The sequence below is a fragment of the Vibrio sp. V39_P1S14PM300 genome (assembly GCF_009904765.1).
Taxonomy (GTDB): Bacteria; Pseudomonadota; Gammaproteobacteria; order Enterobacterales; family Vibrionaceae; genus Vibrio; species Vibrio proteolyticus.
The window spans coordinates 1-52,173 of the sequence record NZ_WXWP01000192.1 but is presented as its reverse complement, the minus strand read 5'-3'; the positions used below and the strand labels follow the sequence as shown (position 1 = coordinate 52,173).

Here is a 52,173-nt window from a genome sequence, read left to right as displayed (position 1 = left end):
CCATTACACTAAATTGCCGTATCACGGCAAATGTCTCCGAACTGAGGCTGGCACAACTGCACCAGATCGTGACAACCCAGAGCTACTCCGGCCATGTGACAGCCGCTACTGATGGTAACTTCCGGCTCTGTCAGCAGATGTTGATCAAAGATGATCTGCATCGATACGGGCAGCAAAAGGGGAGCAACACAACCTGGCTGATAGCCGGTTAATTCGGGGACCTGAGCCAGATCGACACAGGTCATTCGGCGCCAGCCAAGCAGAGCACGGACTTTCTTTGGATCCACAGATCTGTCGCCAGGAGCGCACGCCAGAGCGTATTGACCGCCCATGTCCCGTAGCAGAATTGACTTCACCATCTGGGCGGGACGGATGCCTCGTTGCCGGGCGGCGTCTTCGATGGTGGTGGCTGGCGTCTGATGAGGCAGCAGGCGATACGCCACCTGCTGCTCACGGAGATACCGCGTGATTTTGGTCTCTATCGGCTTATTCATTCTCTTCTAACGTATACGGCAAAGGCTGAATGGTCCAGGTGTGTTCCGGCTGATTCTGAAGGCGCAGGGGAGTATCGGCGTCGAGGTTGTTGGGCAGAACAACCAAGCCGATGGCGCTGTTGTCGGCAAACACATAATGCGCAAGCAACTGACCAGCGCCACGCCAATTGTCTCCGACCGCCCGCTCAAGTGCCGTGCCTTCAATTGCCGTTGAGACACTGCCCTTGACTATGTACATCGCACGCTTGTTCATGCCGCGGTACTTAGCTCGCGCAACGGTTTCCTGACCGGTGTAACAGCCTTTAGTAAAGCTGATGCCTCCCAGTGCCTGCAGGTTGAGCGCTTGGGGAATATGCTCATTTTGCTCGCTGGCGCCGAGTACCGGTAACGCATGTTCGATGTCAAAGCGGGTCCACAGGGATTCGTCGACTTTGTTCGCGGTCCACTGTGCTGCCAGCGTTTCGGCTGCGTGTGCGTCCAGCAACAGAATCCAGCGCTCAGCATCTATTCTCACCGCACTGCCACCGTTGATGGCCCGGACATCACCGCGCTGCTCCGACAGGCTGTCAATAAAATGTTCGGCTTGTTGGCCGAGCACTCCCAGAATGATCTCCTGACTGGCATTGATCTCAACTTTGGAGAATACCGCGTACTTGCGGATCTCTCGCAATTCGACGTCGATCGCCGATCGTGGCTGCACCATGGCAAAGCCACCATTGTGGTGGAACACACGAAATACGCTCCAGACCTTGCCTTTGGCATCGCAGTGCGCACCCAGTGTAGTTTGGTCCAAAGGCAGAGATACCACGTCGCAGGTGACCTGACCTTGCAGGTAAGACTTCTTGTCATCACCTTGCAGAGTGATGGCTCCCCATGAGGGCAGGTAAGCCAGCATCAGGGGCGGCAACGCATCGTTTGCGTTTACGGCAAGAGGAGTGAATGAGTTTTGCCAATCCATGTGAAATTCCTAGCTATGTTGGTATGGGGTTATGTTAATCCGGTTGAGTTTTTTTGTCAGCTTCTGCGGACTGTGACTGAGTTAGTGGTCGCCGTCTCTGACCCCTGTTACACTCAGCTAAAATTATGATTAGGTGAGGATAACCGATGTACACTGCAGAAGAAAAAGCACGGATCAAGTGGGCATGCCGACGTGGGATGCTGGAACTTGATGTGGTCATTATGCCTTTTTTTGAGGAGTGCTTTGATTCACTGAGCGAGACGGAGCAACAGGATTTTGTGTCGCTGCTGGAGTGTGATGACCCGGATCTGTTTACCTGGATTATGGGGCATGGACGCAGTGAGAACCTGAGTCACGCCTCCATGGTAGACAAGATTGTTGCCCATAACCTCAGCAAAGTGCGTTAACGTCCACTTACTCCCTTCTACTGATGCCCGTGTCCTGCATATGGTGGCTTGGCTACTGACGACCTGGGCATCCCTTGCTGCTTTCCTGCCACTGGTCATTCTTCCCATGCTGTTGGTACCGATATGGCAATTGTGTCATCGGGGAGCACTGTTGCCCCCCGCCGCGCAAGGTCAACTGCGTTGTGGTCCCGGACGACAGGTTCGCTTTAACGATGACACTCTGACACTGCGCGGTTGTCAGAGCGCATGTGCTCACTGGTTTGTGATTGTGTATTTTGAACAGCGCGCGGCGTTAACGGTGTGGCGCGACAGTTTGAGTGACGCGGATTATCGCCATCTGCTGGTGGTGGTTCAAAGGGAGCGCCAGGCTCCCTGAACGTGATTATTTTTGAGGCACCAAAATGGTTGGCCCGCTGTGTTCCGCCGGATTAGGGTAATCCAGAGTGTAATGCAGGCCACGACTCTCTTTGCGTTGCATCGCACAGCGGACCATGAGTTCGGCGACTTGCAGCAAGTTACGCAACTCCAGCAGGTTATTTGAGACGCGGAAATGGCTGTAATACTCGTGCGTTTCCTGTTGCAGTAACTGAATTCGGCGCAGCGCACGCTCCAGGCGTTTGTCGGTCCGCACAATGCCCATGTAATCCCACATGAACAGGCGCAGTTCATGCCAGTTGTGTTGGATAACCACTTCTTCATCTGAGTTGCTCACCTGACTTTCGTCCCACGCCGGCAAGGTTGTCGGTAGGGTGGCGCTGTCGAGTTTGGTCAGGATGTCTTTAGCGGCAGACCAGGCGTAGACCACACACTCTAGCAGCGAGTTAGAGGCCATGCGATTGGCACCGTGCAAACCGGTGTAACTGACTTCGCCAATCGCATACAGTTGTGACAGATCGGTCTGCCCCTGCTGAGAAACCATCACACCGCCGCAGGTGTAGTGCGCAGCGGGAACAATCGGGATCGGCTCTTTCGTCATGTCGATGCCGAGATCCATTAACCGGGTGTAAATGGTCGGGAAGTGCTTTTCGATAAAATCGGCGGGTTTGTGGCTGATATCAAGGTACATGCAGTCCGCGCCCAAGCGTTTCATTTCGTAGTCGATCGCCCGGGCCACCACGTCACGCGGTGCCAGTTCGGCGCGCTCGTCAAATTCCGGCATGAAACGGGAGCCGTCGGGCCGGCGCAGGAAGGCACCTTCACCGCGCAGAGCCTCGGTCAGTAGAAAGTTGCGAGCTTCCGGGTGGTACAAACAGGTCGGGTGGAATTGGTTAAACTCCATATTGGCGACCCGGCAGCCGGCACGCCAGGCCATGGCAATCCCATCGCCGGACGAGACGTCAGGGTTGGAGGTGTACTGATACACTTTCGATGCTCCGCCGGTTGCCAGTACGACAAATTTGGCGCGTACGGTCTCAACGTGCTCTTCATTGCGATTCCAGATGTAAGCACCGACGACTTTGTTTTCATCCCCGCCGATTTTATCTTCGGTGATCAGGTCAAGCGCATTGTGGCGCTCAAGAACCGTGATGTTGGGGTGATTGTGAACGTTGTCCTGCAGTGAGGTTTGCATCGCCATGCCGGTTGCATCGGCGGCATGCAGGATACGGCGGTGGCTGTGGCCGCCTTCACGGGTCAGGTGATAGCGTGGCTCATCGTCGTTATCGTTGTCCTCGCGGTCAAACGGAACACCGCCGTCGATCAGCCACTGGACGCACTCTTTGGCATTTTCGGCGATAAAGGTCACGGTTTCTTCTTCACAGATGCCGCCGCCGGCAATCAGTGTATCCTGTACATGCGATTCAATGCTGTCGGATTCATCAAATACCGCTGCAATTCCTCCTTGAGCGTAGTACGTCGCGCCTTCGCTCCTTGGTCCTTTACTTAAGACAATCACGTTGGCACGTTTGGCTACGCGCAGTGCAAGCGACAAGCCTGCTGCGCCGCTACCAATGACTAATACATCACACTGATGTTCACGGTTTGCGTTCATAAAACTGTTAAAATCCCGAACTATATTCAGAGTAGCAACACTCTATCCCCATGCGCGGAGCGCCGATGAATCCCTCTATATTATCATCAGTGGCCACGCATTACTTTGTAAATCCCATTGCTTTTCGTGTACTTCGCCCCCAGAATTTGGAGCAGTGACAACGAACACATCGCCCTGCGAACGTATCAGAATATTTTTTAGAGAATATGTGGAACTTTCTATATACGTCAGAGTCACAATAGTGCTCATGTAAGCAGTGGTGTCAATACTACATTTTGCATAATTAATGCCCATATCTGTGAGGATAGGGGAGAGAAACAAATAGGAGTACACGCTCGAATGAACGAGCAGCTGACCGATCAAGTATTGATTGAGCGAGTTCAGAGTGGAGATAAGCAGGCATTCAATCTGTTAGTACTGAGATACCAGAACAAAGTTTGCAATCTTATTTCCCGGTATGTGAGCAATCCTGGAGATGTCGCCGATGTGGCCCAAGAAACGTTCATTAAAGCGTATCGGGCGGTGCCAAGCTTTCGTGGTGAAAGCGCCTTTTATACCTGGCTATATCGAATTGCTGTCAACACTGCCAAAAACCACATCGTTGCCCAGAGCCGCAGACCGCCAGCCAACGATGTGGATGCTGAAGAAGCTGAATATTACGAGTCGGCGAGTGCGTTAAAAGAAATTTCGAACCCTGAGAACTTAACGTTGTCCAAAGAATTGAAACGCGTGGTTTTCAGTGCGATTGAAGCACTACCCGACGATTTAAAAACTGCAATGACTTTACGCGAGTTAGATGGTTTAAGTTACGAAGAGATCGCGGCTGTGATGGATTGCCCGGTAGGGACAGTGCGTTCTCGAATCTTCCGAGCTCGTGAAGCGGTTGAGAAAAAAATCAAACCGCTGTTGCAACGCTAATTACCAGTAATGACTATGGTGAAAACAATGGCTGACAAAGAAAGACTTTCAGCACTCATGGATGGGGAAATGATCGACAAAGCTCTGATTGCAGAGCTGGGTGACGATCAGGAAAGCCTGCAAACTTGGAAAAATTACCATTTGATTGGTGATGTGATGCGAGGTGAGGCTCCGGAAGCACCGGAGTGGAACATTGCAGAAAGTGTTGCATTGGCGCTGGAAAATGAGCCTGCACACCATCTCAATCATGCCACCAATGTAACGCATCTTGACGCGGTGCGGGTGGAAGAGCAACCGGCACCGCAACAAGCGCGCCGCCAGTTGCCGGGTTGGTTGAGCCAGTTTGGTCAGGTGGCGGTGGCCGCGTGTGTGTCTTTGGCTGTGATTCTGGGTGTTCAACAGTATGGTGGCACTGATCCTTCTCAGCCACAGAATAATCAAGTGCCTGTTCTGCAAACGGTGCCGTTTGCCGGCAGTGCAGAGCCTGTCAGTCTGACCCGTGATTCGATAGAGAAGCAGCACACTGGTGACATTAATGTCCAGGAGCAGCGTCGTCGTATCAATGCCATGCTGCAAGATTACGAGCTTCAGCTTAGACTAAACAGTGAGAACGCTGACCAACACAGCGATCGAGTTGAACCGGTAGTTGAATGAAAAAATTTCTGATCAGTGCGCTGACGCTGTTCAGTTTGAGCTCAGGTATGGCCTTTGCAGAGGATAACGACTCTGCGGAGGCTTTATTGCATCAAATGAACGAAGCCAGTCAGCATCTAAATTACGAGCTGTCTTATATCCTGATTAAGAAAAACAGTATCGAGCCTTTGCTGTACCGCCATGCGCTGGAGGAAACCCAGCAGCTTGCCCATCTGGTGTATCTGAGTGGTCCGGTGCGCGAAGTGATTCGCCGCGGTGATGAGATCAGTTACATCGAGCCTGGGGTTGAACCGTTTACCATTGAATCCGGTAATATGGTGGCGCCGACCATTCCTTTACTCAACAGTGATATTGATGACATCAGTAAGTTTTACGATTTCGTCAAAGTTGGGCGTGCCCGCGAAGCTGGCGCGGCTTGCCAGGTGTTGCGTGTTGTACCCAAAGATGGCTTACGTTACTCCTATGTTCTGTGGGTTGATGAGCAGAGCAAATTGCCGCTTCGCGCTGATCTGATTGATCGTGATGGTGAAGTGCTGGAGCAATACCGCACCATCGCTTACAGCGTCAACGATAAAATTGCGCAACTGTTGAGTGGCCTCAATCAGGTCAAACTGCCACAAGTATTATCGTTACCTAAAGGCCCGGTGAAACAGACGTACTGGAAAGTGGGCTGGATTCCTGAAGGGTTTGAACCCAAGGAACTGAACCGTTACCGCATGGCGATCACCGATCGTATGGTCGAGAGCCAGATGTACTCTGATGGCCTGTTCAGTTTCTCGGTGTACGTCTCCGACAGCGACAACCATTCGTTGCGGGGCCAACTGGTGCGTCAGGGGCGACGCACACTTCATAGCCTGGTGAGTGGTAAGAATGAAGTGTCTGTGGTCGGTGACATTCCACCGTCGACCGCTCAACGCATTGCTCAGTCGGTGACGTTCAGCGCTCAATCAGGAGCAACCACACCATGATGACGGCGCTGGCGACGGTCTCTTCTGTAACCTCGAAGGCGAAAGGCTTCGAGGTTGAACTCAGTTGCGATCAGCAAACCAGTTGCAGCAGTTGCGCATCACAAAAGAGCTGTGGGACCGGTATTGTTTCCAAAGCCGTGGGTAAGAAATCCCTGCATTGGCGTTTGTTGACCTCCCGCTCAGTCAAAGCCGGACAGGTGGTTGAAATCGGTTTCCCGGAAAAGAGTTTACTGCAGTCGGCGGCGATCGTGTATTTGGTGCCGCTGCTGGCGATGATCGCCGGGGCACTGCTCGCACAATGGTTGCTGGTACCGGCATTCGGCCTCGGCGAAGGGGCGGTGATCCTCTGCTCCACGTTGTCGACAGCGGGCGGGATATGGGCAGCGAAAAAGCTGTCGAAAAATCTGGAACGTCAATCCCATGATGAGGTGGTGTTACTGCGGGTTCTGGGAGAGCCAATTAGCTAGTGCGAAGCCGCCCGAAATTGGGTAGAATCTGCCAACTTGATTGAAATGCCGTCAAACGACGGCTTTCTTATGTCCCTATTTGCAAAGAGTTAGTCACACCATATCTATGAAGCACATTCGTAATTTTTCGATTATCGCCCATATCGACCACGGTAAGTCGACCCTTTCTGACCGCCTGATTCAGGTTTGTGGTGGTCTGTCTGATCGTGAAATGGCTGCGCAGGTTCTTGACTCCATGGATCTTGAACGTGAGCGTGGTATCACCATTAAATCTCAGAGTGTGACACTAAACTACACCGCGAAAGATGGCGAAACATACCAGCTGAACTTCATCGATACGCCGGGACACGTTGACTTCGCGTACGAAGTTTCCCGTTCGCTAGCGGCCTGTGAAGGGGCTCTGCTGGTAGTGGATGCCGGTCAGGGCGTAGAAGCACAGACTTTGGCGAACTGTTACACCGCGATCGAAATGGATCTGGAAGTCGTGCCGATCCTGAATAAGATTGACCTGCCTGCGGCTGATCCTGAGCGCGTGGCGGAAGAGATTGAAGAGATCGTGGGTATCGATGCGATGGAAGCCACTCGTTGTTCGGCGAAAACCGGTCTGGGTGTGGATGATGTGCTGGAAAACATTGTGTCTGCGATTCCGGCGCCGGAAGGCGATCCGGATGGTCCGTTGCAAGCACTGATCATCGACTCGTGGTTCGACAACTACCTTGGCGTGGTGTCGTTGGTGCGGATCAAAAATGGCTCGCTGAAGAAAAACGACAAAATTAAAGTGATGAGCACTGGTCAGGCTTGGGGCGTGGACCGTTTGGGTATCTTTACGCCAAAACAGGTGGATACCGATGTACTGCGCACCGGTGAAGTTGGCTGGGTAGTGTGTGGTATCAAAGATATCCTCGGCGCACCCGTGGGCGATACGCTGACGCTGGCGAAAAACGGCTGTGACAAACCGCTGCCAGGCTTTAAGAAAGTGAAACCTCAGGTTTACGCTGGCCTGTTCCCGGTTTCTTCCGATGACTACGAAAACTTCCGTGATGCACTGGGCAAACTGAGCCTGAATGACGCGTCGCTGTTCTATGAGCCAGAGAACTCTGCGGCACTGGGCTTTGGTTTCCGCTGTGGTTTCCTTGGCATGCTGCACATGGAAATCATCCAGGAGCGTCTGGAGCGTGAATACGATCTCGACTTGATCACCACCGCACCGACGGTAGTGTATGAAGTGGAGCAGACAGACGGCACAGTGATGTACGTTGATAGCCCGGCGAAATTGCCAGCGGTCAATGACATCGAAGAGATCCGCGAACCCATCGCGCGCTGTAACATTCTGGTACCGTCGGACTATCTGGGCAACGTGATCACCCTATGTGTTGAGAAACGTGGTGTGCAGGTGGATATGGTTTACCACGGCAACCAGGTGGCGGTAACCTACGATATCCCGATGGCTGAAGTCGTGTTGGATTTCTTTGACCGTCTAAAATCCACCTCTCGTGGTTACGCGTCTCTGGACTACAACTTCCAGCGTTTTGAAGCGTCGAACATGGTGCGTGTTGACGTGCTGCTCAATGGCGACAAAGTGGACGCGCTGGCATTGATTACGCATAAAGATCAGTCTCAGACTCGCGGCCGTCAACTGGTCGAGAAGATGAAAGAGTTCATTCCGCGTCAGATGTTTGATATCGCGATTCAGGCGGCGATCGGTAACCACATCATCGCGCGTTCGACGGTCAAACAGTTGCGTAAAAACGTTATCGCTAAGTGTTACGGTGGTGACGTCAGCCGTAAGAAAAAACTGCTGAAGAAGCAGAAAGAAGGTAAGAAACGCATGAAGCAGATCGGTAACGTCGAGCTGCCTCAGGAAGCCTTCCTGGCGATTCTTCATGTCGGTAAAGATTAACGCTCGGTGCGTTGACACTGAAATATAAGAAGAAGATAAGTGAAAGGGTTTCGGCTCTTTCACTTTCGTGTTTTTAAGATAAGGGAAGTCAATGGCGAAAATATTCTCACTGATACTGGTCTTTGCCACGTTGATCACCGGGATTGTCTGGGTGATGGAAAAACTGGTTTGGGCCAAGCAACGCAAACAGAAACTGGCGGCGGTCGAAGCACAGACTAACGGCCTTGACGACAGTGTTAGCCAAAAACTGATCGCTCAGCCTTGGTGGGTGGAAAACAGCGTGTCGATTTTCCCGGTTATCGCTTTTGTGCTGGTTTTGCGCTCTTTCTTGTATGAACCGTTTCAGATTCCGTCAGGCTCAATGATGCCGACTTTGCTGGTGGGCGATTTCATTCTGGTGGAAAAGTACGCTTATGGCCTGAAAGATCCGGTGTGGCGTACTCAGTTGGTCGAAACCGGTAAGCCTGAGCGTGGTGACATCATCGTATTTAAGTACCCGGTACAACCAAGCATTGACTACATTAAGCGTGTGGTGGGTTTGCCTGGCGATACGGTGCGTTATAGTGCCGACAAACAGGTGTGCATTCAGGCGAAAGGCACCTCGGAATGTCAGCCGGTGGCTATCTCGGATGTGCATGAAAGTCAGTTTATCCAAAACGGTCTACCTCTGATCGAAGCCAAAGAAAAACTGGGCCCGGTAGAACACCAGATCCTGATTAACCGACTGCGCCGCGATCGCGTTGACGAATACCAGCCACGCCCTGGCGTGAGTGAATGGGTGGTTCCACAAGGTGAATACTTTGTAATGGGCGACAACCGCGATAACAGTGCCGACAGCCGTTACTGGGGCTTCGTGCCGGAAGCCAACCTGGTGGGTAAGGCGATCGGTATCTGGATCAGTTTTGAGTTTGAACGTGGCGCGGACAGCATTCTGCCTTCATGGATTCCAACTGGTGTGCGTTTTAACCGCATTGGTGGCATTAACTAGTCCTGCGGGACATTAACAAATCGAGAGAGTATGACTTCTCCAATCCGTAAATTAGAAACTAAGCTCGGCTATCAGTTCAATGATGCCGAGCTTATCAACCTGGCGCTGACTCACCGCAGCGCCAACGGTAAACACAATGAACGTCTTGAGTTTCTGGGCGATTCAATTTTAAGTTTTGTTATCGCTGATGATTTGTACCATCGTTTTCCTAAAGTGAATGAAGGGGACATGAGTCGCATGCGTGCCACCTTGGTTCGCGGCAACACACTGGCGGAGCTGGGTCGAGAATTCGAGCTGGGAGATTACTTAAAATTAGGTCCAGGTGAGTTAAAAAGTGGCGGCTTCCGTCGTGATTCGATTCTGGCCGATGCGGTTGAAGCGATCATCGGGGCGATTTATCTCGACAGTGACATCGAACAGGTGCGTCGTATTATCCTCCGTTGGTATCAACAACGTCTGGATGCGATCCAACCAGGTGTGTCACAGAAAGATCCCAAAACTCGCCTGCAGGAATTTCTGCAAGGCAGAAGAAAGCCGCTTCCTGTCTACACAGTGACTAATATTAAAGGTGAAGCACACAATCAGGAGTTTACTGTGTCGTGTGAAGTCGCAGGCATCGGACAGCCTGTAATTGGAAAAGGTACGAGTCGTCGCAAGGCTGAGCAAGCGGCTGCCGAAACTGCTTTAGAGCAACTGACTAATGGCTGATAACGAATTTAATATTGATGCGTTCTTCGCATCACACGGTGAAACCAGTTCACCAGAAAACCAGCACTGTGGCTTCATTGCCATTGTGGGGCGCCCGAATGTGGGGAAATCGACGTTGCTGAACCGTATTCTGGGACAGAAGATTTCCATTACATCACGTAAGCCGCAAACCACGCGTCACCGCATCATGGGTGTGGATACCGACGGCGATTACCAAGCGATATACGTTGATACTCCAGGGCTGCATATTGAAGAAAAGCGGGCGATCAACCGTCTGATGAACCGGGCGGCGAACTCGTCGTTGAGCGATGTGAATCTGGTTCTGTTTCTGGTCGACGGTACCCACTGGACCAAAGACGACGAGATGGTGCTGAATAAGCTGCAAAATGCCAACTTTCCGGTGGTTTTGTGTGTCAACAAAGTCGATAACGTGAAAGATCGCAACGACGTCATGTTGCACATGCTGGAGATGTCGAAGAAGATGAACTTCGTCGATGTGGTGCCTATTTCGGCCAAACAAGGCAAAAACATGGATGTGATCCGCAAACACGTGCGCGAACATCTGCCTCAAGCCACGCACCACTTCCCGGAAGAGTACGTGACGGATCGCTCTCAGCGTTTCATGGCGTCAGAAATTGTGCGTGAAAAACTGATGCGCTTTACCGGTGATGAGTTGCCGTATTCTGTCACGGTGGAGATCGAACGGTTTGACTATAACCCGGAAACGGACGGCTTCCACATCAATGCGCTGATTTTGGTAGAGCGCAGTGGGCAGAAGAAAATGGTCATCGGTAAAGGTGGTGAGAAAATCAAAACCATCGGCCGTGAAGCCCGCCTGGACATGGAAGATCTGTTCGGACGTAAAGTGTTCCTGGAAACCTGGGTTAAAGTGAAATCCGGCTGGGCTGACGACGAGCGTGCGCTGCGTTCTCTGGGTTACATTGACGATTTGTAACCTGGGTGCGACGGTGATTCGCTCCGCAACATGAATGACATAAGGAGCCGGATGGCTCCTTATTTTTTATCGGATGGTGGCCGCTTGCGGTTTTGCTTGGTTGAGAGATATGTCTGACGGTTTACAGCGCTGCTTTGTTTTGCACCGCCGCCCTTACAGTGAATCCAGCCTGATTCTGGATGTGTTCAGTGAAGAGTTTGGCCGCGTGACGTTGATGTCGAAAGGCGCGCGCAGCAAACGTTCGAACCTCAAAGGGGCGTTGCAGCCCTTCACGCCATTACTGCTGAAGTGGTCGGGAAACGGCTCGATGAAGACCTTGCGTCAGGCAGAGCCGATCAGTCTGGGTCTGCCACTGAGCGGTATTCATCTTTATTCCGCAATGTACGTCAACGAACTGCTGGGGCGGGTGCTGATGGCGGAAGTTCCCATGCCCGGACTTTTTCACGATTATTTGGCAGCACTGACTGAGCTGGCTCAGACCGACAATCCGGAGCCAGCCCTGCGCCGTTTTGAGTTGGCGTTGCTGGCGGCCATGGGATACGGCGTCGATTTTCTCCACTGCGCAGGCAGCGGGGAGCCGATTGAACCCGACATGACCTACCGTTATCGCGAGCAGAAAGGGTTTATTGCTTCCGTCAGAAACGACAACCTCACCTTTGTCGGGAATGAATTGATCGCCATCAGTGAACGCCGTTTTGTGACCAAAGAGCAGCTTAGGGCGGCAAAACGCTTTACACGTATAGCACTAAAGCCGTATCTTGGCGGCAAACCTTTAAAAAGTCGGGAATTGTTCATGGCGAAAACGGGCATTCCCAGAGCACGGAGTATTGGAAAATGAGCTCAATCTATCTAGGCGTTAACATCGATCATATTGCCACTTTGCGTAATGCGCGTGGGACACAGTATCCAGACCCTGTCCACGCTGCGGAAATCGCGGAGCGCGCCGGCGCCGATGGGATCACTATCCATCTTCGTGAAGACCGTCGCCACATTCTGGATCGTGACGTGCGCATTTTGCGTGAAACCATTCAGACCCGCATGAATCTGGAAATGGCTGTGACGGATGAAATGGTGGCCATCGCCCTGGAAACCAAACCCGAATTTGTGTGTCTGGTACCGGAAAAACGTGAAGAGCTGACCACTGAAGGCGGGTTGGATGTGGCGGGTCAGAAAGACAAAATCAAAGCCGCGACAAAACAACTGAGCGACGCAGGAATTAAGGTATCACTGTTCATTGATGCCGATCGTCAGCAGATCGATGCGGCCAAAGCGTGCGGGGCGCCTTTCATTGAGCTGCATACCGGCCACTATGCTGATGCGAAAAATGATGACGATCGTCAGGCAGAGCTGAAAAAAATCGCCGCGGCAGCCAGTTATGCGAACGACCTGGGGATCACTGTCAACGCCGGTCACGGTCTGACCTACCACAACGTGGCACCGATCGCTGCGATGCCGGAGATCTACGAACTCAATATCGGCCATTCCATTGTCGGCCGTGCGGTGTTCGATGGCCTGCATAAAGCGGTCGCGGACATGAAAGCCGTCATGGAAGCGGCGCGTCGGTAATGGCTTTGGTTGGCCTTGGCACGGACATCGCTGAGATTGAACGGATTGAAAACGCCCTGTCCCGCTCGGGCGAGGCGTTTGCTCGTCGGGTTCTGGCCGATGTGGAGATGGAAAAGTTCGCTCAGTTGAAGCAGAAAGGGCGCTATCTGGCGAAACGTTTTGCGGCGAAAGAAGCGGCCTCGAAAGCGCTGGGTACGGGCATTGCGCAAGGGGTGACTTTTCACGACTTTGTCATTAGCAATGATGAGCTGGGCAAGCCGGTGCTGACGCTGCACAACAAAGCCGCACAGCTGGCTCAGCAGATGGCGATCACCGCCATTCACCTGTCGATTTCCGACGAACGCCACTATGCCGTGGCGACGGTCATTTACGAATCCAAATAAGGTTGCGCAGACGCGGTAACCTTTTCCATTTCATCTTGCAATTCAAACAGCTCCGGCTCCAGCTCTTCAATGCTGCGGCCGGCACGCAGTGCCTGTTCGATCGTGGCACACACTTTTTTCAGGCGCGGTACTCCGCAGTAAGAGCAGCTGCCGTGCAGCTTATGCACGTGATGCAGCAGAGTGTCACGATCGAAGATATCGTCATCCAGAGCGGCTTCGACAATGGCATTCACTTCCGGGATATAGCCGATCAACATCCCCAGCATATCGCGCGCCAAATCGACTTTATTGGCCGATTGTTTTAACGCCGCCTGCCAGTCAATGATCATAGTGTCGTGCGCAGCCTCACTTTCCGGAGACGGAGTGACGGGCGCAAGTGGTGACTGGACTGGGAGGTTCTCACCATTGCTTCGGTGCTCAGGGCTCCAGTTCTGCAACACCTGCTGCAGCACGTGTTCCTCGATCGGTTTGGTCAGGTAGTCATCCATGCCGGCATTGAGCAGCCTATCCCGCTCGCCACTCATGGCGTGTGCGGTCACGGCGATCACCGGGGTAGATGCATTCAGCGCCAGTTGCTTGATTTTTCTGCAGGCGGTCACACCGTCCATGTGCGGCATCTGAATATCCATCAGGATGATATCGAATTTATGCTGCTCGGCTTGTTTGACGGCATCCAGCCCGTTGGTGCAGGCGATCACCTTGCTGACTCGCTCTTGCAGCAGTGCCGTGATCAGTTTGAGGTTGGCCGGGTTGTCATCCACTGCCATGACCTGCAGTGGCAATTTCTCGCTCTGTACCAGTTCCAGGCGTGGCTGTGTGCTTGCCGGGCCACTGGCCGCCAGCAGTTGCAGTAACTTCTTGCGCGATAATGGCTTGGTGATGCACTGCACCTGATAACGTTGCAGCAGATGATCGGATAGAGCCAGCTCAGTACTCGGAATACCGACCACCACCTGCGGTGCGAGCGACATTGCCTTTTCGACCCATTTTTCGATTGTTGACCGTTCATGCTGCATGTTCGGTGCCAAGTTCAGCAGGACATAGTCAAACTGGCTGGTATCCTCCGGCAGGGAAGAACGGTAGGTGACGTTGAGCCCCTCCTGCACCAGTACCTGCTGGATCACGGAAGCGGCCTGCATGTTCGGCTCCACCAGCAGGATATGACGCTGCTGCAGCACCTGTACATCGATCAACTCGCTGACCGGCATTTCGGTGGCGTGTAACCGGAGCGTGAACCAGAATGTTGAACCCTGGTGGAGGCGACTGGTGAGACTGATTTCGCCCCCCATCTGGCTAACCAGTTTCTGGGTAATCACCAGGCCAAGTCCGGTCCCGCCATAGCGGCGTGAAATGCTGGCATCGGCCTGACTGAAGGCCTGGAACAACTGAGCCTGCTGGCGCTCGGAAATGCCGATGCCGGTATCGCGCACCATAAACTGCAGCTCAACCACATCGTCTTTCTGCGAGCGCAGTTCCACGCTGATATCGATATTGCCCCGTTCGGTGAATTTGATCGAGTTACCCACCAGATTCGTCAGAACTTGCTGGATCCGCAGTGGATCGCCGACCAACCCAGTCGGGATTTTCGGATCCACTTTCAGGGTCAGTTCAAGGCCTTTCTCATGCGCGCTGGTGGCCTGTAAGCTGACCACTTCCTCTAGTGACTCCTGGAAGTCGAACGGAATGTTTTCCAGTGCCAGTTTACCGGCTTCCAGTTTGGAGAAATCGAGGATGTCATTGATGATGTTCAGCAGGTTATTGGCCGACTTTTCAATGGTCTGCAGGTAATCGGTTTGACTGTTGGTGAGCTGGGTTTTGAGCATCTGGCGGGTAAAGCCGATCACACCGTTTAGTGGGGTACGCAGTTCGTGCGACATATTAGCGAGGAACTCCGATTTCACCCGAGCGGCTTCCTGGGCACGCTTCTTCGCGATGTCCAGCTCGACGTTCTGGATTTCAAGCTGTTCCAGAGTCTCACGCAGGTCCGAGGTGGCCTGATCGATGCTGTGCTGCATGTCCATGTGGTATTCGGACAACGACACCGCCATGGCGTTGATGCCGTTTTTGAGTGAATCCAGCTCGCCGTAAAACTTCTCTTCAATTCGCACGTCCAGGTGACCCCGGCGGATGCGATCGACCATGTTTTTCATATTGGTGATGGGGCGGGTGACATCATACATCAGCCGATAGGCAAAGACTGCCGACAGCCCGAGGCCGGTCAGCAGCACAATGAACGCCGAAAATATCTCCTGATACTGTTGCAGACGCAATGACGAGAGATCCAGTTCCACGGCAATGTAGCCGATGGCACGATTTGGCCCGCTGTCGCCATTGGCGCTGTCGATAAAACGGTTCTCGGCCAGAATCGGCGCGCGCAGCACCAGGGTATTTTCAAACTGTTCTGACGAGCCGACTAATGGGATCGGTTTGTCTTTGGGAAACGTTAAGGATTCGAAGTTCGGGTGGAAGTTAGAGGTCACGAACAGTTCATGGTTGGCGTCAAACACTGCAATGCTGCGCACGTTTTTGGAATTCTTACGGTGTGCGTAGCTGATCAGACGGCGCACCGATTCCCGGCTCTGGTTTTTCAGTCCGTCTTCACTGGCGATGGCGAGCGGCTCAATAATGCTCAGGCCGGAATTGATCACCTGTTTTTCCAAATCGTGGTAACGGTTGTAAGAAAAAAAGGCACTCAGCAACAGGCCGATGATCAAAGTGGGCGCCAGGGTCAGGGTAATCACGCGGGCGCGTAAGCCATATCGGGTCATTATTGTCTAAACATCGTGGTGTGGATATGGGAAAATAACTTCGTGCTTCCCGTAATGCCTTTAAAACGGGCCGGGAAGACAGAGCCGTCGAAACAATAAGCATAATCAACTCGGTCGGCCGGTACAATCTCCCCGCTGCAGAATAGTGATGCCGGGGCGAATTATTTGTTTCAGATTTTTATAATGGGCACAGAGCATGGCGCGTTTTTTCCAGGCAAAGAAGAACACTCAGATAGACAAGAAACACCAGGCGGTGACGATAGAAAAACTGGATCACCACGGCGCCGGTATTGCTTACCATCAGCGTAAACCTGTTTTTATCGACGGCGCTCTGCCAGGGGAGCAGGTGCTGATGCAACTGACGGAAAGCAAAAGTAAGTTTGCGCGTGGGCAACTGATCAAAGTGTTACAACCGAGTGATGAGCGCGTCGCGGCTTTCTGCCCGCATTATCAGGAATGTGGTGGCTGCAACATGCAACACCTGACTCTCGATGCGCAGCGAGCCTACAAGCAGCAGGCACTCAACCAACTGATGAACAAGTTTGCCGGTCAGAGCCTGACATTGGAAGCCCCGGTGACGGCCGACGATAAAGGGTACCGCCGCCGCGCCCGTATCAGCCTCAGGCTCGACAAAGGTGCGCGCCAGTTGCAATTTGGCTTTCGCAAAAAAAGCAGCAAACAGATCGTCAATGTCACCGATTGCCCGGTGCTGGTTCCGGAACTGAACCGTTTACTGCCGCAACTCAAATCGTTGCTGGCGGGGTTTGAGCACCCGGAGGCCTTGGGCCATGTTGAACTGGTCAAAGGAGACAACCACCGCGTGCTGGCGTTACGTCACCTTCAACCGCTGCCAACGGCTGACCAACAGGCGCTGAGTGACTTTGCCAGACAGCACGATCTGACGCTGTATCTGATGCCGGAAAGTGACCAATTGGTTCGCCTCAGCGGTGAAGAGGCGGTGTATCTTGAAGCCGGCGTGACGATACCGTTCACCCCCAATAACTTCATTCAGGTGAACCAGCAGGTCAATCGCCAAATGGTGCAGCAGGCATTGAACTGGCTGGCACTGGAGAAAGACGACCGGGTGCTGGACTTATTTTGTGGTCTGGGGAATTTCAGCCTGCCAATGGCGAAACTCACCGGACAAGTGGTCGGAGTAGAAGGCGTCGATGAGATGGTTGCTAAGGCAAAAGCGAACGCTAAACTGAACCAGCTACCGAATCTGTCTTTCTACCAGGCGAATTTGGAACAAGATATGTCGTCTCAGTCGTGGGCGGGAGAAAAGTTCGATAAAGTACTGCTGGATCCGGCTCGGGCCGGCGCCGCGGGGATCGTTGAACAATTATCGTCGCTGGGCGCAAAGCGGATAGTTTATGTTTCATGTAATCCTGCTACGCTTGCCAGAGACAGTCACAGCTTGCTGGCACAAGGATATAAGCTGAAGAAGCTGGGTATGCTGGACATGTTTCCGCATACCAGCCATCTGGAATCGATGGCGCTTTTTGTGAAGGATTGAACGAACTTACCTGATGGATTCTGGTCGAACACCGGGGTAGGTCGCTGATAAAAAATATAACAGGACGAAAAGATGGTTGCGGTACGAAGCGCACATTTGAATCAAGACGAACAGTTTGAGCTGGAGAAGTGGATCTCTAGTCTGAAGCAGGATAAAGAGACGGCCAACCGGCTGAGTAACGTTTATCGCCAGTGCGAAGAACTGCTGAACGGCACAGAGCAGGGGCCGTTGCTGTTGTGGCGTGGCCGGGAGATGATCGAAATTTTGATCACCCTGTCAATGGACCGGGCCACGCTGGTGGCCGCTCAGCTGTTTCCGATCGTAACCAGTGGCTTGTTTGAGCGCGAATTGCTCGAAGAACATTACGGTAAAGAGATCATCAAACTGATCGACGGCGTTGAAGAGATGGCGGCAATCGGTCAGTTGAACGTCACCATGTCTGGCGGTGCGGCGTCGGCACAGGTCGACAACGTGCGCCGTATGTTGCTGGCGATGGTCGATGATTTCCGCTGCGTGGTGATTAAGCTGGCTGAGCGGATTTGCAACCTGATTGAAGTGAAAAAGGCGCCGGATGAAGTGCGCCGTGCGGCGGCGAAAGAGTGTGCCAATATCTACGCGCCGCTGGCTAACCGTTTGGGCATTGGTCAGCTCAAGTGGGAGATTGAAGATTACGCGTTTCGTTATCAGCACCCTGATACTTACAAGCAGATCGCCAAACAACTGGCTGAGCGTCGGATTGTCCGTGAGCAGTACATCAAAGACTTTGTCGATGATCTGGCGGAGGAGATGGCAGTGTGTGGCATCAATGCTGAAGTCAGTGGCCGTCCTAAGCATATCTACAGCATCTGGCGAAAGATGCAGAAGAAAAATCTGGCGTTTGATGAGCTGTTTGACGTCCGGGCGGTGCGCATTATCGCTGACAAGCTGCAGGACTGTTACGCCGCTCTGGGGGTGGTGCACACTAAATACAAGCATCTGCCGAGTGAGTTTGACGATTATGTCGCCAACCCGAAACCGAACGGTTATCAGTCGATCCACACCGTGATCCTGGGGCCGGAAGGCAAGACCATCGAGATACAGATCCGCACCAAGCAGATGCACGAAGAGTCTGAACTTGGCGTGGCTGCCCACTGGAAATACAAAGAAGGCAGCAGTGCGCGCAGTGGCTACGATGAGAAAATCACCTGGCTGCGCAAGCTACTTGACTGGCAGGAAGAGATGTCCGACTCCGGTGAGATGCTGGATGAGTTACGCAGCCAGGTGTTTGATGACCGGGTATACGCCTTTACGCCACGTGGTGACGTAGTGGATTTGCCGATGGGGGCCACGCCACTTGATTTCGCCTACCACATTCACTCTGAAGTGGGCCACCGTTGTATCGGGGCCAAAGTGGCAGGTCGGATCGTGCCGTTCACCCATAAGCTGCACATGGGCGATCAGGTCGAGATCATCACTTCGAAAGAGCCGAACCCGTCACGTGACTGGTTGAATCCGTCGCTGGGCTTTGTGCATTCCGGGCGGGCACGGGCGAAAATCAATGCCTGGTTCCGCAAGCAGAGCCGGGAGAAGAACCTCGAGGCCGGTCGTGAGATCTTAGAGCGTGAACTGGTTAAGATTGGTGCCACGCTGAAAGATGCAGAGCAATACGCGCTCAAGCGCTTCAACGTCAACACGCCGGATGAGCTCTACGTGGGGGTCGGCAGCGGTGACTTGCGTATCAACCAGATCATCAATCACATCAATGCGTTGGTGAACAAACCGACCGCGGAAGAAGAAGATCTTCAGGCGCTGGAGAAATTGCAGGAAGCCGAAAACCGGGCACCGGCGCAGAGTCGGCCAAAGAAAGACGCGGTGGTGGTCGAAGGGGTCGATAACCTGCTGACGCATCTGGCGCGCTGCTGTCATCCGATTCCGGGTGATGACATCTGCGGTTACATCACGCAAGGACGGGGTATCTCCGTTCACCGCAGTGATTGTGAGCAGTTGGATGAGCTGCGTCATCATGCACCGGAACGCATCATTGATACCGTCTGGGGCAGTGGTTTTGTCGGCTCGTATATTCTGACGGTGCGTGTCGAAGCGATGGAACGCGGTGGGTTAGTGAAAGACATCACCACCTTGTTTGCCAACGAAAAAATCAAAGTGACCAGCATGAAGAGTCGCATTGATTATCGCAGTCAGTTATCGATCATGGATTTTGATCTGGAAGTGAACAACCTTGAGGTGCTCAACCGCATCGTCAAACGGGTCGAACAGATCCGGGACGTCATGTCGGTGAAACGTCTTGGCTAAGCGCCGCTGATAACGAGGCTACCCAGCCGGTGGCTACGCAAAGCAACAAAATGACCAGGGCGAGCGGTGCAGACGGCTCGCCTTTTGGTTACAGGAAGAGAAGAACATGAGTCATCCTATTGAACAACTTGAAGCGATCATGACCAAACTGCGCGATCCGGACGGCGGCTGTCCGTGGGATCTGAAACAGTCATTTGACACCATTGTGCCGCACACCATTGAAGAGACGTATGAAGTGGTGGACGCGATTCATCAGCGTGACTGGCCGAATCTGCAGGAAGAACTGGGCGATCTGCTGTTTCAGGTGATTTTTTACAGTCAACTGGCCAAAGAGCAGGGGCTGTTTGATTTTTCCGATGTGGTTGAGGGCGTGAATGAAAAGCTGACTCGTCGTCACCCGCACGTGTTCACCGCCATGGCGTTGGCGGACGAAGACGACATTCACGCCAACTGGGAAGCAGAAAAAGCCAGAGAAAAAGCCCGTGCGGGCAAAACGGAGCAAAGTATCCTAGACTCAATACCAAACTCTTTGCCCGCGCTGTCCCGGGCAACCAAAATTCAGAAGAAGTGCGCCCGCTATGGCTTTGACTGGGACTCGCTGGGGCCCGTGGTCGACAAAGTACATGAAGAGATTGAAGAAGTGATGGAAGAAGCGCTTCAGGTGACACCGGACCCGGCCAGTGTGGAACTGGAACTGGGGGATTTGCTGTTTGCCACGGTGAACCTGTCCCGCCATTTGGGGGTAAATCCGGAAGTGGCGCTGGGCAAAGCCAACACCAAGTTTGTACGTCGTTTCAAAGGCGTGGAAGCCAAAGTGCGCGAGCAGGAGAAAACCTTGCAGGAATGCTCATTGGCGCAACTCGATGCGCTGTGGGATCAGGTCAAACGCTCGGAGGAATAGGCGACCGGTTGTTTGCACCCAGTCAAGTCGGGCCGCCACAGGTTTGATTTGAAGCAAAAAATAAAAAATTCTAGTGTGATAGATTTCACGTTGTGGCGGTAAGGAGCTTCTGGTATATTTACGTCCCGTCCAGAAGAAATCCATTTCCCTCATTCAACCAATTTCAGGTTAAACATGACGACAAATTACATTTTTGTTACTGGCGGGGTTGTATCCTCTCTAGGTAAAGGTATTGCAGCGGCCTCTCTTGCAGCGATTCTAGAAGCTCGTGGTCTTAAAGTGACTATCATGAAGCTAGACCCTTACATCAACGTTGACCCGGGCACCATGAGCCCGACTCAGCACGGTGAAGTATTCGTGACAGAAGACGGCGCTGAAACAGACCTAGACCTTGGTCACTACGAGCGTTTCATCCGTACTAAGATGACCAAGCGCAACAACTTCACGGCCGGTCGTGTTTACGCTGACGTTCTGCGTAAAGAACGTCGCGGTGATTATCTGGGCGCCACCATTCAGGTGATTCCTCACATCACTAATTCCATCAAAGACCGTGTGGTTGCTGGTGCGGAAGGCCACGATGTCGCGATCGTTGAGATCGGCGGCACGGTGGGCGATATCGAATCCTTGCCATTTATGGAAGCGATCCGTCAGTTGGCGGTTGAGCTGGGCCGCGAGCGTGCTATGTTCATGCACCTGACGCTGGTTCCTTATCTGGCGGCTGCGGGTGAAGTCAAAACCAAGCCAACACAGCACTCAGTGAAAGAGCTGCTGTCGATCGGTATTCAGCCTGATATCCTGGTATGCCGCAGCGATCGCATGATCCCGGCGAACGAGCGTAAGAAGATTGCGCTGTTCTGTAACGTGCCAGAGAAAGCGGTTATCTCCATGAAAGACGTAGACTCGATCTACAAGATTCCGCAACTGATCAGAGCTCAGGGCCTGGATGATCTGGTATGTGCCCGTTTTGGCATTGATGCCCCAGAAGCGGATCTGGCCGAATGGGAACAGGTGATTTACGAAGAAGCGAATCCGACCGGTGAAGTGACCATCGGTATGGTAGGTAAGTACATCGAACTGCCAGACGCTTACAAGTCCGTTAACGAAGCACTGAAACACGCAGGCTTGAAAAATCGCCTGAGCGTTAATATTAAGTATGTAGATTCACAGGATGTTGAGACTCGCGGCGTAGAAGTGCTGGAAGGTCTTGACGCGATCCTGGTACCAGGTGGCTTCGGCGATCGCGGTATTGAAGGTAAGATTCGCTCAGCGCAGTATGCGCGTGAAAACAAAATTCCGTATCTGGGCATTTGTCTGGGGATGCAAGTGGCACTGATCGAGTACGCACGTAATGTCGCGGGCATGGAAGGTGCGCATTCAACAGAATTTAACAAAGGCACCAAATACCCTGTGGTAGGCTTGATCACAGAGTGGGTCGACAACGAAGGTAACGTCGAAGAGCGTACTGAGAAGTCGGATCTGGGTGGCACGATGCGTCTGGGCGCACAGCTATGTCACCTGGAGAAGGGCACGAAAGCCCGTGAACTGTACGGTAGCGACACCATTCATGAGCGTCACCGTCACCGTTACGAAGTGAACAATAACTTGCGTCCTCAGATTGAAAAAGCGGGCCTGAAAGTGTCTGGTCTGTCTGCGGATAAGAAACTGGTTGAAATGATTGAGAACCCGGCTCACCCATGGTTTGTAGCGGCTCAGTTCCACCCAGAGTTCACGTCGACGCCTCGTGACGGTCACCCTCTGTTTGCTGGTTTCGTTAAAGCTGCTGGTGAATACTCGCGCAGCGAAGAGAAGTAAAGGGATACGGGCAGTAGCGTCAGCTGTGCTGCTGCCCTTTAAATTTGACATTTATATTTGAAACGAGAGGAAACATTAATGTCTAAGATCGTTAAAGTTCTAGGTCGTGAAATCATCGACTCACGCGGTAACCCAACTGTTGAAGCTGAAGTACACCTAGAAGGCGGTTTCGTAGGTATGGCAGCTGCTCCATCTGGCGCATCTACCGGTTCTCGCGAAGCTCTTGAGCTACGTGACGGCGACAAATCACGTTTCCTAGGTAAAGGTGTTCTGAAAGCAATTGAAGCCGTTAATGGCCCAATCGCTGAAGCCCTGGTTGGCAAAGACGCAAAAGCGCAAGCTGACATCGACCAAATCATGATCGACCTAGACGGCACTGAAAACAAATCTAAATTCGGTGCGAACGCTATCCTGGCTGTTTCTCTGGCAAACGCGAAAGCTGCAGCAGCTGCGAAAGGCATGCCTCTGTACGAGCACATCGCTGAACTCAACGGTACTCCAGGTCAATTCTCTATGCCTCTGCCTATGATGAACATCATCAACGGTGGTGAGCACGCAGACAACAACGTTGACATCCAAGAGTTCATGATCCAACCAGTTGGCGCAAAAACTCTGAAAGAAGGTCTACGTATCGGTGCTGAAGTATTCCACAACCTGGCTAAAGTTCTGAAAGCAAAAGGCATGAGCACAGCAGTTGGTGACGAAGGTGGTTTCGCTCCTAACCTAGAATCTAACGCTGCTGCACTGGCTGCAATCAAAGAAGCGGTAGAGCTTGCTGGTTACGAGCTGGGCAAAGACGTGACTCTGGCTATGGACTGTGCTGCCTCTGAGTTCTACGACAAAGAAGCTGGCAACTACAACATGAAAGGCGAAGGTAAAATCTTCACTTCTGAAGAGTTCAACCACTACCTGGCGGGTCTGGTTGAGCAATACCCAATCGTTTCTATCGAAGACGGTCTGGACGAGTCAGACTGGGATGGCTTTAAGCACCAGACTGAACTGCTGGGCGACAAGATCCAACTGGTTGGTGACGATCTGTTCGTAACCAACACTAAGATCCTGAAAGAAGGTATCGAGAAAGGCATCGCTAACTCTATCCTGATCAAGTTCAACCAGATCGGTTCTCTGACTGAGACTCTGGCTGCAATCAAGATGGCGAAAGACGCAGGTTACACCGCAGTAATCTCTCACCGCAGCGGCGAAACTGAAGACGCAACTATCGCTGACCTGGCGGTAGGTACTGCAGCAGGCCAAATCAAAACGGGTTCTATGAGCCGTTCTGACCGTGTTGCTAAGTACAACCAGCTGATCCGTATCGAAGAAGCACTGGGTGAGCGCGCACCATTCAACGGTCTGAAAGAAGTGAAAGGCCAAGCTTAATTTAAGCTCAGCATAGACACTTTAAAAAGCCCCGCATTGCGGGGCTTTTTTGTCTCTGCGAGGCGCGTGTCTGCGTGCGTCCATCAGTGGCGATCAGTCCGCTGTTTTGATTGCCTCAATACGGCGTTTTTCCAGCTCGTCACGAATGGCTTTCCCTTTTAATCCATCCGCAATCACCTGTTGAATATCCACGTTGAGCGCAGCGTGGTAGGCGCGCAGGAAAATCGCTCGCTGCGGGTACGGATTCTGTTCCAGACCAAGCCGGCCACGGTGGTCGGCTTCACAGCACAGCAGCACCGCGTTTAACCGCTCGGGTTTGCGCCATACATCCAGCTTGTTGAGCACTTTCAGCTTGGTGGCCGGCTTAAGTTCGGCCGCGCGGTGAACATTGGAATGTTGTGCGCACACCGCCAGCGCCAGATCGCGATATTCGTTCGGAATCCGGATCCGCTCACACAATTGTTCAATCAAGCTCAGGCCAGTGTGGCAATGCAGCTTATGGCTCGGCCACTCTTTTTCTGGTGTCACGCCTTTACCCAGATCGTGCACCTGTGCGGCGAAGCGCACTGGCAGAGCCTCAGACAGTTGCGCTGCTTGCTCGGCCACCATCAGGGTATGAACACCGGTATCGATCTCCGGGTGCCACTTTTCGGGTTGTGGGACGCCAAACAGCCGGTCGAGCTCCGGCAAAATGTGTTTGAGGGCGCCACAATCGCGCAGTATCTGAAGAAACACCTGTGGCGCAGAAGTTGAGAGGGATTTGTGCCACTCCTGCCACACCCGCTCAGCGGTCAGGTGATCCAACTCTCCACTGGCGGCGATGTTAGCCATCAACGCCATGGTTTCGTCGGCAACGCGAAAACCGAGGTGAGCGAGTTTCGCTGCAAAACGGGCGACTCTCAATACCCGTAAGGGATCTTCGACAAACGCGGCCGAGACATGGCGCAGAATCCGGTCATGGAGATCCTGCTGGCCGCCATAAGGGTCAATGATGTTACCCTGGGTATCTTGTGCCATTGCGTTGATGGTCAGATCGCGGCGCAGCAGATCGTCTTCGAGCGTGACGTCCGGTGCGAAGTAACAGTCAAAACCTTTATAGCCAGCGCCGGTTTTGCGTTCGGTTCGGGCCAGAGCATGCTCTTCCTTGGTGTCTGGATGCAGAAACACCGGGAAATCTTTACCGACGGGCGTAAAGCCCGCGTCGAGCATCTGCTGTGGAGCGCTGCCGACGACAACCCAATCTTTGTCATAGACAGCAATATTGAGCAACTGGTCGCGCACAGCGCCACCAACTAGGTATACTTGCACTTATCAAACCTCAAAATCAGAAACAGCCATTGGCTTGGATTACACGGCAATGGTACTTTTCTTATTAGTGAAATTATAGAGACGAGAGAATGTATAAGGAATTTTTTGGATTTGTGGAATTGCCGTTCTCGATCGTTCCCAATTCTCGTTACCTGTTTCTCAGCCAGCGACACAAAGAAGCCATCCAGCATCTGCGTGCCGGGCTAGGCGACGGGGGCGGCTTCGCCATGCTCAGCGGCGAAGTCGGTACGGGAAAGACAACGGTTGCCCGTGCAATGCTCAAATCTCTCGACCCGACCACACAGGCCGGGTTTATTTTGAATCCGACCTTCTCCGATATTGAGCTGTTGCAGGCGATTTGTGATGAATTCAGCATCCAGTATCCGGCGGATGCGACGCTCAAACAGCTCAGCCAGGCCATTTACCAGTTTCTGCTCCACAGCCATGCGCACGGCAAACAGACACTGCTGGTGATCGATGAAGCGCAACATCTGGCGGCGGACGTACTCGAACAACTGCGTTTGCTCACTAACCTGGAAACAGAGAGCCGTAAGTTATTGAAGGTGCTGTTGATTGGTCAGCCAGAACTGCAGCAGAAACTGCAGATGCCACAGTTGCGACAGCTGGCTCAGCGGATCACCGGACGCTACCACTTACTACCGCTCAATATTGAAGAGACCGCCAAGTACATTCAGTTTCGTCTCGATTTGGCCGGCGGCGAACGGGATCTGTTTGCAGTCAAAAGCCTTAAACTGATCGGGGTACAGACGCAGGGCATTCCTCGTCTGATCAACCTGGTGTGCGACGCCGCGCTCAAACAGGCGTATCAGATCGGGGAGCATAAGCCGAGCCACGCAACCATACAGAGTGCCTGTGAAGAAGTTATGGCGTTTCAGAGTTCCTTTAATGTCTCGGCCAGGAGTGCGCCGCCAAAACGCTCTGGTATGGCGCTGACGGCTTCTGTGGTGATCGGCTTGGGTCTCGCCTGGCTTGGGTATCAATGGACACCGGTGATGGCTCAGCCCTGGATTGAACAACAGATTGAAGCGCAGCATCCGCAGCAGCCGGACGTGGAAATTACGCAGGAAGTGATGCCGCCGTCCCTGACGGAGGCTTTGGTTCGTTCCACCTCACTCGAAGACCCGCTGGCGGAGCTGTATAAAGTCTGGGGGTATCAGGCTTCCATGCTGGATCGCTTCTGTGCTGATAACGACAACAGCCTGTTCCGCTGTGAGAGTGCCATGGGGGCGCTCAGTGATATTGAGCAGCTTGGTTTTCCGGTGGTGTTAACTCTGCATGTCAACGGTCAGGCTAGCTACGCAGTGCTGTATCACCTCGGTGCCGATACGGTGCAGCTGTTGGTGGACGGACAGCGCCTTGAGTTTGAGACCAAGTGGCTGAAAGAGCTGTGGTCAGGGGAATACCATTACATCTGGCAAAGTGTCTGGCATGAAACCCTCAAACCTGGCATGCGTGGCAGCGCAGTAGCGATGCTGAATGAGCGTCTGTCGCTGCTAATGGGGGACAGTTATGATGGCAGTGATCGCTTTGATGCCGAGCTGAAACGTAAAGTCGAAATGTTCCAGCGCTGGCAGGGACTGAACGTCGACGGCATTGCCGGGGTGCGGACGCTGCGTCGTCTGGAGTTGATGACGCAAACCAATCCGCCCGTTCTGTCTGTTGTGAAGGAGGACGTCTGATGTCGAATGTCTTGAAAGCGCTGGAGCAGTCAGAGCGCAGTCATCAGCAGTTACACAATTCCGCTCCGGGGGGCGCCGGTCGTCAGGCCGTCAGTCACAGAGCGGATACGCCATTGTGGTTGCATGCAACCTGCCTGTTGCTGCCGGCGGTGGCCACGGTTTCCTGGGTGGGCTATCAGAGTTATCAATCGGCGCTGGTGGACTGGATAAGCAGCAATCAGCCACAAGAAGTGGTCGTGGATGTGCCCGCGGCGCTGTCGGTCAAACCGTACCCGGATTTTGCAACGCTGGCGGTGAATCGGCGGACCACGCCACTGCCACAGGCGGAGCCTGCCATTCGTCGCGATGAGCCAACACCGTCGACCTCATCGGCACCAAGTACCGACTCTGGGCTGGATGGGGTCGACCTCAGCTCGCTGCCACCGTCACTGGCGCGGCGGGTAGAAGCGGCCATGTCGTCTGAGTCGGTCAGAGCTGCGATGCGAGATACCGGTGAGGCGGACGACGCTGCGGTGGATTTATCGATGGCGGGCGATGATCTGATCGGTCAGTTACCCGCCATGAATTTTCAGACCCATGTGTACACCAGTGACGCCAATCGCCGCTGGGTAAAAATTAACGGTCAGGAATACAAGCAAGGGGAACAGATTGATGCGGATACCCAACTGGTGCGTATCGCGCCGCAATCGTGCACCATTCGTTTTCGCGGTAAGCTGATTCGTGTGCCTGCGCTGTATGACTGGCAAGGCTGAGTACTAGCACTACAAAAAAAGGTCACCAGAGGGTGACCTTTTCTTTTTATCTTCGGTTATCGACGTCTTCGGGGGCGATTATGCCCAGCCCGCCGGAGAGCGTTTGCGACGCGGCATGATGTGCGGCAGAATCAGGCCGAACAACAGACCGGCACCCGCGACACCACCGCCGTACATAAAGTACTTCAGCAGCAGATCTTCTTTCTGAGTATCCAGACGAGCACGCAGTTCACGGACTTCGGTTTGAGACTCAGTCAGTTGCTGGCTGATGTCACTGTAGTTTTGCTCCAGTTCCGCAATCTGCTTATTGCGAATGTCCAGCGAGTCGACCAGTCCGGCTTTGGCGGAGTCGGCGTTCTTCTGGGCATTAGCCAGTTTGTCTTTCACGTCCGATAACTCTGCTTCCAGTTTTGGCAGGCGAACCGCCATACTTTCTTGAGAGGTCACGAATTTGGAATCCACCCAGCCTTTACGGCCACGTTCATCGACGATTTGGGTGAAGCCGGCTTCTTTGCTGGTAGACACCAGAGTGACTTTCTCACCAGCGTCCACACTGCCAATGATTCGGTACTGAGTACTAGGACCTGAGTGCATGTAGGTAAATAGTTTGTCCGCAATGTAACGGTTTTGGGCGAGGGCCGCCGGTACTACCAGCATTGAAGCCAGAACCATGCAAATCAGTTTTTTCACGGTAAATCCTTTCAGTGTTGCTTTGTTTGTATATCGCGCTTGAGGCAGCAAATAGTAAAAACTTTCGGCGGTATGATCAACTAAGAAGGGAGGCAAAGCCTCCCTTTCTGTGCGTTTGAGTCAATAATGACAGAGCGCTTACATAGTGTTGACGCGGCTTAAGCGCCGAATAAGGCCTGCATTGCATAGAAGAATACGACCGCCAACAGGGCCCCTGCCGGTAGCGTGACAATCCAGGACGCCACGATGTTACGCACAACGCCTAAGTTAAGGGCGGCAATACCACGCGCAAAACCCACACCCAGTACCGCGCCGACCAGTGTCTGTGTGGTCGAAATAGGCAAACCGGTACCTGAGGCCAGAACCACCGTCGAAGCGGTTGCCAGCTGCGCTGCAAAGCCACGGCTAGGGGTCAGTTCGGTAATACCGGTACCAACTGTTGCCATGACCTTGTGACCCAGCGTCGCAAGACCCACAACGATACCGATCCCACCCAGCGGCAGAATCCACCAGGCAATTTCACTTTTCGCGGTGATTTGTCCCATGTGCTCAACCGTCGATACCACAGCAGACAGAGGGCCAATCGCGTTAGCAACGTCATTTGAGCCGTGCGCAAAGGCCATCGCACACGCTGTGATCACCATCAGTACGGAAAAGATGCTTTCCACACCGGCAAAGCTGTGATCTTCATCGCGGTTGGCAAATTTCTTCTGAATGTAGAGGAAGCCGCCGATCATCACCAGTGCCGACACCACCATCGCCCAGAACCAGGCTTCGGTGTTGCTCAGGTGCAGGCCAACGTGCTTCAGCCCTTTCTTGATCGTCACCAGCGCGATCACCATAGTAGTGATGAACATGTACACAGGCACAAAGCGCTTGGCGTTGATCAGTGGCTTCTCGGTATCAAAGATCAGGCGCTGTGCGCTGACAAAGATAACGTAAGCAAAGAAGCCGGAAATGATAGGGGTAATGATCCAACTGCCCACAATACCTTTCACACTGCCCCAGTCCACCGCTTCGGTGCCAACGGACACACAAGCAAAACCGATGATGGCACCGATAATCGAGTGGGTGGTCGATACTGGCCAGCCCATGTAGGACGCCAGCAGCAGCCAGGTGCCGGCTGCCAGCAGTGCGGACATCATGCCGTATACCAGAATGTCAGGCTGGTTGGCGAAAAGAGAGGTTTCAATCACACCTTTACGGATAGTATCGGTTACTTCACCGCCTGCAAGGTAAGCACCCGCAAATTCAAAAATCATCGCAATGATGATGGCTTGTTTTACGGTCAGCGCTTTTGAGCCGACTGATGTACCCATTGCGTTGGCGACGTCATTTGCGCCAATACCAATTGCCATCAGGAAGCCGAAAAGAGCAGCAACAATAATCAGGACAGTGCCGTAGTTCGCGAGGATATCCATCGTAATACCTAGTTGTTTTTTATAACAAGCGGAGCAAAAACGAGACACACGATGACCCCTCGATGTGCTCAGGTCATCGTTAAATACAAGTGTGTCTGTCTGGTGCTCTTCGTTATTTGATTAACTGTTAAGAGCGGGAAAGCATCAGCTCAAGACGTGCGCCTACGCGCTGCGCCTGATCTGCAATACCGCCGACCCATTCAAAGATTTTGTACAGGAACATCACATCGATTGGATTCATGTCCGCTTCGATCGCCATCAGTTGCTGACGAAGCTGGATTTGCATCGCATCGGTGTCATCTTCGATCACATCCAGTTGATTGATCATCTCAGCCACAAGTGTCACTTCGCGGCCTTTGAATCCAGTTTCCAATAACTCATCGAGCTCGTTGATCACTTTTTGCGCCTGATTCGCCGCATCCAGACAACGTTTTAAATAAGCGATGAAGTTTTCTTGTAGAGGGGCAGGAATGATGAGCTGGCGACCGTAGACACGGCCGGCGACATCTTTCGCCAGGTTAGCCAGTTTGTCTTGCTGGGTCAGTAGCTCCAGCATGTCTGTACGGTCGACAGGCATGAACAAACCGCGAGGAAGTTTCAGGCGGATTTCGCGCTTCAATACGTCAGCTTCTTTCTCAAGGTGAGAAATCTGTGCGCGAATTTCTGCTGCTTTTTCCCAGTCGCCCTGAGAGCACACTTCAAAGAAGTTCACCAGGTGAGAGCAACATTCGTTTACACAAACAACGTGTCGCTGCAAAGGCTTAATAGGGGACTTTGCAAATAACCCCATGATTGTATTTACTGGCATGGTTATTCAACCTAATTGCTATAACCTTAAAAAAACATACACCATTTCGTGGCGAAATGTTGAACGATGGCTATAAAGGCGCGCATGGTAACGCATTAAATCACTCATTAAAACTGTTTTAGATCATCATTGGGGCGATATTTCCTTCTTGCCCCGCTGGAATTTAGGCAATATCCTGTCGCTATCTGCTTTGAAAGGTACAACTATGGAAACCGAGATAGAACTGAAGTTTTTTGTTTCTCCTGAATTTTCAGAAACCTTACGTGACAAGATTTCTGAAACCAAAGTACTTCAGCACAGTTGTCGAGAGCTTGGTAATACCTATTTTGATACGCCTGATAACTGGTTACGAAAGCATGACATCGGGCTACGGATCCGCCGCTATGATGATGTTTTCGTGCAAACGGTGAAAACCGCAGGCCGGGTGGTCGCAGGGTTGCACCAGCGACCGGAATACAATGCCGAACACTCCTGCAACACTCCTGATTTAACTCTCCACCCCGAAGATATCTGGCCTGAAGGCAAAGCCTTAGACACCCTGCAAACTGAACTTACGCCCTTATTCTCAACCAACTTTGCCCGCGAGCAATGGCTAGTAGGAATGGCGGACGGGAGCCAGGTCGAAGTCGCTTTTGACCAAGGGCTGGTGGTCGCGGGGGAGCAACAAGAGCCGATTTGCGAGGTAGAGCTGGAGCTGAAATCGGGTCAAACCGATGCGCTGTTTACGCTGGCACGCACCTTGGGTGAGTCTGGGGGAATGCGTCTTGGGAACCTGAGTAAAGCGGCGCGTGGCTACCGCCTGGCAATGGGGTATGAAATTGGCACCGCGCAACCTTTGTCTCTGGTGGATACCGACAAGCACGACACGGTGGAATCCTGTTTCATCAAATCGCTTGAGCACGCGCTGGCACACTGGCACGACCATGAGCAGTTGTACACGGAAACGGAATCGGTGCCAGCGCTGCATGAAATCAGCCATGCGATCAGCTTTATCCGTCAGATTTTAACAGTGTTCGGTGGCATCGTACCGCGCCGCGCCAGTGCCATCTTACGTCAGGAACTCAAGTGGCTGGAAGAGGAATTGGGCTGGCTGAAAACCTACGATTACCTGGAAGACTTGCTGGAAGATAAAGGACACGCGCTGCGTAAGCTCGATGCCCGCAAGTTTTTGGTCGGTGAATTGAAATTGTTGGAAGAGCAGCTCCCCGAGCGGGAAGAGACGTTGCAATTGCTCAGCTCCGCCCGTTATACCGGACTGCTGCTGGATTTGAGCCGCTGGATCCTGACCCGAGGCTGGCAGCCATTTCTGGACGATAAAGCGCGAGAGAAAATGGCGCGCAATATTCAGGCCTTTTCAGTGCAGCAATTGGATCGCACCTGGGCGGAATTGCTCGAAGCGTTTCCGCCGGAGCGTGAGTTGTCCAAACAGGAGTATATTGACCAGCAGTATCGTCTGATGCGCAATCTGTATACCGGGATGAGCTTTGCTAACCTGTACAACCCGGACGAGCGGATGAGTTTTCGTCTCCCCTGGGCTGATTTGATGCAGGGTATTGACGATCTGTTAACGCTCAAGCCGCTGGAAGTGCTGACCGACAAGCTTGAAGGCGAAGAGCAGGAGCAGTTACTGCGCTGGCTGCAACGCCAGGAGAGTTCCATTTTGCATGCCATGGAGCAGACGCGCCTCATCAGTGTCGAGGCCAAGCCTTACTGGCAGGAATGATGACTTACAGGATGCTCAGGCATCCTGTTTTTTTGTCGCAGCAATGTCTTTTTCCAACTGGTGAATACGGCGCAGGATCTCGCTTTGCTGCGCCAGCAATTCGTGCAACATGCGTTCTTTATTGGCAGAGCGCTGTTCTTGAATGCGTGACGGCGACGTCAGCAAAGAACTGACCAGACCGGAGGTCATACCAAATAAGCCCACGCCACACACTATCAGCACCCCTGCGAGGATCTTACCACCGTCGGTCACCGGATAATGATCGCCGTACCCCACAGTAGAAATTGTCACCAGCGCCCACCAGATGGCGTCACCTGCGGTATGAATATTGGCATTTGGCGCAGCGGACTCCAGTGACAGCATCATGCTTGAGCCAATCGTCAGCAGCACCACGATCAACAGCAAAATCGAAGCCAGTGTTGTTTCTCGTCGGTTGGTGACCAACTGGCGCATCAGAAAACGCCCGGAGCGGATCACCCAGATAACCCGCAGGATGTGAAAGATCCGCGCAAAACGCAGGGGTTCGATCATCGGAATACTGGCCAGATAGTCAATCCAGTGGCGTTTCAGAAATTGCAGACGATCTGCGGCGCGGATCAAGTCTGTGGTCAGCTGCAGGAGAAAAATACTACAGATCACAAAGTCAAGGCCGATAAGAACCTGTCGGGTATCGTGATCCACCGGGATAAACAAAAGGCCAGAGATCACAAATAGCGACACAATCGACAAAATCAGTGACAGCAGACTCAACGGCTTAACGACGTCTTTGGTATCATCTTTTTTCATACGAAGCTCGAAATAAATACGCTGAACCCGTTTGTGTTTGCACACGAGCTCAGAAAATGGGTTCCAGAACTATAACTTAATGGAGAACAGATATGACAACAATGGCATTCAAGCCATGGGAGAGGGTGATCACGGATATTCGCCTGGTACCCAAAATGGTGATGCTGATGGTGTTCAGTACCATTTTGATTGTCGCAAAACAGTTGTGGGATGCGAGCACCTTCTATCAGTCCCTGCTGGCTGCGACCCAGAACACGGCCGTAGCCCAGCAGCACTACGAGGCTTATTTGGTGCAGGTGGCGTGGCAAACGGCGCTGATGATTGTGGTGTTTGTGGCGTTGTTGCTGTTTGCGGCGCGGATCATGCTGCGCCAGACCCGCTATCTGAGCGAATCGATCAAACAGATGGCCAGCAAAGATCTGTCGGTGCCCATTGAGATGGCGTGCAAAGATGAATACGGAGATGTTGCCAGAGAGCTGGAAACCACCCGTCGTCAGTTGCAGGAGATGATCAAACTGCAAATTCAGTCTTCCCAAGAACTGGCCTCGCTGACCGAAGTGATGACCCTGAGCATGTCGGAGACCAAAGAGTCTGCTCAGGAAGAATTTAATGAGATCGATCAACTGGCCACGGCGATGAGCGAAATGAGTTCGACGGTACAAACCGTGGCCGAGCACGCTCAGAGTGCGTCCTCTCTGACCGAAAGCGCTTCGACCCAAGCGGCTTCGGGTCAGCAGTTTGTGCGTGGCACGGTGTCGAAAATCAGTGAGTTGTCACAGGATATCTCGGCCTCAGCCCAGGCGGTGAATCAGGTTGAAGAAAGCGTGGTCTCCATTGGCAGTGTGGTCGGCACCATTCAGGGCATTTCGGAGCAGACCAACCTGCTGGCATTGAATGCCGCAATCGAAGCTGCCCGTGCAGGGGAAGCGGGCCGCGGTTTCGCGGTGGTGGCGGATGAGGTCCGTAACCTGGCGCAGCGCACTCAGCAGGCGACAGTCGAAATCCAGGACATGATCTCTCAGTTGCAAGACAGTGCCAGTTCGGCGGTGGACCTGATGGAGAAAAGTGTTGTCGAAGCAGCGGAAGGGGTGGAGCTGGTGACCAATGCCGGTACCGAGCTGGACGGCATTGTGTCTCAGGTAAACCAGATCAACGACATGAATTTCCAGATTGCCACCGCGGCCGGACAGCAGAGCAGCGTGGCGGAAGAAATGAACCAGAACCTGACCAATGTACGAGAGCTGGTGGAAGCCTCGGTGACCGTGGTGACCGAGCTGCTGGAAACCTCGGAAATCATGCAAAGTAACGCGGAAGAGCTCGATCGTAAGATCACTGTGTTTAAAGTCTGATGCCAAAAGCTTTGAAGCAACGCCCACTCTTACCAGTGGGCGTTTTTTATTGCGGAAACTCTGGTATAAATGAGTTCATGACATTAAGGTTTCACGCTCGCCAAAAGCAAGGAAGAATCATGCAATTACCCGCGCCACTCCAGCCTGTTGCTGAGACTGCTCTGGAAGGGATCATTCAACAGCCGGCTTACGCCGATTGGCCCAAGCAACATCAACAACAACTGCACTATATTGCCGGTCTCAGTCAATTTGTGACTGAAGCTTTGCAGCGCGACGAGACCTTACTGCGCAGCCTGCCCGAGATGTTGGCTGAATCCGATCGGGCAGCTCAATACCGTTCCCGTCTTAACTCGCTGTTGACCAGCTGTGCGGATGAAATGAGTGGTCACCGGGTATTGCGTCAGTTTCGCAACCGGGAAATGGTGCTGATTGCCTGGCGTGATTTTCTCAATCTGTGGACATTAGAAGAGAGTCTGGCGCACTTATCCGAGCTGGCAGAGGCGATGATCTTTGAGACTTACCACTGGCAGTACCAGAGCTGTTGTCAGGAGTGGGGCACGCCGTGCAATGAGCAAGGTGAAGCACAGCCGATGCTGATTATCGGCATGGGCAAACTGGGGGGCGGTGAACTCAACTTCTCGTCAGACATCGACTTGATTTTTACCTATCCGGAAAATGGCGAAACGCAGGGCGCACGACGCAGCATCGCCAATGCCCAATTTTTTACCCGTCTTGGTCAGCGCATCATCAAAGCCCTCGATCAGCACACGTTCGACGGTTTCTGTTATCGGGTCGACATGCGTTTGCGTCCGTTTGGGGAAAGTGGCCCGCTGGTGATGAGCTACGCTGCGCTGGAAGATTATTATCAGGAACAAGGCCGTGACTGGGAGCGCTATGCCATGGTCAAAGCCCGGGTCATGGGCAGTGAAATGTACCCGCAATATCAGGAACTGCGTCAGATGCTGCGGCCTTTTGTGTTCCGTCGTTACATCGATTTCAGCGCGGTCCAGTCGCTGCGACGGATGAAGTCGATGATTTCCAGCGAAGTACGCCGGCGAGGGTTGAGTAATAACATTAAGCTGGGCGCTGGTGGCATTCGGGAGGTGGAATTTATTGCGCAGGTATTCCAGCTGATTCGGGGGGGACGCGAGCCTTCGCTGCGTCAGCGGGGGTTACTGGAAACCTTAGAGGCGATTGGTGAGCTCGGTTTGCTGAAACCAGAAGAAGTCCATGTATTGCGCGAGGCATATTGTTACCTGCGCCGCCAGGAAAACCTGCTGCAGGCGATGGGTGACAAACAGACCCAAACCCTGCCAGATTGCGAGCTCGAACAACTCAAGCTGGCGACCGCGATGGGCTACCCGGATTGGCGTGCATTGCTGTCGGAAACTCAAACTCACATGGCTGCGGTACACGCTATTTTTGCCGAGCTGATCGGTGCCGATGACGACGAAGAGTCGAACACCGAGCAGTATTACCACGAGCTATGGGACATGGCCCACAAGCCGGAAGTGATGAGCCACATTCTGGAGCAAGACGTCCATAGTGATGAGCCGGATGTCATGGCGCGGGTGATCGTCCACTTTAAAGATGATCTGGCCAAGAAAACACTCGGCCCACGCGGACGTGAAGTCTTAAATCGTTTAATGCCCAAAATATTCAAAGCGATTTTCGACCATCAGGACGCCCGCTTTGGCTTGCCCCGGGTTTTGCATCTGCTGCATAAAATTGTGACGCGCACTACCTATCTCGAGCTGCTGGATGAGCATCCGGCCGCGTTGACTCAACTGGTTCGCCTGTGTACCGCCAGTCCGATGATTTCCGAGCAATTGGGGCGTTATCCGATTCTGCTGGATGAGCTGATTGATCCACAGCATTTGTACAATCCGGTGCCGCTTGACTCCTATCAAACAGAATTACGTGACTTTCTGGCCCGCATTCCGGAAGACGATCTTGAGCAGCAGATGGAAGCGCTGCGCCAGTTCAAACAGATCTGCATGCTGCGTATTGCTGCGGCCGACATTGCCGGCGTGCTGCCAGTGATGAAAGTCAGCGACCATTTGACCTATCTGGCTGAAGCGATCGTCGAGGCGGTGGTGCACCAGGCCTGGCAGCAGATGGCGGAAAAATACGGTGAACCTACCCATTTGCGCGAGCGAGAAGGCAAAGGTTTTGCCGTCGTCGGCTATGGGAAAGTAGGCGGTTGGGAGTTGGGGTACAACTCAGATCTGGATATCGTGTTCATGCACGACTGCCCGGTGAACGTGTATACCGACGGCAAAAAAGAGATCGATGGCCGTCAGTTCTATTTGCGTCTCGCGCAGCGCATCATTCATATTTTTTCCACACGCACGGCGTCTGGCATTCTGTATGAAGCGGACACTCGTTTACGGCCATCCGGGGCTTCTGGACTGCTGGTCAGTCCGACGGAGGCGTTTGCCGAATACCAGCAAACCGAAGCCTGGACCTGGGAACATCAGGCCCTGGTTCGTGCGCGGATGATTTACGGTGACGCGCCGCTGCAACAGGCGTTTCATCAAATCCGTCATGGCATTCTTGCCCGTCCACGGGATGAGGCGACCCTCAAACGTGAGGTGGTCGAGATGCGTCATAAGATGCGTGAGCATCTTGGCGGGAAAAAGGCGGGGCGTTTTATGCTTAAGCAAGATCCGGGTGGCATCACCGACATTGAATTTCTCGCTCAGTACCTGGTCCTGCGCTACAGCCATGAAAAACCGAAACTGACCCGTTGGTCGGACAACGTGCGTATTTTTGAGTCGATGCTCCAGCAAGGCATTATGGATGAAACTCAGGCGATGGCCCTGACTCAGGCGTACACCACGATGCGCGATCATATCCATCACCGCAATTTACTCAATCTGGACGCCGACGTGGCTGAAGAAAAGCTGACCGCCGAGCGCAATGTGGTGATCCAAGGATGGAACCAATGGCTTGGCTGAGGTCAAAGCAGGAGTTTAGTGACTTTTTTGCCTGTGCTACACTTCGCGCAGAAATTAATATTGGAGATCCACAATGAAACCAATCCTACCTGATTACAGCTCATCGGGCGTGTTGATCATTGGTGATGTGATGCTTGATCGCTACTGGTATGGGCCAACCGGGCGCATTTCTCCAGAAGCCCCGGTGCCGGTAGTCAAAGTAGAGAATAACGAAGAGCGTCCAGGCGGGGCCGCCAACGTTGCGATGAACATTGCGTCGCTGGGGGGACACGCCCATATCGTCGGTTTAACCGGGATGGATGAGCCAGCCAAGGTACTGACTGAGACACTTACGGCGCTCAAAGTGAGTTGTGATTTCGTGGCGTTGCCTAACTACCCGACCGTGACCAAACTGCGGGTGCTGAGCCGCGGTCAGCAGCTGATCCGCCTTGACTTTGAAGACAAGTTTGAAGACGTGGATCCGGCGTTAATCAATGAGCGTATGGAGCGTGCACTACCCAAAGTGGGGGCGGTGATCCTGTCGGACTACGACAAAGGTGCGCTGGAAAATGTGCAGCAACTGATCCAGAAAGCCCGTGCGGCTCAGGTACCTGTGTTCATTGACCCGAAAGGGGCCGACTTTGAACGTTACCGCGGCGCGACTCTGCTGACACCGAACATGACAGAGTTTGAATTGGTGGTGGGCAAAGTTCGCAATGAAGAGGAACTGGTCCGCAAAGGGTTGGCGCTGATCGAACAGTTTGACTTTGAAGCTCTGTTGGTGACACGCAGTGAACACGGGATGACATTGTTGCGTCGTGGTCAGGAGCCGTTCCATCTGCCGACTCAGGCAAAAGAAGTCTTTGATGTGACCGGGGCCGGTGACACGGTGATTTCGGTCCTGGCGGCGTCGGTTTCTGCGGGTAAACCTCTGGATGAAGCGTGTGCGCTGGCAAACGCGGCAGCCGGTGTGGTCGTGGGTAAACTGGGCACGTCAACGGTGTCGACCATTGAGCTGGCGGAAGCGATCCACGGTAGCAAAGATACCGACTACGGTGTGATCTCTGAATCTGCGCTGATCGAAGCCGTGAAGCGAGCTCAGGCGAAAGGGGAGAAAGTGGTGATGACCAATGGCTGCTTTGACATTCTGCATGCTGGTCATGTGTCTTACCTCAATCACGCGGCCGAGTTGGGCGATCGATTAATCGTTGCCGTTAATACGGATGAATCGGTGAAGCGCCTCAAAGGGCCGGGTCGTCCGGTCAATCCGACGGATCGCCGTATGGCAGTACTGGCGGGGCTGGGCGCAGTGGACTGGGTGGTGCCGTTTGGTGAAGATACGCCGCAACGCCTGATCTCAGAGGTGCTGCCGGATATGCTGGTCAAAGGCGGTGATTACAAGCCGGAAGAGATCGCAGGAGGTAAGGAAGTGATTGCCAACGGCGGTGAAGTACGAGTACTGAACTTTGAAGATGGCTGCTCGACCACCGAAATCATCGATGCGATTAAAGGCGGCAAAGGTTAAGTGCTGTGAGTGGGATTCCGGTCATGGCCAGAGACCAGGGCCGGGACATCGACAAGAAAAAAGCCGCTGTTGTCAGCGGCTTTTGCGTATCTTGAACCCGGTTTACGAGGTTTTACCTGGCTTAGACGCCGGTGCTGGTTTCAGGCCGGCGCTGATGTCCATGACATCCTGCTCATTCAGAGTACCGATAGCCTGACGCAGTTGCAGTACGCTAATGATGTAGTTGTAGCGAGCATCCGAGAGGTTTTTGTTGGCATCGTACAGGCGACGGGTCGCGTCCAGTACGTCCACAATGGTACGGGTGCCGACATCAAAGCCCGCTTCCGTTGCTTCCAGAGCCGATCTGGCCGACACAACCGACTGTTCGTAGGCACGGATCGCACCGATAGACGCGCTAATGTTGTTGTTAAACGCACGAACATCACGGACCACACTGCGGTAAGTCGCTTCCAGATCCTGGCTCGCTGCCACGTACTGGTATTCAGCCTGCTTGGTTTGCGAGTTGATGTTGCCGCCGGTGTAAAGAGGTACCGACAGGTTCACACCGATGTTGAAGTCGTTGTACTGTTCATTCGGCCCATTGTTGGCGTTGCTGTTGCTGTCGTTACCGAAGTTGTAGCCGCCGTCCAGCGTCAGTGATGGCAGATGCCCAGAGCTCGCCAGAGAGATGTTGTCGCGCGCGATGTCCTGAGAAATACGTGCACTCAATAGCTGCAGGTTGCGTTGCTCGGCTTCTTTCACCAGTGACTCTGCACCTTCACCAGGTTTGCTGGCAGAGAAACGTTTGGTATCCAGAACATACAGATTGGCGTGATCTTGTCCGGTGATCTGACGCAGACCTTCATAGCTGTTGGTCAGGTCATTTTGTGCCAGGACTTCATCTGCCAGAACCGCATCGTATTGAGCCTGGGCGTCATGCACGTCGGTGATGGCAGACAAGCCAACTTCAAAACGTTGTTTGGTTTGCTCGAGTTGGCGACCCACCGCGGCTTTTTCCGCGCGGACAAATTCGAGGTTGTCCTGAGCGCGTAGTACATCGAAGTACGCCTGAGCCACACGCAGGATCAGATCCTGTTGCGCCGCCGCGTACGTTGAGTCTGCCTGGCGCGCAGTTTTCTCGGCCGTATCGAGCGAAATCCAGCTTGAACGGTTGTACAGTTGTTGTGAGAAGTTTACGCCAGCGGTCAGCTTGTCGTTTTCACGTGCGTCTTCATCACTGCGGTTAATATTGTAACCGGCAGTCAGGTCAATTTGCGGTAGCAATACACTACGGCTTGAGTTCACTGCTTCGAATGCAGTATCACGCTGAGCGGCCGCGCTCATAAGCGTTGGATCGTTGTCTTTTGCCTGGTTGTAAATTTCAGCCAGCGTATCCGCCCATGCCGAAGTACTCAGACTGCCGAGCGCAGCGCTGATAAATAGAGGAAGCAGTTTTTTCATTGGTCCTATACCTGCCTGGTTCAAAGAGGGTGACTGTTGAGATTCTAACGTAATTTGATGGTAATTCACTCGAAACTTTGCACTTTTTTACACTTAGCTGTCCAATTGTACAATAAATTTAATTAATCAATTTAAATTTTACTATAAAAATTGTATAAAAAGTTGAGCCAAGTCCTTGGTGGTTCAGTGCTTCTCTGCGTAAACTATTAGATTCACTCAGAGAGGTGATAAATGCAACAATTTGACGAGCAACAAGCTGAGTTTACTGTGGACGATGTAGAAATCATCGCCAAAGAGACGTTGTTTCATGGTTTCTTCAAGATGGTAAAGTATCGTTTCAGGCATAAGTTGTTTGCTGGTGGCTGGAGCGAGCCCATTGAACGCGAGATGTTTGAAAGAGGCCATGCAGCCGCTATGCTTCCTTATGACCCGGTAACTGATAAAGTGGTCATCATCGAGCAGATCCGGGTAGGTGCGCTGGAGCACCAACATCCGTGGCAACTGGAAATCATTGCAGGAATGATCGATCGTGATGAGTCGGCTCAGGCAGTGGTTCGCCGGGAAGCGACGGAAGAGGCGGGGATCAACATCGGTCGCATGGAAAAAGTCACCTCTTACTACCCGTCAGCAGGGGGCTGCTCGGAAATGTTGGATGTGTTTGTCGGTGAAGTGGACGCGTCCACGGCCAAGGGCATTCACGGGCTGGATTATGAAGGCGAAGACATCCGCGTACGGGTGTTGTCACGTGCACAAGCGTATCAATATGTACGGGAAGGTAAATTTGAGAATGGTGCCTCAATAATTGCACTGCAATGGTTAGAACTCAATTATGAGCATTTAAGATCACAATGGCTGAAGTAGCACTGAGAAAACCGTATCACGTTGATTTGGCGGAGTTGATGCGGGTTTATGAGACCAACTACGCCAAACTGAACGCTTTGCTGCCACACCAGCCGAGCGTCGGGGACGTGCGCTGCTATCAGGCGGCCAGCATGACTTATCAGTTGGAAGTGGGCGAAGTCACAAAGTACACAACTTTGGTCGACATCTGTCAAAGTGATGATATTCCGGTGTTTCCATTGCCAAAAATGTCTGTCAGGCTGTACCACGATGCTCGTGTGGCAGAGGTGTGTGGCAGTGACAGCGTCAGCCGTGTTCAGCCGCGTTACGAGTACCCCAATGTCAACATGGTACAGCGGGACGAAAAAGCTCAGTTAAACCGTTTTCTTGGCGACTGGCTGACGTTTTGCCTCAAACACGGAATCAGCCGGACTCCGATTCAGACAAATTAATAATTACTTTAGGTTTTAGATTTTGAACGTGTCGTCAAGCTCAACAGATCAGCGGATCAAACTGCTGCAGATTACAGATACTCATCTGTTTGCGCCCGAAGACGGAAGCTTACTCAGTGTCAACACGGCGGAGAGTTTTCATGCTGTGGTGGCAGCCATTCTTGAGCGGCAGGTGGGGTTTGATGCCATTCTGGCTACCGGAGATATTTCTCAGGACCACAGCCGCGAGTCGTATGAGAAGTTTGAGCGTGGTATCCAGCCACTGAGCCAGCCATGTTTCTGGTTGCCGGGCAATCACGATTATAAGCCCAGCATGGGGGCGATTCTGCCGTCGCAGCAAATCCAGACCGCAGAGCATGTGCTGCTCGGCGAACACTGGCAGATGATTCTGCTGGACTCGCAGGTTGTGGGGGTCCCGCACGGACGGTTGAGTGATGCTCAATTGACCTTGCTGGATAATCAGTTGAGCGCTCACCCGGATCGTTACACGCTGGTGCTATTGCATCATCACCCATTGTTGGTTGGCAGTGCCTGGCTGGATCAGCATACCCTCAAAGACAGTGAGGCGTTCTGGGAGATCGTGGATAAACACAGCAATGTTCGTGCGGTGTTGTGCGGCCATATTCATCAGGAAATGGATCTGCAACGTGGCGATGTCCGAGTGATGGCCACCCCCTCAACTTGCGTGCAGTTTAAACCTCGCTCAAACGATTTTGCGCTTGATCGTCAGTCACCTGGATGGCGTGAGCTGGAACTGTGTCAAGACGGCACTTTGCACACTCAGGTGCAGCGACTGCCGGAAGGACATTTCTTGCCTGACTTCAGCGCTTCGGGGTACTGAATGAAAAAGCCACTGCTACTGTACATCCACGGGTTTAACAGCTCGCCGTTGTCGGTCAAAGCATCGGACATGAAAAGCTACTGCCAGACACACCGCCCGGACATCAAAGTTGTGGTTCCGCAGTTACCTTGTTTCCCGCAGCAAGCGGCAGAGCTGCTCACGCAACTTGTGGAGCAGTATCAGAATGATTACCGCATTGGTCTGGTGGGCAGTTCGCTTGGCGGCTACTTGTCGACCTGGCTCAATCAAGGCTATGGCTTTAAAGCGGTAGTGGTGAATCCGGCCGTACGTCCATATGAGTTGTTGGTGGATTACCTCGGGGAACAGGAAAACCCGTATACCCACGAGCGTTACCAGTTGACGAAGGCGCATATTGAAGAGCTGAAAGCACTCGATGTGCCGGTGCTCGCTGATCCGCAAGATTTTTGGCTGCTGCAGCAGACGGGGGATGAAGTGCTCGACTATCGTCAGGCCGTCAGTAAGTTTGCTGCCGCCAAACAAACCATTGAACAGGGAGGAGACCACAGTTTTGTCGGTTTTGAACGTTATCCGCCCGCGATTATTCAGTTCTTAGGGCTGTAATACATCTCTTTGCGCTCATTGAGGGAAGAGTCATAATTTTGCCTGTTACTCACTTATGTCGCTTGACATAAGTCGAGCTCTTCCAGACTATGTTCCACCTATACTTTGCTGCGTTTCATGGCGGATAAATCAGCCATGGCTGACCGTTTTTTGCTCAAATCACAAAAACATTCATGAACAGAGCGTAAAGTAACTCATTATTTATTTACGAAAGCATTCCGTATTATGACTGAACAATATAATGCTGGAGCCATTGAGGTTCTTAATGGTTTAGAACCAGTACGTCGCCGACCAGGGATGTATACGGATACCGCTCGCCCAAACCATCTGGGTCAGGAAGTGATCGACAACAGTGTCGATGAAGCGTTAGCCGGACATGCCTCCAAGGTACAAGTGATTCTTCATGCCGACCAGTCACTTGAAGTGATCGATGATGGTCGTGGTATGCCTGTTGATATTCACCCGGAAGAGAAGGTTTCCGGGGTTGAATTGATCCTTTGCAAGCTGCACGCCGGTGGTAAATTCTCCAACAAAAACTATCAGTTCTCCGGTGGTCTGCACGGCGTGGGCATTTCGGTGGTGAACGCCCTGTCCAAGCGTGTGGAAGTAACCGTGCGCCGCGATGGTCAGGTGTATGAAATTGCCTTTGAACACGGTGATAAGGTCGAAGATCTGACTGTGACTGGTACCTGTGGCCGCCGTAATCGGGGCACCAGCGTGCACTTCTGGCCTGAAGCCAAATATTTTGACTCCGCTAACTTCTCTGTGACGCGTCTGGTCAACAACCTGCGTGCTAAAGCGGTGCTGTGCCCTGGTCTTGAAATCACCTTCAGTGACAAGGTCAATGGCAAAGAGCACCGGTGGCTCTATGAAGACGGTCTGAAAGACTATCTGGCCGAAGGTGTCAAAGGCTATCCGGTGTTACCGGAAGAACCATTTACCGGCGAATTTTCTGCGGAAACGGAAGCGGTTACCTGGGCGGTGATCTGGCAGCCGGAAGGCGGTGAGATGATCACCGAAAGCTACGTCAACCTGATCCCGACAGCGCAGGGAGGCACCCATGTGAATGGGTTGCGTCAGGGCCTGCTGGATGCGATGCGCGAATTTTGTGAGTTCCGTAACCTGCTACCACGTGGTGTCAAGCTGACCGGTGATGACGTGTTCGACCGCTGTAGTTACGTGCTGTCGGTCAAAATGCAGGATCCCCAATTTGCAGGGCAGACTAAAGAACGTCTGTCGTCACGTCAGACGGCAGCCTTTGTTTCTGGCGTCGTCAAAGATGCGTTCAGTTTGTGGTTGAATGAAAAGCCGCAACTGGCTGAGCAACTAGCGGAAGTGTGTATTGCTAATGCGCATCGCCGTATGCGCGCGAGCAAAAAAGTGGTGCGTAAGAAAGTCGCGTCTGGCCCGGCTCTGCCGGGGAAACTGACCGATTGTTCGGTGCAGGACCTCAACCGTACCGAGCTGTTCCTGGTGGAAGGGGACTCGGCCGGCGGCAGTGCGAAACAAGCCCGCGATCGCGAATTTCAGGCGGTGATGCCACTGCGCGGTAAGATTCTTAATACCTGGGAAGTGTCGGCGGATCAGGTGCTGGCGTCGCAGGAAGTGCACGATATTTCCGTTGCATTGGGGATCGACCCGGACAGCGATAATCTGGACAGCCTGCGTTACGGCAAAGTCTGCATTCTGGCCGATGCGGACTCAGATGGTCTGCACATCGCCACCTTGTTGTGTGCGTTGTTTACCCGCCATTTCCGTGCGTTGGTTGAGGCAGGACACGTTTATGTGGCGATGCCGCCGCTGTATCGCATCGATTGTGGTAAAGAGGTCTTTTACGCGTTGGATGACGGCGAGAAAGACGGCATCCTTGAACGTTTGAGTAAGAAAAAAGCCAAAATCAACGTTCAGCGATTCAAAGGTTTGGGTGAAATGAACCCGCTGCAGTTGCGTGAAACCACGATGGATCCGAACACGCGTCGTCTGGTGCAACTGACCATCGATGACGATGAAGCAACCAATGAAATGATGGATATGCTGCTGGGTAAAAAGCGTGCCGATGACCGTCGCAGTTGGCTGCAACGCAACGGCGATCAGGCGGAGGTTGAGGTTTAACCATGTCTACTGAAATTACCTACGATGGCGTTGAACAACTGCCACTGCGCAAGTTTACCGAAGACGCTTATCTGAATTACTCCATGTACGTCATCATGGACCGGGCATTGCCATACATTGGTGATGGCCTGAAGCCGGTTCAGCGACGTATCATTTACGCCATGTCGGAGCTGGGATTGTCCGCTTCGGCTAAGTACAAAAAATCCGCGCGTACCGTCGGTGACGTATTGGGTAAATATCACCCTCACGGTGATTCCGCCTGTTACGAAGCCATGGTCTTGATGGCGCAGCCATTCTCCTACCGGTATCCTCTGGTTGATGGTCAGGGGAACTGGGGGGCACCGGACGATCCGAAATCGTTCGCTGCGATGCGTTATACCGAAGCGAAACTGTCCAAGTTTGCCGAAGTACTGCTCGGGGAACTGGGTCAGGGCACGGTTGAGTGGCAACCAAACTTTGATGGCACGATGAAAGAGCCGCAAATGTTGCCAGCCCGACTGCCACATATTCTGCTCAATGGCGTGACCGGCATTGCCGTCGGCATGGCCACCGACATTCCACCGCATAACGTACGTGAAATTGCCGATGCGACCATCCACCTGATCGATAATCCGAAAGCGGAACTGCCCGAGGTGATGGATTACGTTAAAGGACCGGATTATCCGACGGAAGCGGAGATCATTTCACCCAAAGCGGAAATCGAGAAGATTTATCGCAACGGTCGCGGCAGCATTAAAATGCGTGCGGTATGGCACAAAGAAGGCAGTGACATTGTGGTGACCGCGTTGCCACATCAGGTTTCCGGTGCGAAGTTGCTGGAACAGATCGCCAACCAGATGCGCGCCAAGAAGCTACCGATGGTCGACGATTTGCGTGATGAATCGGATCACGAGAATCCGACGCGTATCGTGATCGTTCCGCGTTCGAACCGGGTCGACAGCGAGCAACTGATGAACCATTTGTTCGCCTCGACGGATCTGGAAAGAAATTACCGCGTTAACCTGAATATGATCGGTCTGGACAACCGTCCACAAGTCAAAGGGCTGGTGCAAATCCTGAGCGAATGGATTGAGTTCCGTCGTGAGACCGTACGTCGTCGTTTGCAATACCGTCTGGATAAAGTGCTGGCACGTCTGCACATTCTGGAAGGTTTGCTGGTCGCGTATCTGAATCTCGATGAAGTGATTGAAATCATCCGGACCGAAGACGATCCGAAAGCCGTGCTGATGGCGCGCTTTGGTATCACCGACATTCAGGCGGACGCTATCCTCGACACCAAACTTCGTCATCTGGCTAAGCTGGAAGAGATGAAGATCCGCGGTGAACAGGAAGAGCTGGAAAAAGAGCGTGAGAAACTGGAACAACTGCTGGGTTCCGAACGCCGTCTGAATACCTTGCTGAAGAAAGAGATCAAAGCCGATGCTGAGAAGTATGGCGACGACCGCCGTTCACCGCTGATAGAACGTGCGGAAGCCAAAGCGCTGACTGAACGTGACCTGGTGCCAAGTGAGCCGATCACGGTTGTGTTGTCAGAAAAAGGCTGGATCCGTCACGCCAAAGGTCATGACGTCAATGCGGAAGGGCTTAACTACAAGTCTGGCGATAAGTATCTGGCTCATGCCATCGGTAAGAGCAACCAACAGGCCGTATTCCTTGGCAGTGATGGTCGCAGTTATTCACTCGAATCGCACTCTATGCCGTCTGCGCGTAGCCAGGGTGAACCGATCACTGGGCGACTCAATATTAGTGCCGGCACGCATGTGCGTCAGGTTGTGATGGGTGAAGAAGATCAGCTGTGGTTGATTGGCTCGGATGCTGGTTACGGCTTCGTGTGTAAAGGCGCGGATATGCTGTCGAAAAACCGCAGTGGTAAAGCGCTGGTGACATTGCCGCAAAACTCGGAAATCATGACGCCGCAAAGCATCAATGATCTCGACTCCGATGAAATTCTGGCGATCACTAACCAGGGCCGGATGTTACTGTTCCCGATCAAAGACCTGCCGCAACTGGGCAAAGGGAAAGGAAACAAGATCATCAACATTCCGGCAGCGAAAGCCAAAGAGCGTGAAGAGTTTGTCTCGCACCTGATGGCCTTGCCGCAAGGCTGCTCGGTGACGCTTTATGCCGGAAAACGCAAGTTAGGCCTGAAGCCGGCGGACCTGGAGAATTTCCGTGGTGAACGAGGCCGTCGTGGCAGCTTACTGCCAAGGGGGTTGCAGCGCGTAACCCGGATTGACGTGGAAAGTGACGCAACGGAACCTGCCGAAGAAGAGTAACAAGAAACATCCCCGCCAATGAGCGGGGATGTTTATATCTGTGACTGTTGGTTTAATCGCGGTACTAGCGGGTGTCTTCCGCAACGGTCACTGTCAGGGTTTTCTCTTCGCCTTTACGTAGGATCAGCACATCAACGGTGGTACCTGGACGCAGGTCAGTAACCAGGTCCATCACACTTTGTCGGCCGTTGACTTTTTCGCCATCGATTTTCAGGATAATGTCCTGAGCCTGAAAGCCCGCGGTGCTGGCAGGCCCATTGGGGTCCACCCCCAGTACGATGATACCACCCATATGTTCATTACCCAGCAGACGGGCTGTAACCGGGTTGATGTCCTGACCATCGACACCGATATAGCCGCGGATCACCCGGCCATCAGCGATGATTTTTTCCATGATTTTACTCGCCAGCGCATACGGAATAGCAAACGAGATACCATAGGTCTCCAGATCGGTGGCTTGTTGGAACGACGCAGTATTGATGCCAACCAGTTCCCCCCGTGTGTTAACCAGTGCGCCTCCGGAGTTCCCCTGATTGATGGCAGCATCCGTTTGAATAAAGGCCTGGCGTCCATCGGCGCTGATTGATGAACGCCCGGTAGCGGAGATGATGCCAAAGGTCGTGGTCTGTCCCAGATTGTATGGGTTACCGATCGCCAGGACGACGTCGCCGACGTTGGGCGAGTAATTCGGGTTGAGCGGGATCACCGGCAGGCTGGACAGTTCAATACGCAGAATCGCGATATCCGTGCGGCGATCTTTGCCCACCAGCTGCGCAGCGGCGACGCGACCGTCTTGCAGTGCTACGATGATCTGATCGGCCTGAGCGACGACATGATAATTGGTGATGATGTAGCCTTTCGGGTTCACAATCACGCCGGATCCCAAGCCCTGCGTCGACAATTTGGTGCGGTCATTTTCAGCATACTTGCGGCTGTAGATATTGACCACGGCCGGCGCAGCACGTCGGTAAGCGCTATTGAAGGAAATCTGCAAGTTGCTCAAATCTTGAGGGCTGGCGGTGTCGACCACGGGAATCACATTGGAACGCAAAGAAGGCACCGCGAGGATCAGGAGAGCGGCAGTCAGAACACCCAATAACACTGACCGCAACAGGAATTTCAGCATAGTTTTCTCATAACGCCCCAATTAACATAATTCGAATCGCAGAGCATAGCATCAGATCTCAAAATAATAAAAGGGCAGCTCATCTCTGAGCTGCCCTTTGGTAAGCGAGTCGCGTTTTGTCTAGCGAACGACTAAGTATATCGAACGTTCACCCCGTTGAATATTCAGCGCCAGAACTCCCGGGTTTTTCTCCAGCACTGCACGCAGGTCCGCGAGGTTTTTCACCCGGTGACGGTTCACACCGATGATGATGTCGCCGGTCTGCAACTGATAAGCTTCAGCTGGTGAGCCTTTTTTCACTTCGGTTACTTTAACGCCGGTCACCGGATCGCCTTTGGTGGTGTTGGTTAGCTCGGCGCCAGTCAGTCCTTCATGCAGTTTCTCGGCAGCGGTCTTGATGTTGGTTTGCTCGCCCAGTGTGACCCGGAAGCTGCGTTCTTTGCCGTCACGTACCACGCCGAGCGTGACTTCTTTACCAGCTCCCAGGGTGGCGACTTTAGCGCGCAGCTCTGAGAAGGTGTTGATCGCTTTGCCATTGACCGACACGATGACATCACCAGCTTGTAGCCCCGCTTTATCGGCGGCGCTGTCAGGCACCACCTGGCTAACAAAGGCCCCTTTACTGGACTCGTAACCCAGGGCGTCAGCCAGCTCTGAGGTGACTTCGCCCCCCTGAACCCCCAGCATGCCGCGTTTGACCTCACCAAATTCCAGAATTTGGTCGGCGAGATTTTTCATCATATTGGATGGGATAGCAAAGCCGATACCGACGTTGCCGCCGCTTGGGCCTAGAATGGCGGTATTGATACCGATCAGCTCACCATTTAGGTTGACCAGAGCACCGCCCGAGTTACCGCTGTTGATGGCCGCGTCGGTCTGAATGAAGTTCTCGAAGTTTTCGATGTTGAGCCCGCTGCGCCCCAGCGCTGACACAATCCCCGAGGTGACGGTCTGGCCAAGGCCAAACGGGTTACCGATGGCCACGGCGAAATCACCGACCCGCAATCTATCCGAATCTGCAATCTTAATTTCCGTTAAATTCTTCGCTTTCTCGATCTGCAATAGCGCGACGTCAGACATTTTATCACCGCCGATCAGCTCTGCTTTGTATTCACGACCATCGTGCAGCTTGACCCGGATTTTCTCGGCGCCGTTGATGACGTGATAGTTGGTGACGATATAGCCTTTCCCGGCATCGATAATTACGCCGGAGCCCAGTCCGCGGAAAGGACGTTCCTGAAGCTGCTCAGTCGGAAAGTCAGGGCCAAAGAAGAAACGGAACTGTTCGGGAAGACGCTGTTTGGATACCTGAGTGCCTTCGACGGCAATGCTGACCACCGCTGGTGTGACTTTTTCAAGCATTGGGGCCAGGCTCGGCAGCTGTTCACCGCTGGCAGAAAAAGGCAAGGCTGCGGTGGCCGATATAGGGGTGATGAGTGAACTTATGCTTAACGACAGGATGGTTAAGGCAAGCAAAGGTTTTTTCATCGTTTTAACTCCTTTCAGTTAACGCCATTGAGGTTAATATTTGTCCGAAATATTAAAAAACAATTGCTACATCTGAGAGTTATGACTCAAAAACCTTTGTTTAGTTCACCAGTGCGATTTATGAGGCTTTGACGTTCACCACATCGGCGGAGCGAATGATCTCTTTTTCCTGCTCACGCAGTAAGCCGGTGGCGCCGCTGGCGTAGTCTTTCGGTGCCTGCTCGCTCAGTTCATCCACGACATCACGCGGCTCTTCCGCCTGGGTGAGTTTCTTCGTGAATGGATTATCCTGCTCTGGCAGGTTAGGAAGGAGCTCGACAGAGGTCTTCGCCATGTGCTGATACAGCTTAGTGTAATCTTTACCCAGTGTATCCAGCATTTCTGCGGCCTGGGCAAAATGGTCAGCCAATTCCTGGCGATGCTGCTCTATCTCGAACTTAGCCGCATCCAGGTCTTTCTGAATGTTCTTTTGCTTTTTGTACTCAGGGGTCATGATTCGGGTAATCACAATCCCCAAGACCGCACCTACTAACAGGCCAACAAGGGCATAAATCCAAGGCATAATAGCTCCTTATCATTGTTATTTAACATGTTTTTTACCGGTTGGTTACACATGTTCAAATCACATGGTACTATGAGTCCCAGATTGGATAAAGCAAAATGCGTGTGCTCCGATTAGAAGTTTGAATGGAAAGGTGTATGACTCCCAAGCAGCGATACGAGAACGATCTTTTAACTCCTGGCTTTCAACACGATGCCGCTCAGCAACAAGCTGTCGACGCCCTAGATAGCCTTTATCATCAGATTCTCGAGCATGTGAACCAGCCACCAGCGACGCGATCATTATGGCAGCGTTTGTCCGGTAAAAAGGCAAGTCAGGCGGAGGCGCCGAAAGGGCTGTATTTCTGGGGGGGAGTGGGGCGCGGTAAAACCTATCTGATGGACGCGTTTTATGACGCCTTACCTATCCAGAAAAAAATGCGCGTCCATTTTCACCGTTTCATGTACCGGGTGCATGATGAACTGGCGGCCCTGGCCGAGGTGAGCGATCCGCTTGAGTGTGTCGCTGATAAGTTTAAGTCGGAAGCGGACGTCATTTGTTTTGATGAGTTTTTTGTTTCTGATATTACCGATGCCATGATACTGGGCACTCTGTTTCAGGCTCTGTTCAGACGCGGGGTGATTTTGGTCGCGACGTCGAACATTCCGCCACATGCTCTGTACCGCAATGGCTTACAGCGTGCGCGTTTTCTGCCGGCGATTGAATTGATCGAAACGCATTGCCACATCCTGAATGTCGACAGTGGCGTCGACTATCGGCTACGTACGCTGGAGCAGGCGGAGATTTACCACTTTCCAATTGATGACGCCGCCCGCAGTAATCTGATGCGTTATTTCCGTCAATTGGTCGGTGAAGACAAAGCTTACCAACAGAAGATTGACATCAATCATCGTCAATTGGAGGTTGTCGCCAGTTGTGACGGGGTGCTTCAGGCGACGTTTGCCCAGCTGTGCGAAACCGCCCGTAGCCAAAATGACTATATTGAACTCTCCAAACTGTATCACACGGTATTGCTGTCAGACGTGAAACAAATGGGGCGCAATATTGACGATGCGGCGCGACGTTTTATTGCTCTGGTGGACGAGTTTTACGAGCGACACGTTAAACTGATTATTTCGGCAGAAGTTGCCTTAGAAGCCCTGTATACACAAGGGCATCTGGAGTTTGAATTCAAACGTTGTCAGTCACGCCTGATTGAAATGCAGAGTCACGAATACTTGGCTCGGGAGCATTTAGGTTAAAGGCTGTCTGCGATTTTTAGATAACGAAGAAAAAAATCGTGATTTTGTTCAAAAAGAGGTGATTTTTTCTTCGCTCTTCTCTATAATCCTGCGACCCACCGTTACTGCAGACTCAATTTTTCCAAGTTGGGTCGAGAGTGCCACCCACTCGAAGGGGTGATGACTGGGCTCTTAGTCAGTGGGAGCT

Annotated in this window: 44 protein-coding genes; 31 read left to right on the top strand and 13 right to left on the bottom strand. The window is 52.8% G+C overall.

What is annotated here, in order from left to right; translation table 11 throughout:
• Positions 1-8: 8 nt before the first annotated feature.
• Both CAG65_RS09920 and ygfZ read right to left on the bottom strand, forming a co-directional pair.
• The gene (locus CAG65_RS09920; protein WP_161453520.1) at positions 9-494 is read right to left on the bottom strand and encodes an aminoacyl-tRNA deacylase; all 486 of its coding nucleotides are present in this window, start codon (positions 492-494) and stop codon (positions 9-11) included.
• Positions 487-1,452, bottom strand: coding sequence for a tRNA-modifying protein YgfZ (ygfZ, locus tag CAG65_RS09915; protein ID WP_161453519.1), 966 nt, complete (start codon positions 1,450-1,452; stop codon positions 487-489). The genes CAG65_RS09920 and ygfZ overlap by 8 nt, the downstream gene beginning before the upstream one ends.
• Before the next feature lie 146 nt (positions 1,453-1,598).
• Here ygfZ and CAG65_RS09910 point away from each other — a divergent pair, with 146 nt between their 5' ends.
• Positions 1,599-1,859: an FAD assembly factor SdhE gene (locus CAG65_RS09910; RefSeq protein ID WP_021706906.1), complete on the top strand. Its 261-nt coding sequence runs from the start codon at positions 1,599-1,601 to the stop codon at positions 1,857-1,859.
• Between the two features lie 40 nt (positions 1,860-1,899).
• Complete coding sequence (locus tag CAG65_RS09905; protein WP_021706907.1) at positions 1,900-2,235, top strand: protein YgfX; 336 nt, start codon at positions 1,900-1,902, stop codon at positions 2,233-2,235.
• Between the two features lie 6 nt (positions 2,236-2,241).
• Here the strand turns inward: CAG65_RS09905 and nadB are convergent, their stop codons facing one another.
• A complete protein-coding gene (gene nadB / locus CAG65_RS09900; RefSeq protein WP_161453518.1) occupies positions 2,242-3,849 on the bottom strand; it encodes an L-aspartate oxidase in 1,608 nt (535 codons plus the stop codon).
• Positions 3,850-4,188: 339 nt separating this feature from the next.
• On the opposite strand from nadB, the gene rpoE reads away from it, so the two are divergent.
• The 11 genes from rpoE to acpS all read left to right on the top strand — a co-directional run bounded on the left by rpoE (position 4,189) and on the right by acpS (position 13,356).
• Entirely contained in the window at positions 4,189-4,767 is a 579-nt protein-coding gene (rpoE, locus tag CAG65_RS09895) for an RNA polymerase sigma factor RpoE (protein WP_021706909.1), read from the top strand.
• Positions 4,768-4,794: 27 nt separating this feature from the next.
• Entirely contained in the window at positions 4,795-5,421 is a 627-nt protein-coding gene (locus tag CAG65_RS09890; protein ID WP_040903119.1) for a sigma-E factor negative regulatory protein, read from the top strand.
• Positions 5,418-6,389, top strand: a complete 972-nt coding sequence (gene rseB / locus CAG65_RS09885) for a sigma-E factor regulatory protein RseB (protein WP_021706911.1) — start codon at positions 5,418-5,420, stop codon at positions 6,387-6,389. The genes CAG65_RS09890 and rseB overlap by 4 nt, the downstream gene beginning before the upstream one ends.
• Positions 6,386-6,856 (top strand): SoxR reducing system RseC family protein, encoded by a 471-nt coding sequence (locus CAG65_RS09880; protein ID WP_021706912.1) that lies wholly within the window; start codon positions 6,386-6,388, stop codon positions 6,854-6,856. The genes rseB and CAG65_RS09880 overlap by 4 nt, the downstream gene beginning before the upstream one ends.
• 106 nt (positions 6,857-6,962) lie before the next feature.
• Entirely contained in the window at positions 6,963-8,756 is a 1,794-nt protein-coding gene (gene lepA, locus CAG65_RS09875; protein WP_021706913.1) for a translation elongation factor 4, read from the top strand.
• A 91-nt stretch (positions 8,757-8,847) separates the two neighbouring features.
• Positions 8,848-9,744, top strand: coding sequence for a signal peptidase I (gene lepB, locus CAG65_RS09870; RefSeq protein WP_161447951.1), 897 nt, complete (start codon positions 8,848-8,850; stop codon positions 9,742-9,744).
• A gap of 30 nt (positions 9,745-9,774) precedes the next feature.
• Entirely contained in the window at positions 9,775-10,452 is a 678-nt protein-coding gene (gene rnc / locus CAG65_RS09865) for a ribonuclease III (RefSeq protein ID WP_021706915.1), read from the top strand.
• The gene (gene era / locus CAG65_RS09860; RefSeq protein ID WP_161447950.1) at positions 10,445-11,407 is read left to right on the top strand and encodes a GTPase Era; all 963 of its coding nucleotides are present in this window, start codon (positions 10,445-10,447) and stop codon (positions 11,405-11,407) included. The genes rnc and era overlap by 8 nt, the downstream gene beginning before the upstream one ends.
• A 109-nt stretch (positions 11,408-11,516) precedes the next feature.
• A complete protein-coding gene (recO, locus tag CAG65_RS09855) occupies positions 11,517-12,245 on the top strand; it encodes a DNA repair protein RecO (protein WP_021706917.1) in 729 nt (242 codons plus the stop codon).
• A complete protein-coding gene (pdxJ, locus tag CAG65_RS09850; protein ID WP_161447948.1) occupies positions 12,242-12,973 on the top strand; it encodes a pyridoxine 5'-phosphate synthase in 732 nt (243 codons plus the stop codon). Before recO ends, pdxJ begins: the two co-directional genes overlap by 4 nt.
• Positions 12,973-13,356, top strand: coding sequence for a holo-ACP synthase (acpS, locus tag CAG65_RS09845; protein ID WP_021706919.1), 384 nt, complete (start codon positions 12,973-12,975; stop codon positions 13,354-13,356). Before pdxJ ends, acpS begins: the two co-directional genes overlap by 1 nt.
• On the opposite strand, the gene barA is transcribed toward acpS, so the two are convergent.
• The gene (gene barA / locus CAG65_RS09840; RefSeq protein ID WP_161447946.1) at positions 13,341-16,124 is read right to left on the bottom strand and encodes a two-component sensor histidine kinase BarA; all 2,784 of its coding nucleotides are present in this window, start codon (positions 16,122-16,124) and stop codon (positions 13,341-13,343) included. The genes acpS and barA overlap by 16 nt on opposite strands.
• A gap of 196 nt (positions 16,125-16,320) precedes the next feature.
• On the opposite strand from barA, the gene rlmD reads away from it, so the two are divergent.
• From rlmD to eno, 5 genes are all read left to right on the top strand, one after another.
• Positions 16,321-17,640: a 23S rRNA (uracil(1939)-C(5))-methyltransferase RlmD gene (gene rlmD, locus CAG65_RS09835; RefSeq protein ID WP_161453517.1), complete on the top strand. Its 1,320-nt coding sequence runs from the start codon at positions 16,321-16,323 to the stop codon at positions 17,638-17,640.
• 72 nt (positions 17,641-17,712) lie between these two features.
• The gene (relA, locus tag CAG65_RS09830; protein ID WP_021706922.1) at positions 17,713-19,932 is read left to right on the top strand and encodes a GTP diphosphokinase; all 2,220 of its coding nucleotides are present in this window, start codon (positions 17,713-17,715) and stop codon (positions 19,930-19,932) included.
• A 106-nt stretch (positions 19,933-20,038) separates the two neighbouring features.
• Positions 20,039-20,833 carry a nucleoside triphosphate pyrophosphohydrolase gene (mazG, locus tag CAG65_RS09825; RefSeq protein ID WP_161453516.1) on the top strand — a complete coding sequence of 265 codons (795 nt, stop codon included), beginning with the start codon at positions 20,039-20,041 and terminating at the stop codon, positions 20,831-20,833.
• A gap of 174 nt (positions 20,834-21,007) precedes the next feature.
• Complete coding sequence (locus CAG65_RS09820) at positions 21,008-22,645, top strand: CTP synthase (protein ID WP_021706924.1); 1,638 nt, start codon at positions 21,008-21,010, stop codon at positions 22,643-22,645.
• 78 nt (positions 22,646-22,723) lie between these two features.
• On the top strand, positions 22,724-24,025 hold the full coding sequence (eno, locus tag CAG65_RS09815) for a phosphopyruvate hydratase (protein WP_021706925.1): 1,302 nt from the start codon (positions 22,724-22,726) through the stop codon (positions 24,023-24,025).
• A gap of 93 nt (positions 24,026-24,118) precedes the next feature.
• Here the strand turns inward: eno and CAG65_RS09810 are convergent, their stop codons facing one another.
• On the bottom strand, positions 24,119-25,333 hold the full coding sequence (locus tag CAG65_RS09810) for a multifunctional CCA addition/repair protein (RefSeq protein ID WP_161453515.1): 1,215 nt from the start codon (positions 25,331-25,333) through the stop codon (positions 24,119-24,121).
• Between the two features lie 89 nt (positions 25,334-25,422).
• Between CAG65_RS09810 and CAG65_RS09805 the strand changes: the two genes are divergently transcribed.
• Positions 25,423-27,033: an ExeA family protein gene (locus CAG65_RS09805; protein WP_161453514.1), complete on the top strand. Its 1,611-nt coding sequence runs from the start codon at positions 25,423-25,425 to the stop codon at positions 27,031-27,033.
• On the top strand, positions 27,033-27,785 hold the full coding sequence (locus CAG65_RS09800) for a general secretion pathway protein GspB (RefSeq protein ID WP_161453513.1): 753 nt from the start codon (positions 27,033-27,035) through the stop codon (positions 27,783-27,785). The genes CAG65_RS09805 and CAG65_RS09800 overlap by 1 nt, the downstream gene beginning before the upstream one ends.
• A gap of 78 nt (positions 27,786-27,863) precedes the next feature.
• On the opposite strand, the gene CAG65_RS09795 is transcribed toward CAG65_RS09800, so the two are convergent.
• The 3 genes from CAG65_RS09795 to CAG65_RS09785 all read right to left on the bottom strand — a co-directional run bounded on the left by CAG65_RS09795 (position 27,864) and on the right by CAG65_RS09785 (position 30,704).
• The gene (locus CAG65_RS09795) at positions 27,864-28,475 is read right to left on the bottom strand and encodes a TIGR04211 family SH3 domain-containing protein (RefSeq protein WP_021706929.1); all 612 of its coding nucleotides are present in this window, start codon (positions 28,473-28,475) and stop codon (positions 27,864-27,866) included.
• Positions 28,476-28,633: 158 nt separating this feature from the next.
• Positions 28,634-29,896, bottom strand: coding sequence for an inorganic phosphate transporter (locus tag CAG65_RS09790; RefSeq protein ID WP_021706930.1), 1,263 nt, complete (start codon positions 29,894-29,896; stop codon positions 28,634-28,636).
• Between the two features lie 127 nt (positions 29,897-30,023).
• Positions 30,024-30,704 (bottom strand): TIGR00153 family protein, encoded by a 681-nt coding sequence (locus CAG65_RS09785; protein WP_040903121.1) that lies wholly within the window; start codon positions 30,702-30,704, stop codon positions 30,024-30,026.
• 205 nt (positions 30,705-30,909) lie between these two features.
• Here CAG65_RS09785 and CAG65_RS09780 point away from each other — a divergent pair, with 205 nt between their 5' ends.
• Positions 30,910-32,427 (top strand): CYTH and CHAD domain-containing protein, encoded by a 1,518-nt coding sequence (locus CAG65_RS09780; RefSeq protein WP_021706932.1) that lies wholly within the window; start codon positions 30,910-30,912, stop codon positions 32,425-32,427.
• 15 nt (positions 32,428-32,442) lie between these two features.
• On the opposite strand, the gene CAG65_RS09775 is transcribed toward CAG65_RS09780, so the two are convergent.
• Positions 32,443-33,213 (bottom strand): potassium channel family protein, encoded by a 771-nt coding sequence (locus CAG65_RS09775; protein ID WP_021706933.1) that lies wholly within the window; start codon positions 33,211-33,213, stop codon positions 32,443-32,445.
• A gap of 92 nt (positions 33,214-33,305) precedes the next feature.
• Between CAG65_RS09775 and CAG65_RS09770 the strand changes: the two genes are divergently transcribed.
• From CAG65_RS09770 to hldE, 3 genes are all read left to right on the top strand, one after another.
• Complete coding sequence (locus CAG65_RS09770) at positions 33,306-34,562, top strand: methyl-accepting chemotaxis protein (protein ID WP_021706934.1); 1,257 nt, start codon at positions 33,306-33,308, stop codon at positions 34,560-34,562.
• A 119-nt stretch (positions 34,563-34,681) separates the two neighbouring features.
• Positions 34,682-37,522, top strand: a complete 2,841-nt coding sequence (glnE, locus tag CAG65_RS09765; protein ID WP_161453512.1) for a bifunctional [glutamate--ammonia ligase]-adenylyl-L-tyrosine phosphorylase/[glutamate--ammonia-ligase] adenylyltransferase — start codon at positions 34,682-34,684, stop codon at positions 37,520-37,522.
• Between the two features lie 73 nt (positions 37,523-37,595).
• Positions 37,596-39,026, top strand: coding sequence for a bifunctional D-glycero-beta-D-manno-heptose-7-phosphate kinase/D-glycero-beta-D-manno-heptose 1-phosphate adenylyltransferase HldE (hldE, locus tag CAG65_RS09760; RefSeq protein WP_021706936.1), 1,431 nt, complete (start codon positions 37,596-37,598; stop codon positions 39,024-39,026).
• Positions 39,027-39,128: 102 nt separating this feature from the next.
• On the opposite strand, the gene tolC is transcribed toward hldE, so the two are convergent.
• Positions 39,129-40,466, bottom strand: coding sequence for an outer membrane channel protein TolC (gene tolC / locus CAG65_RS09755; RefSeq protein ID WP_161453511.1), 1,338 nt, complete (start codon positions 40,464-40,466; stop codon positions 39,129-39,131).
• A 231-nt stretch (positions 40,467-40,697) separates the two neighbouring features.
• On the opposite strand from tolC, the gene nudF reads away from it, so the two are divergent.
• The 6 genes from nudF to parC all read left to right on the top strand — a co-directional run bounded on the left by nudF (position 40,698) and on the right by parC (position 47,569).
• A complete protein-coding gene (nudF, locus tag CAG65_RS09750) occupies positions 40,698-41,327 on the top strand; it encodes an ADP-ribose diphosphatase (protein WP_021706938.1) in 630 nt (209 codons plus the stop codon).
• A complete protein-coding gene (locus CAG65_RS09745; protein WP_021706939.1) occupies positions 41,315-41,758 on the top strand; it encodes a DUF1249 family protein in 444 nt (147 codons plus the stop codon). The genes nudF and CAG65_RS09745 overlap by 13 nt, the downstream gene beginning before the upstream one ends.
• Positions 41,759-41,780: 22 nt before the next feature.
• A complete protein-coding gene (gene cpdA / locus CAG65_RS09740; protein ID WP_021706940.1) occupies positions 41,781-42,599 on the top strand; it encodes a 3',5'-cyclic-AMP phosphodiesterase in 819 nt (272 codons plus the stop codon).
• Positions 42,600-43,181, top strand: coding sequence for an esterase YqiA (gene yqiA, locus CAG65_RS09735; protein ID WP_021706941.1), 582 nt, complete (start codon positions 42,600-42,602; stop codon positions 43,179-43,181).
• Positions 43,182-43,406: 225 nt separating this feature from the next.
• A complete protein-coding gene (parE, locus tag CAG65_RS09730; RefSeq protein ID WP_161453510.1) occupies positions 43,407-45,293 on the top strand; it encodes a DNA topoisomerase IV subunit B in 1,887 nt (628 codons plus the stop codon).
• 2 nt (positions 45,294-45,295) lie between these two features.
• Positions 45,296-47,569 carry a DNA topoisomerase IV subunit A gene (parC, locus tag CAG65_RS09725; RefSeq protein ID WP_161453509.1) on the top strand — a complete coding sequence of 758 codons (2,274 nt, stop codon included), beginning with the start codon at positions 45,296-45,298 and terminating at the stop codon, positions 47,567-47,569.
• Between the two features lie 64 nt (positions 47,570-47,633).
• On the opposite strand, the gene degS is transcribed toward parC, so the two are convergent.
• The 3 genes from degS to zapG all read right to left on the bottom strand — a co-directional run bounded on the left by degS (position 47,634) and on the right by zapG (position 50,745).
• A complete protein-coding gene (degS, locus tag CAG65_RS09720; RefSeq protein WP_161453508.1) occupies positions 47,634-48,695 on the bottom strand; it encodes an outer membrane-stress sensor serine endopeptidase DegS in 1,062 nt (353 codons plus the stop codon).
• Between the two features lie 120 nt (positions 48,696-48,815).
• Complete coding sequence (locus tag CAG65_RS09715) at positions 48,816-50,183, bottom strand: DegQ family serine endoprotease (RefSeq protein WP_161453507.1); 1,368 nt, start codon at positions 50,181-50,183, stop codon at positions 48,816-48,818.
• 118 nt (positions 50,184-50,301) lie between these two features.
• Complete coding sequence (gene zapG / locus CAG65_RS09710) at positions 50,302-50,745, bottom strand: Z-ring associated protein ZapG (RefSeq protein ID WP_161453506.1); 444 nt, start codon at positions 50,743-50,745, stop codon at positions 50,302-50,304.
• Between the two features lie 137 nt (positions 50,746-50,882).
• On the opposite strand from zapG, the gene zapE reads away from it, so the two are divergent.
• Positions 50,883-51,986: a cell division protein ZapE gene (gene zapE / locus CAG65_RS09705; RefSeq protein ID WP_161453505.1), complete on the top strand. Its 1,104-nt coding sequence runs from the start codon at positions 50,883-50,885 to the stop codon at positions 51,984-51,986.
• Positions 51,987-52,173: the final 187 nt, after the last annotated feature.

Excerpts from the sequence above, each read along its gene's own strand:
- recO (WP_021706917.1), top strand. The coding sequence starts at position 11,517 with ATGTCTGACGGTTTACAGCGCTGCTTTGTTTTGCACCGCCGCCCTTAC.
- lepA (WP_021706913.1), top strand. The coding sequence starts at position 6,963 with ATGAAGCACATTCGTAATTTTTCGATTATCGCCCATATCGACCACGGT.
- CAG65_RS09785 (WP_040903121.1), bottom strand. The coding sequence starts at position 30,704 with ATGCCAGTAAATACAATCATGGGGTTATTTGCAAAGTCCCCTATTAAG.
- nadB (WP_161453518.1), bottom strand. The coding sequence starts at position 3,849 with ATGAACGCAAACCGTGAACATCAGTGTGATGTATTAGTCATTGGTAGC.
- zapG (WP_161453506.1), bottom strand. The coding sequence starts at position 50,745 with ATGCCTTGGATTTATGCCCTTGTTGGCCTGTTAGTAGGTGCGGTCTTG.
- lepB (WP_161447951.1), top strand. The coding sequence starts at position 8,848 with ATGGCGAAAATATTCTCACTGATACTGGTCTTTGCCACGTTGATCACC.
- tolC (WP_161453511.1), bottom strand. The coding sequence starts at position 40,466 with ATGAAAAAACTGCTTCCTCTATTTATCAGCGCTGCGCTCGGCAGTCTG.
- CAG65_RS09780 (WP_021706932.1), top strand. The coding sequence starts at position 30,910 with ATGGAAACCGAGATAGAACTGAAGTTTTTTGTTTCTCCTGAATTTTCA.
- eno (WP_021706925.1), top strand. The coding sequence starts at position 22,724 with ATGTCTAAGATCGTTAAAGTTCTAGGTCGTGAAATCATCGACTCACGC.
- CAG65_RS09920 (WP_161453520.1), bottom strand. The coding sequence starts at position 494 with ATGAATAAGCCGATAGAGACCAAAATCACGCGGTATCTCCGTGAGCAG.
- mazG (WP_161453516.1), top strand. The coding sequence starts at position 20,039 with ATGAGTCATCCTATTGAACAACTTGAAGCGATCATGACCAAACTGCGC.
- CAG65_RS09805 (WP_161453514.1), top strand. The coding sequence starts at position 25,423 with ATGTATAAGGAATTTTTTGGATTTGTGGAATTGCCGTTCTCGATCGTT.
- parC (WP_161453509.1), top strand. The coding sequence starts at position 45,296 with ATGTCTACTGAAATTACCTACGATGGCGTTGAACAACTGCCACTGCGC.
- CAG65_RS09890 (WP_040903119.1), top strand. The coding sequence starts at position 4,795 with ATGGCTGACAAAGAAAGACTTTCAGCACTCATGGATGGGGAAATGATC.
- CAG65_RS09770 (WP_021706934.1), top strand. The coding sequence starts at position 33,306 with ATGACAACAATGGCATTCAAGCCATGGGAGAGGGTGATCACGGATATT.
- rnc (WP_021706915.1), top strand. The coding sequence starts at position 9,775 with ATGACTTCTCCAATCCGTAAATTAGAAACTAAGCTCGGCTATCAGTTC.
- hldE (WP_021706936.1), top strand. The coding sequence starts at position 37,596 with ATGAAACCAATCCTACCTGATTACAGCTCATCGGGCGTGTTGATCATT.
- CAG65_RS09910 (WP_021706906.1), top strand. The coding sequence starts at position 1,599 with ATGTACACTGCAGAAGAAAAAGCACGGATCAAGTGGGCATGCCGACGT.
- era (WP_161447950.1), top strand. The coding sequence starts at position 10,445 with ATGGCTGATAACGAATTTAATATTGATGCGTTCTTCGCATCACACGGT.
- CAG65_RS09880 (WP_021706912.1), top strand. The coding sequence starts at position 6,386 with ATGATGACGGCGCTGGCGACGGTCTCTTCTGTAACCTCGAAGGCGAAA.
- yqiA (WP_021706941.1), top strand. The coding sequence starts at position 42,600 with ATGAAAAAGCCACTGCTACTGTACATCCACGGGTTTAACAGCTCGCCG.
- pdxJ (WP_161447948.1), top strand. The coding sequence starts at position 12,242 with ATGAGCTCAATCTATCTAGGCGTTAACATCGATCATATTGCCACTTTG.
- zapE (WP_161453505.1), top strand. The coding sequence starts at position 50,883 with ATGACTCCCAAGCAGCGATACGAGAACGATCTTTTAACTCCTGGCTTT.
- glnE (WP_161453512.1), top strand. The coding sequence starts at position 34,682 with ATGCAATTACCCGCGCCACTCCAGCCTGTTGCTGAGACTGCTCTGGAA.
- nudF (WP_021706938.1), top strand. The coding sequence starts at position 40,698 with ATGCAACAATTTGACGAGCAACAAGCTGAGTTTACTGTGGACGATGTA.
- barA (WP_161447946.1), bottom strand. The coding sequence starts at position 16,124 with ATGACCCGATATGGCTTACGCGCCCGCGTGATTACCCTGACCCTGGCG.
- CAG65_RS09820 (WP_021706924.1), top strand. The coding sequence starts at position 21,008 with ATGACGACAAATTACATTTTTGTTACTGGCGGGGTTGTATCCTCTCTA.
- relA (WP_021706922.1), top strand. The coding sequence starts at position 17,713 with ATGGTTGCGGTACGAAGCGCACATTTGAATCAAGACGAACAGTTTGAG.
- CAG65_RS09745 (WP_021706939.1), top strand. The coding sequence starts at position 41,315 with ATGGCTGAAGTAGCACTGAGAAAACCGTATCACGTTGATTTGGCGGAG.
- CAG65_RS09715 (WP_161453507.1), bottom strand. The coding sequence starts at position 50,183 with ATGAAAAAACCTTTGCTTGCCTTAACCATCCTGTCGTTAAGCATAAGT.
- rseB (WP_021706911.1), top strand. The coding sequence starts at position 5,418 with ATGAAAAAATTTCTGATCAGTGCGCTGACGCTGTTCAGTTTGAGCTCA.
- parE (WP_161453510.1), top strand. The coding sequence starts at position 43,407 with ATGACTGAACAATATAATGCTGGAGCCATTGAGGTTCTTAATGGTTTA.
- acpS (WP_021706919.1), top strand. The coding sequence starts at position 12,973 with ATGGCTTTGGTTGGCCTTGGCACGGACATCGCTGAGATTGAACGGATT.
- rpoE (WP_021706909.1), top strand. The coding sequence starts at position 4,189 with ATGAACGAGCAGCTGACCGATCAAGTATTGATTGAGCGAGTTCAGAGT.
- CAG65_RS09790 (WP_021706930.1), bottom strand. The coding sequence starts at position 29,896 with ATGGATATCCTCGCGAACTACGGCACTGTCCTGATTATTGTTGCTGCT.
- ygfZ (WP_161453519.1), bottom strand. The coding sequence starts at position 1,452 with ATGGATTGGCAAAACTCATTCACTCCTCTTGCCGTAAACGCAAACGAT.
- CAG65_RS09800 (WP_161453513.1), top strand. The coding sequence starts at position 27,033 with ATGTCGAATGTCTTGAAAGCGCTGGAGCAGTCAGAGCGCAGTCATCAG.
- CAG65_RS09775 (WP_021706933.1), bottom strand. The coding sequence starts at position 33,213 with ATGAAAAAAGATGATACCAAAGACGTCGTTAAGCCGTTGAGTCTGCTG.
- CAG65_RS09905 (WP_021706907.1), top strand. The coding sequence starts at position 1,900 with ATGGTGGCTTGGCTACTGACGACCTGGGCATCCCTTGCTGCTTTCCTG.
- rlmD (WP_161453517.1), top strand. The coding sequence starts at position 16,321 with ATGGCGCGTTTTTTCCAGGCAAAGAAGAACACTCAGATAGACAAGAAA.
- degS (WP_161453508.1), bottom strand. The coding sequence starts at position 48,695 with ATGCTGAAATTCCTGTTGCGGTCAGTGTTATTGGGTGTTCTGACTGCC.